Source organism: Pseudomonas sp. SWRI18, from assembly GCF_014268345.1.
GTDB lineage: Bacteria > Pseudomonadota > Gammaproteobacteria > Pseudomonadales > Pseudomonadaceae > Aquipseudomonas > Aquipseudomonas cedrina.
Map to the genome: position 1 here is coordinate 115344 of NZ_JACCQQ010000008.1, position 56246 is coordinate 171589.

Genomic DNA, 56246 nt, shown 5'->3' on the forward strand with positions numbered 1-56246 from the left:
CAGGTCTTTGTCGATCACCGCTTCGATGCCCTGCAGCTTGCCGTCTTCGCCGTACATCGTTGGAATGCCGCCGCCGCCGGCGCAGATCACGATGCTGCCTTTTTCCAGCAACCATTGGATCGGGCGGATTTCAAAGATGCGCTTGGGGCGCGGGCTGGCGACCACGCGGCGGTATTTGTCGCCGTCCGGCGCGATGGCCCAGCCTTTTTCGGCGGCGAGTTTTTCGGCTTCGGCCTTGGCATACACCGGGCCGATAGGTTTGGTCGGGTTCTGGAACGCCGGGTCGTTGGCGTCCACTTCGACCTGGGTCAGCAAGGTGGCGAAGGGCACCTCGAAGTCCAGCAAGTTGCCCAGTTCCTGTTCGATGATGTAGCCGATCATGCCTTCGGTCTCGGCGCCCAGCACGTCCAGCGGGTAGGGCGAAACACTGGTGTAGGCCGCCGCCTGCAGCGACAGCAGGCCGACCTGCGGGCCGTTGCCGTGGGCGATCACCAACTCGTTGCCGGCGTGGATCCTGGCGATCTGTTCGGTGGCGATGCGGATATTGGCCCGTTGGTTGTCCGCCGTCATGGGTTCACCACGGCGCAGAAGGGCGTTGCCGCCCAGGGCTACGACGATGCGCATAAAAAATCCTTCTGAAAGTCCTGATGAAGGAACGCGGTCAATGTGGGAGCTGGCTTGCCTGCGATGGCATCGCCTCGGTCTACCTGATAAAACGAGGAGCCTGCATCGCGGGCAAGCCCGGCTCCCACAGTGATCGCATTGCCAAGGTGAACGCTTAGATATCCGCCAACGCCGACACCAGAATCGCCTTGATCGTATGCATGCGGTTTTCCGCCTGCTCGAAGGCGATGTTGGCCGGCGACTCGAACACTTCCTCGGTCACTTCCACGCCATTGGCCAGGTTCGGATAGCGCGCGGCGATGTCCTTGCCCACCTTGGTTTCGCTGTTATGGAACGCCGGCAGGCAGTGCATGAACTTCACCCGTGGGTTGCCCGAGGCTTTCATCATCTGGGCGTTGACCTGGTACGGCAGCAGTTGCTCGATGCGCCCGTCCCACGCTTCCACCGGCTCACCCATCGACACCCAGATATCGGTGTGGATGAAGTCGACACCCTTGACTGCCTCGGCCGGGTCCTCGGTGATGGTGATGCGCGCGCCGCTCTCTGCGGCGAAGGCCTGGCATTGCTGGATGAAATCGTCGTGGGGCCACAGGGCTTTTGGCGCGCCGATGCGCACGTCCATGCCGAGTTTGGCGCCGATCATCAGCAACGAGTTGCCCATGTTGTAGCGCGCGTCACCGAGATAGGCGTAGCTGATGTCATGCAGCGGCTTGTCGCTGTGTTCGCGCATGGTCAGGGTGTCGGCGATCATTTGCGTCGGGTGGAACTCGGCGGTCAGGCCGTTGAACACCGGTACACCGGCGAACTTGGCCAGCTCTTCGACGATCTCCTGCTCGAAGCCACGGTACTCGATGGCATCGAACATGCGCCCGAGTACGCGGGCGGTGTCTTTCATGCTTTCCTTGTGGCCGATCTGCGACGACACCGGGTCGATGTAGGTGACGTGGGCGCCCTGGTCATGGGCGGCGACTTCGAACGCGCAACGTGTGCGGGTCGAAGTTTTTTCGAAGATCAGCGCGATGTTCTTGCCCTGCAGATGCGGACGCTCGGTGCCGGTGTACTTGGCGCGCTTGAGGTCGCGGGACAGGTCCAGCAGGTAGTGCAGCTCGCGGGTTGTGTGGTGCATCAGCGACAGCAGGCTGCGGTTGCGCATATTGAAAGCCATGAGGGAATCTCCTTAATAGTCGATAGGGTCGCGGATGATCGGGCAGGTCATACAGTGGCCGCCGCCACGCCCGCGGCCGAGTTCACCGGCGCTGATGGTGATGACTTCCACGCCGGCCTTGCGCAGCAGGGTGTTGGTGTAGGTGTTGCGGTCGTAACCGATCACCACGCCGGGCTCCACGGCCACCACGTTGTTGCCGTCATCCCATTGTTCGCGCTCGGCGGCGAAGCTGTTGCCGCCGGTCTCGACCACGCGCAGGGCCTTGAGGTTGAGCGCTGCGGCGACGGTGTCGAGGAAGTTGGTGGTCTCGCGCTGGATATCGATACCGTGCGGCTTGCTCTCGTCAGGGCGCAGGGTGAAGGGCACGATCTGGTTGACCACTTCGGGGAAGACCGTGACCAGGTCGCGGTCGCAAAAGCTGAACACGGTGTCCAGGTGCATCGCCGCACGGGATTTCGGCAGGCCGGCGACGATCACGCGTTCCACCGCCTTGTTCTTGAACAGGTTGCGTGCCAGTTGGCCGATGGCCTGATGGGACGAGCGTTCGCCCATGCCGATCAACACCACGCCATTGCCGATTGGCATCACGTCACCGCCTTCCAGCGTGGCGGCGCCGTGTTCCTGGTCGGGGTCGCCGTACCAGATCTGGAAGTCAGCGTTGGTGAACTCAGGGTGGAACTTATAGATGGCGCTGGCCAGCAGGGTTTCCTGGCGTCGCGCCGGCCAGTACATCGGGTTGAGCGTCACGCCGCCGTAGATCCAGCAGGTGGTGTCGCGGGTGAACTGGGTATTGGGCAGCGGCGGCAGAATGAAGCTGGAATGGCCAAGAAACTCGCGGAACATTTCGATGGTGCGGCCACCGAAGCTGCTCGGCAGGTCATCGGCCGACACGCCGCCGATCAGGAATTCGGTGATCTTGCGCGGCTCCAGGCTGCGCAGCCAGGAGTTGACCTCATCGACCAGGCCCAGGCCCACCGTATTGGCGGTGATCTTGCGGGCCAGGATCCAGTCCAGGGCTTCGGGGATGGCGACGATATCGGTCAGCAGGTTGTGCATTTCCAGCACATCAATGTCCCGCTCGCGCATCTTGGTCACAAAGTCGAAATGGTCGCGCTTGGCCTGGGCCACCCACAGCACGTCATCGAACAACAGTTCGTCGCAATTGTTCGGTGTCAGCCGCTGATGGGCCAAGCCTGGGGAGCACACCATGACTTTGCGCAGTTTGCCGGCTTCGGAATGTACGCCGTACTTCACTTTTTCCGTGGTCATTACAGATTCTCCAGTCAGAATTACAGAGTCAGGAAGCCGTCGTAGAGCCCATAGGCCGCCACCAGGGCGCCTACGACCACTGCGGCGAAAATCAGCTTCTCGACGTTGGTGAAGATGGGTTTGCCCAGTTCACGCTTGGCCTTGGCGAACAGGATCGCGCCGGGGGCGTAGAGCAGGGCGGAGAGCAGCAGGTATTTGGTGCCGCCGGCGTAGAGCAGCCAGATCGCGTAGATCAGGGCGACGGCGCCGATGAACAGGTCTTTCTTGCGCTCGGTCAGGGCGGCCTCGTAGGTTTCACCGCGCACCGCCAGCAGCACGGCGTAGGCCGCCGACCACAGGTACGGCACCAGGATCATCGAGGTGGCGAGGTAGATCAGCGACAGGTAGGTGCTGGCGGAAAACAATGTGATCACCAGGAACACTTGCACCATCGCGTTGGTCAGCCACAGCGCGTTGACCGGCACGTGGTTGGCGTTTTCCTTGCGCAGGAATGCCGGCATGGTGTGGTCCTTGGCGGCGGCGAACATGATCTCCGCGCACAGCAGCACCCACGACAGCAACGCGCCGAGCAGCGAGATGATCAAGCCGACGCTGATCAGCACCGCGCCCCAGTGGCCCACCACGTGTTCCAGCACGGCGGCCATCGACGGGTTCTGCAGCTTGGCCAATTCCGGTTGGGTCATGATCCCCAGGGACAGCACGTTCACCAGCATCAGGAACAGCAGCACCGTGATAAAACCGATCACCGTGGCCTTGCCGACGTCGGAACGTTTTTCCGCGCGGGACGAGAAGATGCTCGCGCCTTCGATACCGATGAACACCCACACGGTGACCAGCATCATGTTGCGCACCTGGTTCATCACGCTGCCCAGGTCCGGGTTTTTCACGCCCCAGATATCAGCGGTGAAGATCTCCAGCTTGAATGCGAACACGGCAATCAGCACGAACAGCATCAGCGGCACCACCTTGGCGACGGTGGTCACCAGGTTGATGAACGCCGCTTCCTTGATGCCGCGCAGCACCAGGAAATGCACGGCCCACAGCAGCACCGATGCGCCGATCACGGCCGCCGGCGTATTGCCTTCGCCGAAGATCGGAAAGAAATAACCGAGGGTGCTGAACAGCAATACGAAGTAACCGACGTTGCCCAGCCAGGCACTGATCCAGTAACCCCAGGCTGACGAAAAACCCATGTAGTCGCCGAAGCCGGCCTTGGCGTAGGCATAGACGCCGCCGTCGAGGTCGGGTTTGCGGTTGGCGAGGGTCTGGAACACAAACGCGAGGGTCAACATGCCGATGGCGGTAATTACCCAGCCGATCAATACCGCACCGACATCGGCGCTGGCGGCCATGTTTTGCGGCAGTGAGAAGATCCCGCCGCCAATCATCGAGCCCACGACGAGTGCAACCAGTGCACCTAATCGAAGTTTTCCGGGAGAATCAGACATCGCATAACTCCAATGCAGGAGAACAGAGACCACAGAATAATTCCGTGCGCTAATCAAACAGCTGACTCAGATCACTTCATTGGCACATTCCATTGTGAATTAACGACTTGGAGTGGAAACTTACGGGCGACGGAATCCTCGGAAAAAGCGCTTTGCAGAGCCGTTTCGCTTATTGATTAATCATTTAGTCAGTGCCGTGGACGTTTGACGCTAGCCCCTTTTCCAAGATGCGCAAACTTATTTGAAAGCCGTTTTTGGCAAAACACCCTAAAACCTTAAGGCACCTGCAGTATTTGAAATCTAAATAGGCCTAAACTTGTATAACGGTCATGTCATTGGGTTATGAGCCTGTCTCTTTTATCGCCGTCGCTAATAAACGCTACACTTACCAAGTTATTTAAAGTGAGTGCGCGGATGTTTGCTCACGGTATTATTTTTCAGGAGTGTCCATGTCCCAACCGGCCCAAAAACTTCGACTCAGCGCCCTGATCGCCCTGGTAGTGGGCTCGATGATTGGCGGCGGGATTTTTTCCTTGCCGCAAAACATGGCCGCCCGCGCCGAGGTGGGGGCGGTATTGATCGGCTGGGCGATTACTGCGGTGGGCATGCTGACCCTGGCGTTTGTGTTCCAGACCCTGGCCAACCGCAAACCCGAGCTGGATTCTGGGGTATACGCCTACGCCAAGGCGGGTTTCGGCGACTACATGGGGTTCTCGTCGGCCTGGGGTTATTGGATCAGCGCGTGGATGGGCAATGTCGGTTACTTCGTGTTGCTGTTCAGCACCCTCGGGTACTTTTTCCCGGTGTTCGGCCAGGGCAATACACCGGTGGCCATCGGTTGTGCGTCGTTGTTGCTCTGGGCTGTGCATTTTCTGGTACTGCGCGGGATCAAGGAGGCGGCGTTCATCAACCAGGTCACCACCGTGGCCAAGATCGTGCCGCTGCTGATGTTTATCGCGATCGCGGCCGTGGCGTTCAAGGCGGATATTTTTACCCGGGATATCTGGGGCCTGGGCAACCCGCAGATCGGCAGCGTGGTGGACCAGGTGCGCAACATGATGCTGGTCACTGTGTTTGTGTTTATCGGGATCGAGGGCGCCAGCGTTTACTCGGCGCGGGCCGAGAAACGCTCGGACGTCGGTCGCGCTACGGTCATCGGTTTTCTCGGCGTACTGGCACTGCTGGTGCTGGTGAATGTGCTGTCGCTGGGGATCATGAGCCAGCCGGAGCTCGCGCAATTGCAGAACCCGTCCCTGGCCGGTGTGCTGGAGCATATCGTCGGGCCATGGGGGGCGATGGCAATCAGCATCGGCCTGGCGGTCTCGTTGCTCGGCGCCTTGCTGTCCTGGGCGCTGCTCTGTGCGGAAATCCTCTACGCCACGGCCCAGGACAAGACCATGCCGGCGTTCCTGAAAAAGGAAAACGCCAACCAGGTGCCGGTCAACGCGCTCTGGCTGACCAATGTGATGATCCAGGTCTTCCTGGTGATCACGCTGTTTTCCCACAGCACCTACACCACGCTGATCTACCTGGCGTCCTCGATGATCCTGGTGCCCTACCTGTGGTCGGCGGCCTATGCCGTGTTGTTGAGCGGGCGCGGTGAAACCTACGAAAGTGCTCACGGCCAGCGCATGAAAGACCTGCTGGTGGGCCTCATTGCCCTCGGCTACGCCGTGTGGCTGCTCTACGCCGGGGGCTTGAAGTACCTGCTGCTGTCGGCGTTGCTTTATGCGCCGGGCGTGATCCTGTTTGCCCTCGCCAAGCGTGAACAGGGTCAGCCTTTGTTTACCCACGTGGAAAAGGGCATTTTCAGCTGCGTGATCGCCGGCGCAGGGCTGGCGGCCTATGGGCTGTATAGCGGGGTGTTGTCGCTTTGATTGGGGTGGCTACACAACCAGGTAGTGAGCGGGCTTGTCGAATCGTCGCACCGCCCGCGCAGGGTGGCGAAGCCGCCCCAATAAAGACACCGCATAGCTCAAGATAGAACAAGGTCGCCTGGTGTGGGGCCGCTTCGCAGCCCAGCGCGGGACAAGCCCGCTCACTACAAAGATGTGTAATTACCTGTGGTCACCACTGCGGCCGGTGTGAACCCAATTCCCCAGCCGGCAAATCCCACTGCAAGGGCGTGCCGCTGATAGTCAGCGGCGCCAGCAGCCGATGCGCCTGGCCCCAGGCGGTCTGTTCCACCACCAGGCCTTGATCACCCGCTTCTTCGGCCCGCAACGCCGGCTGCTCCGGCACTTGCCCCACATCCACCAATAACTTCGCCGTACGCGCCAGCGACAACCGCGCCGAACCACCACGCCCGGACCTCAACCGTTCGCTCAACGCTTGAATCGCACTGGCCGCCATCAAATACCCGGTGGCGTGGTCCAGCGCCTGCACCGGCAGCGGCACCGGCTGATCCGCCTGTTTCCAGGCCCTGCCCGCGTCGGCAATCCCGCTGCTCATCTGCACCAGGCTGTCGAAACCCCGGCGGTTTCGCCACGGGCCGCTCCATCCATAGGCATTGAGGCTCACGTTGATCAGGCCGGGGGCGAGCGTTTGCAGCTCGCTGGCGGTATAGCCCAGTTGTTCAAGGGCATCGGCGCGGTAGCCGTGGAACAGGATGTCGGCGTCCTTGAGCAGGCTTTCGAACATCTGCCGGCCTTCGGGGCTTTTCAGGTCCAGGCGGGCGCAGCGTTTGCCCAGGGTCATTTCCGGCACCACGCCCGGTTCGTTCCAGGTGGGCGAGTCGATGCGCAGCACGTCTGCGCCCAAGCCTGCAAGAAAGCGACTGGCCACGGGCCCGGCCAGCACGCGGGTCAGGTCCAGCACCTTGATGGCCGCCAGCGGTCGAGCGCCGGAACCCAGCCAGGGTTTGTCAGCGGTGGGTGCAAAGGTCTCACGGTGCACCAGCGCTTCAGCGTTCACCGCCAACCCCTGCGGATGAGTTTGCCAGGCTTGCCATGAACGCATCTGCGCGGCGCAACCACCCTCATCGACAATCGCCTGCTCCAGTTCAGCGGCTTTCCACGGGGCGACCCTGGCTGCCATTGCGGCACGGTCGGCGGCCTTGCCCAACACCCGTTCAGCGGCGGCACGGTGATGGGGCGCATTGGTATGCAGACGAATCCAGCCATCGGCGCTGGCGTAGCCGCCAGCCACCGGGTCCCAAAGGGGCGGTACGTGCCAGCTCACTGGGCGAATCGAAGAAGAGAACCAGAAGGACGCCAGACGCCGGTTCACACTGACGCCGGGCAGGCGCCCGGTCTGTTGCCGGATCAGCTCGGCCACCGCCTGGCCGGCCGCACCGATGCTGGCGCTGGCCAGGTCGGTGACGGCGAATGCCGAGGGCAGGGCACCGGCTTCATTGAAGGTCAGCGGCGTTTGCGGCAGATCCAGTGCGGCTTGGATGGGAGTCAGCAGGTCGGTCATCGAAGGCCCTCCGTAAGAGAACGGCCACTATAAGAGATGATCAGCCCGGTGTGACCACCCCAGGTTCCAACGGCAGTTCGAGGCTGGCGATAAACCCGCCCTCGGCATGGTTGGCCAGGATCAGGTTGCCGCCGTGGCGCTCGGCGGCGCGGCGCGCAATCGCCAGGCCCAGGCCGTGGCCTTGTGCGGTCTGGCCGGGGGCACGGTAGAACGGTTCGCCCAATTGAGCCAGGTGCTCGGCTTCCACGCCGGGGCCGTGATCGCGCACGCTGATCAGGATGCGCTCGCCCAGGCGCTGGGCCTTGAGTTCAATCGCCTGGCTCTGGGGGTTGAAGCGTTGGGCATTGCGCAGCAAGTTGTCCACCGCGCGCTCGATCATGGTCGGCCAGCCCTTGAGGTGCAGGCCAGAGTCGATAGCCAATTGCACCACCTGGTCCGGCGCGCCGAGCTGGGCGTCCTTTTGCAAAGTCTTGAGCAACGGGGCGAGGTCGATCTCTTCGGCGCTGGCGTTGTCGGCATCGACGCGGGCCAGCACCAGGATTTCGCTGATCAATGCCTCCAGGCGATCACATTCGCGGGTCAGGCGCGGCCAGAGTTTGTCCCGCTCTTCGGGGCTGGCGCGCTCGGCCAAGGCCAGGGCGATACGCAGCCGCGCCAGGGGCGAGCGCAGCTCGTGGGATACATCGCGCAGCAACTGGCGCTGGCTGGCGATCAGGCTTTGCAGGCGCGCGCCCATGCGGTTGAAATCGGTGGCGAGCACGCCGAATTCATCGCGGCGGTTGGCCAGGCGCGCCAGGCTGTTTTGCTGGTAGGTGGCCTGGCCGAGGTCATGCACGGCGCCACGCAGGCGGCTCAACGGGCGCGTGATCGACAAGGTGACGATCAGGCTGAACAGGGTCAGCACCACCAGCGCGATCGCCAAGGCGCTCAGCGGCCAGGTCAGGCTGCTGCGGTGCCATTCGTCAAGTTCTGGGTGCGGGATGCGGTAGATCAGCAGGTAGGTGTCGCCGGTTTTCTCGCTGGTGTACTCGGCGGTCAGGCGGCGCCAGGGCAAGTGGCCGTCCTTGCTGTCGTTCTGCCTGGCTTCAAAGGCTGCGGCGCGGCGCGGGAAGGTGCCGCGCACCACCGGATCGCCGCTTTCGTTGAGCACTTGCACGTCGATGTGGTATTGGCGCTTGCGCTGTTGCAGCAACTCCTGGGCGGCGTCTTCACCCTGGGCTTCGTAGAGCTGGGTCCACTCTTGCGCCAGGTTGTTGAGGCCGGGGTGGCGGCTGAGAATCCAGGCATCCTGATTGAGCATGTGCCCAAGCAGGATCGACAGCCCGGCAACCAAGGCGATGGCCAGCCAGAAGCTGGCCAGGATACGCCAGAACAATGAACGCACAGGAAACCCTCAAACAGGAAAAGCCCAGCGGCGGGGGCCACTGGGCTGGGAGTGTCAACGCGAGGGCATTATTGCGCTTTTTGCGGCTGCTGCGCTTTCCAGGCCTGGAATTCCTTCCATTCGGCACGGCGTTGTTCCTGCTTCTTGACGATCTCGTCGAACTGCTTCTGTTGATCAGGCTTGAGCACGGCGCGAATGTCGGCCTGGGTTTTCTTGCGGTTGGCGTCCCTTTCATCCTGCATGGCTTTCTGCTCGGCGGCCGGCAGTTTGTCCAGGTACTTTTTGACCAGCTCTTTGCGCCCTTGCATCTGCTCGCGCATCAGGCGGTCGATCTGCAGATGCTGTTCGCGGGTCAGGTCCAGGTCACGGAACGGACCGCCTTTGCCACGCGGACCGTGTTCAGCGCCGTGGCCCGGGCCACCCATCATATGACCTTCCGGGCCGCCCATCGGGCCTGGGCCTTCTGGCATTGCCGCCATGGCAACGGTGGGCAGGGCGGCGGCGAACATCAAAGCGATAAGGGTCTTGCGCATGGTGAATCTCCTGTCTCTATTCCGGTGAGTCCGGATGTGAGTAGATTACGGAGATCAAGGTCAGCGGCGGTCAGGGGAGCGTAAAGCTTGGGTAAAGAGGGTTTTAATTGAGGCTGACAAAACTGTTGGAGCTGACGAGATCAAGTGTGGGAGCTTCCACAGAGAATAGAGTGATGTTTAGAGGCTGTAATAGTAACCACGGCTGCGCAACGCCACGATCCGTGGCCGGCCGTCCGGGTGCGGGCCGATCTTTTTGCGCAGGTTGCTGACGTGCATGTCCAGGCTGCGATCATAGAGGGTCAGCTTGCGGCCCAGGGCGATCTGCGCCAGTTCCTGTTTGTCCAGGGGCTCGCCAGGCTGGCGAAGCAGAGCTTCGAGCAGACGGCTTTCGGAGACGGTGAGGGCAAATTCCTGTTCGTCGATGCTGACCACGCCACGCACCGGGCTGAAGCACAGGTCACCCAGTTCGAGCTGGCTGGACACGGCCGCCGGGTGGCTGCGGCGCAGCACCGCGCGCAGGCGGGCGGTGAGTTCGCGTGGGTCGCAGGGCTTGGCCAGGTAATCGTCGGCGCCCAGTTCCAGGCCGAGGATACGGTCCAGCGGTTCGCCGCGTGCCGAAAGCATCAGCACCGGCAACTCCGGGTGGTCGTTGCGCAGTTGCTTGAGCAGCTCAAGGCCACTGCCGTCGGGCAGCATCACGTCAAGCACCACCGCTGCCGGGGCGCTGTCGGCCAAGGCTTTGCGAGCGCTCAAACCGTCATGGCAGGCACGTACCTGGAAGCCTTCCTGGCTCAACCAACTGGTCAGCAGCTCGCAGAGCTCCTGGTCATCATCTATCAGTAACAGCTCGCTCATGACTCACTCAATTTAGCCATTGTCGACGGCGACGGTGCCCACCGCTGGCGAAGATCCCGCACAGCAGGGCGATCAGTGCGACGGCCCCGCCGGTGACGAACCATTGTTGTTGCTCGGTCAGCCATCGAGTCAGGGCACCGCCCTGGGTCTCTTTGAGTTGCTGGGCCAGGCGTTGGTTCTCTTGGCGAAGGCGACTCAACTGGGTGCTTTCGCGGGCAGCGTCCGCACTTTGCAGTTGTTGGCTCAACGCTTCACGCTGGCGTTCGCTTTCTTTCAACCGTTGCTGCAATTCGGTGATCTGGGCGCCGACACTCAAGGACAGGGGCGTGGAACTGCCGGTGTTCGAGGTTTCTTCAGCGTGGGCCGTAGCCCCGATCATTACCACTGCCAACAGACACAACTGACGTAAGCGCATCGGAACTCCTGATTCCACACGAATATTCAGAACGTTGTCGGCAGGTTACCGGGAATGATGAGCAATTAGGAGCGCGCCGAACCGAAATGGTTCGACGCGGCCCGGGTCAAGGCAGGACTTGCTTGAACGGCTTGACCACGACGTCAGCGTAAACCCCGGCCGCCACATAGGGGTCCGCCTTGGCCCAGGCCTGGGCATCGGCCAGGGAAGCGAACTCGGCCACGATCAGGCTACCGGTGAAACCGGCATCGCCCGGGTCGATGCTGTCCACCGCAGGATGCGGGCCGGCCAGCACGATACGGCCTTCGGCTTGCAGCTGTTTGAGGCGCTCGACATGAGCCGGGCGCACGGAGAGGCGTTTTTCCAGCGAGTCGGCGACGTCGGTGGCAATGATGGCGTAGAGCATGTCAGTCCTCGGTTTTAGGCGATGCGGGATCGGTGTCATGCAGGTGGCGCGACAGGTAGATACCCTGGGCAACCAGGAACAGCACGGTCATGCCCAGGCTGCCGAAGACTTTGAAGTCGACCCAGTAATCCTGGAAGGTGAACGCGACGAACAGGTTCGCGGCACCGCAGAACAGGAAAAACACGATCCAGGCCAGGTTCAAACGCACCCAGACCGGCTCCGGCAGGGTCAGCGCATGCCCCATGATCCGCTTGATCAGCAGGCGGTCGCCGATGAAGTGGCTGCCGATGAAGGCCAAGGCGAACAGCCAGTTCACCACCGGGGCTTTCCATTTAAGGAAGGTTTCACTGTGGAAGGCCAGGGTGAGGCTGCCGAAGACCAGGCACGCGATGAGCGTCAGCCATTGGCTTTTTTCCAGCTTGCGCTGGGAGATGAAGATGGCGCCGTAGACCACCACGGAGCTGATGATAAGCACGGCGGTGGCGCTGTAGATGCCCCCGAATGTCAGCTCGTGGCCGGCCAGATCGATGACCCTGGGGTCGAGTTTGTAAACGATGAAAAACAGCAACAGCGGGATGAAGTCGATGAATTGTTTCACAGTAAGAGCCAGAAGCTGGATGTGGCGGCATAATAACAAACATCCTTGGTAGCGAAAGCGCCAGCTGACTTGAGGTTACACACTTCCGTGAATGTTGATTTGCACTGCCACAGCACGGCCTCCGACGGCGCCCTGGCGCCCGCGGTACTGGTTGCGCGTGCGTTTGAAAAAGGCGTGCGAGTCCTGGCGTTGACCGACCACGACACCCTCGAAGGCCTCGATGAAGCCCGCGAAGCCGCGCAGGCGTTGGGCATGCAGCTGATCAACGGCGTGGAATTGTCCTGCACCTGGGGCGGCGCCACCATTCATGTGCTCGGCTACGGTTTCGACCAGACCGCCCCGTCGCTGGTGCAGGCCATCGCCCAATTGCACGATGGCCGCTGGCTGCGGTCCGAAGAAATAAGCCGCAAACTCAGCCTTAAAGGCATGCCTGGCGCCCTCGACGGCGCCCGCGCCATCCAGCAGGAGCTGGGTGACAGCGGCAATGCTCCGGCCCGGCCGCACTTTGCCGACTGGATGGTGCGTGAAGGTTTGGTCAAAGACCGCGCCGAAGCCTTTCGCAAATGGCTGGGCGCGGGCAAGTTGGGGGATGTGAAGCAGCACTGGCCGACCCTGGAAGACACCGTCGCAACCCTGCGCGCCGCCGGGGCCTGGGTCAGCCTGGCGCACCCCTGGCATTACGATTTCACCCGCAGCAAGCGTCGCAAGCTGATCGGCGACTATATTGGAGCGGGTGGCCACGCGATTGAAGTGGTCAACGGGCATCAACCCGCCGATCAGGTCGGCAGCCTGGCGATTCTTGCACGCGAATTTGGTCTGCTGGTCAGTGCCGGCAGTGATTTTCATGGCCCAGGCGGCTGGTCCGAGATCGGCGAGTATCGCCAGGTCCCGGAAGATTTGCCGCTGTTGTGGGGGCGATTCAAGCATGACCCCATTATTGCCACCGTCTGAACAGGTAGAGCACGTGAGTCAATTCTTCCAGATTCATCCGGAAAACCCCCAGGCACGCCTGATAAAGCAGGCCGTCGAGATCATTCGCGCCGGTGGCGTGGTGATCTATCCAACGGATTCGTCCTACGCCATCGGTTGCCAGATCGGCGACAAAAGCGCCGTGGAGCGGGTCAGACGTCTGCGTGAGCTGGATAAGAATCATAATTTCGCGCTGATCTGCAGCGACTTGTCCCAGTTGGGCCTGTTCGCCAAGGTCGACACCGGCACCTTCCGCCTGCTCAAGGCCCACACGCCTGGGCCCTACACCTTCATTCTCAACGCCACCCGCGAAGTGCCGCGCCTGCTGCTGCACCCGAAGAAGCGCACCATCGGCCTGCGGGTGCCGGAGCATCCCATCGCCCTGGCGCTGCTCGCCGAGTTGGGTGAGCCGCTGATGAGCGTGTCGCTGATCATGCCGGGCGATACCGAGCCGCTGGAAGACCCGTACGAAATGCGCCAGTTGCTGGAAAAACAGGTCGACCTGATCATCGACGGCGGCTTCGGCGGCGGCAAAGCCTCTACCGTGATCAACCTGGCCGACGGCGAACCCGAAGTGATCCGCGTGGGTTGCGGTGACCCGGCGCCGTTCATGGTCGAGGCCTGAATGTCGGTCGTGGAGACCGTCGACAGCCAGGCGGGTGCCCAGCAGGAGCTGCCGTTTGCCATGGTGTACGGCCAGGCCGTGCTGGAAATGCCCCTGGACCTGTACATTCCGCCGGATGCATTGGAAGTCTTCCTGGAAGCCTTCGAAGGTCCGTTGGACTTGCTGCTGTACCTGATCCGCAAACAGAACATTAATATCCTCGATATCCCGGTGGCGGAAATCACCCGCCAGTACATGGGCTATGTCGAGCTGATGCAGTCGGTACGCCTGGAGCTGGCCGCCGAGTACCTGGTGATGGCCGCCATGCTTGCCGAGATCAAGTCGCGCATGCTGTTGCCGCGCTCGGAAACGGTCGAGGCCGAAGAAGACGATCCGCGTGCCGAGCTGATCCGCCGTCTGCAAGAGTACGAACGCTTCAAGGCCGCCGCCGAAGGCATCGACGGCTTGAGCCGGGTCGGCCGTGACGTGGTCGTGCCCAAGCTCGACGCGCCCGAAGCCCGCGCGCGCAAGTTGCTGCCGGATGTGAGCCTGGAAGAATTGCTGATGTCCATGGCCGAGGTGCTGCGCCGTGGTGACATGTTTGAACACCATCAGGTCAGTCGCGAGGCGCTGTCCACGCGCGAGCGCATGAGCGACGTGCTGGAACGCCTCAAGGGCGGTGGGTTTGTGCCGTTTGTCGAGCTTTTCACCGCCGAAGAAGGGCGCCTGGGGGTAGTGGTTACGTTTATGGCGATCCTTGAGTTGGTGAAGGAATCCCTGGTCGAGCTGGTGCAGAATGAGCCCTTTGCGGCTATCCACGTGCGGGCGCGAGCCGAATAACGAGCTGAATCGATGAATCTGACTGAACCCCGCGAACTGGCCCCATTGCTGGAGGCTTTTCTCCTGGCCTCGGGTAAACCACAATCTTTGGAGCGCCTGTTCGAACTCTTTGAAGAGGCCGAGCGCCCTGAGCCGCCGGTATTCAAGAAGGCGCTGGAGATCCTGCGCAAGTCCTGCGAGGGCCGCGCTTTTGAATTGCGCGAAGTGGCGTCAGGTTATCGTCTGCAGATTCGTGAGAAGTTTTCCCCGTGGGTCGGCCGCTTGTGGGAAGAACGCCCGCAGCGATATTCACGGGCAATGCTGGAGACCATGGCCCTGATTGCCTATCGCCAGCCGATTACCCGTGGCGAGATCGAGGACGTGCGCGGCGTGGCGGTCAACAGCCATATCGTCAAGACCTTGCTGGAACGCGAGTGGATCCGCATCGTCGGTTACCGTGATGTGCCCGGCAAACCGGCGATGTTTGCCACTACCAAGGTGTTCCTCGACCACTTCAACCTGAAAAACCTTGACGACTTGCCGCCGCTGGCCGAGCTGCGCGAAATGGAAGCCGAGCCGGTGCTGGACTTTGATGACGCGCCAGTCCCGGCGGGCTTGCAGGAGCTGGCCGACGCCAGCGCCGAGCCGGAAGAGCCCAAGGACGAGACCAGTTTCCATACGCTGTTGCTGGAACTGGACGACATGGAGCAGGGCATCAAGACTGACTTCGATGATTTGCTGCGTGATGGTGCGGCTGAGCCGCCTATCCAGGTGGATGTTGAGCCCGAGCCTGAAGTCGAAGAAGACATCCTCGGTATCGCCGATGCCCGCGAGAAACTCCTGGCCGCCGTCGCCGCCCTCGAACAGCCACCGCTGAGCGACGAAGAAGACGAAGCCCGCGCCCTGGCTGAAGCCATCGAAAACGAACGCCGCCAGCAAGACTAACGCTGGACCCCTTGTGGGAGCGGGCTTGCTCGCGAAGGCGGTGTGTCAGGCGATGCATGTGCAAGCTGACACACCGCCTTCGCGAGCAAGCCCGCTCCCACATTTTGATCTCCACTGTCAGGGAGAAATATATGAGCTCCACCAAAGACCCCTGCATCAGCATCTGCAAGTTCAGCGACGACATCTGCGTCGGCTGTGGCCGCAGCAAGCGCGAGATCCGTGCCTGGAAGAAACTCGACAAACTCGACAAGCGCACTGTCCTGGCCGAAGCCGAACTGCGACTGCTTGCCCTCGGTGCCACCGGTCGGCGGAAAAGCAAATGACTTGGGCGTTATCGACTAGTCTCTGATGCGCAACGCGCGCCATGCGCGTATGATTCGCGACCCTTTGCCGACCTATTCGGCCAAAGCCCCGCTTTCAACACTCTTCAGGCCACGCCTGAATCGACCCACCGGGAGGTGCTTAAGATGAACGACAAAGACCAGAACGACAGCCAGGAAATCGGCCCAGCAGGCGAAAAACTGCAAAAGGTGCTGGCGCGTATCGGCGTGGGCTCGCGCCGCGACGTCGAAGCCTGGATCACCCAGAAGCGCATCAAGGTCAACGGCGTCGAGGCCACCCTCGGCCAGCGCGTCGACCTGCACGATGCAATCACCATTGATGGCAAGGTCATCAAGCGTGAAGAGGCCGCCGAATCGGTGCGCCGCGTCATCATGTACAACAAGCCTGACGGCGAGATCTGCACCCGTGACGACCCTGAAGGCCGTCCAACCGTGTTCGACAAGATGCCCAAGCCCAAAGAAGGCCGCTGGATCAACATCGGTCGTCTCGACATCAACACCACCGGCTTGCTGATGTTCACCACCGACGGTGAGCTGGCCAACCGCCTGATGCACCCGTCCTACGAGATGGACCGCGAATACGCCGTGCGTGTGCGTGGCGAAGTCGATGACGAGATGATCGAGCGCTTGAAAGCCGGCGTTGTCCTCGAAGACGGCCCGGCCAAGTTCACCGACATCAAGCAGGCCCCGGGTGGCGAAGGGTTTAACCACTGGTACCACTGCGTGGTGATGGAAGGCCGCAACCGCGAAGTGCGTCGCCTGTGGGAATCCCAGGGCCTGGTGGTCAGCCGCCTGAAGCGCGTGCGTTTCGGTCCGGTGTTCCTGAACTCCGACCTGCCGATGGGCCGCTGGCGCGAAATGAGCCAATACGAAGTCGACATCCTCAGCGCCGAAGTCGGCCTGGCCCCGGTGGCGATGCCGCAGATGAACGCCAAGAGCAAAGACAAGCTTGAGCGTATGCAGCGTAAATCGTCGCGCCCTGTGCCGCGCACCGAACGTGTTGCCCGCACCCTGCGCCCGGCGCTGAATGCACCGGCAACGGGCGGGCGTATCTCCCGTGAGCCGCAGATCGAAGGCGAGCGCCGCCCAACCGCGCCATCGCGCCAGGAAGGCGAGCGTGCGCCACGCGCGCCGCGTCCAGCCCCGTCGGGTGGTCGCAGCAACCGTGGTGAAGGCGATCGCCCCGCCGACAGCGCCAGCACCAAGCGTCCAGCCAAACCGGCGGCGAACAAGCGCCCTGGCCCGAAACTGGTCGCCGACGAGCCGTCGGGCAAGCGCCGTGGCGCGCCGGCCGGTTCCGGTCAGCGTCCGGGGTTTGGTCGCAAGAAGCCGCAGTGATGCTTTAGGCACTGCACAAAAAAACGCCAACCTTCAGGGGTGGCGTTTTTTTTGATCTGAAATACGCTCGAAAATGTGGGAGCGGGCTTGCTCGCGAAGGCGGAGTGTCAGTCAACATATCTATTGACTGATCCACCGCTTTCGCGAGCAAGCCCGCTCCCACAGGGGATTTTCATTGATTTCGAATCAGCGTTTCAAAACGCAAAGGTGCCATCAAACACCGGCTTGTCGTCCAGCGCCAACACCCCACTGGCAAAGATCAGGTCCAAGTGATGGCTGCCTTTCTGCCCGCCACCCAAGCCCAGGTGCAACCCGCAATGGCGCTCTTCAAACCCGGCATTGCGCGCATACAAATCCTTCACCCCTTCATTGGTGCCGATCCCCAATTCTTCCACGCGCCGGTTGGACGGGTTGGCATTCAAGTACTTGTTGAAATCATCCGCCAGCCCCGGTACATCGCTGGCCACGCTGCAGACGGTGGAGTTCTCGATCCACAGCTCCAGCGGTGATTGCAGCACGCCGTATTTGCGCGCGAACGGAATGGTGCTCAAAAAGGTGCCGACAAACCGCACCTGGCCATTGATGGCTTCGCTGTGGGTCGCGATTTCGCCAGGCGCCAGGTCATGATTGCCGACGCCGTTGATATTGGTCCACTTCTTGATGCTGCTCAACGGCGCTTCCAGCCGCGACCCATGCTTGTCGGTAAAGCTCAGCACATTAGCCTGGGACATGCGCCGGATCAGCGTGGCGTTGAGGTCAGCGATGCGCTGCGGCTCGACGCTGAAGGTGTCGTAGAAATAGTCGCCGTAGTCCTTGAACAGCAGGGATTTTTTCCAGTGCTCGGCCATCACGCCTTGCAGGGCACGGATAAAGTCCGGGCCTTCGGCGCGGGGGTTGGGCAAGGTCGAGGAGTCGTAGAGAAACAGGTACAGGTCGCAGGCTTCGATGGCCTCGGCCAGGGTGTCGCTGGCGGCAAGGTCCAGGCGCTGCACCTGGAAGTTGAAACGGGCGGCGCTGCTGTGGGTGATCGTCTGGGCGATGGCGTCGTAGCGCTCGGTATGGCCCAGCAGCACGGTGGGGCGGCTGAGGCCATTGAGGGCCGGGTGATGCGCAAGGTAGTAGAGAAAATGTTCGACGGCGCGGGCCTTGTCCATGACGTGGTTCCTTGTGTGCCTTGGGTAAGGGGGCAGGTGCCGTGCACAGCACCTGCCGAATGCGTGCCGGTTTTTAGAATGGCCACATCGCGGTGCCGAACGGCACAACGGCATCGGCTTGCATCATTTCAACGGCGGCCTCATGGGTCGGCGCTTCAAACCAATCGTCGAGTTGCAGTTCGGTTTCCAGGTCGTTTTCCAGTGCTTGCATGGTGTATCTCCTAGAGGACGTTGTTTGAGAACGGCTTGCCTGCGGGCTTCGTAGGCAAGTGGAAAGAACCTAGGAGAGAGTGTTTCAAAATGCAAAATTTTTATTGACACGGTTTCATTTGAATTTTTTATTCTGTTTTCCACGTTTGAGTTTTTCTTGAGCAAAAACAGAGCGCTGATGCGGCCGATGGCGGAGGTCATCGACGAGCGTCAATTTTTATCCAGATCACAGCTGTAACGTTAATTTTCCGCTCTGTAACGATTGATTTACGAGTAAATGGCGACAACATGGGGCTATCCGGCGGTGTAAGGATTTGCTGACAGATGGGGCGCGCATGCCGTGCGGGCTCGGCCACAACCTGCCGAGCGGTGTACAATGCGCCGCGTTTTACTGTGACCACCTTGCGTAACCACGCAGAGGGCCAAGACCTCGGGGTTTACCCACCCTGATCACTCCGCCTGGCCACGAGCCGGACGGGTTCGATTTCGTCACAGATAAAAACAAACAGGTGACGCATGACCGTTAAAACGACGCTGTACTCCTGGTGCCCGCGCTGGGGTTTGAGCGGCGCTGCTTGAGTCGGTAATTCAAGGCAGCAACCTGCATTCAACATCATCAAACCTTGCGTGAGAGCCTTTTCATGAGTGTTTCCCCTTCCTCTTCAGGCGAGCTGAAACGCGGCCTGAAAAACCGGCATATCCAATTGATCGCCTTGGGTGGCGCCATCGGCACCGGCCTGTTCCTCGGTTCGGCCGGGGTGCTTAAATCCGCTGGCCCGTCGATGATCCTGGGCTATGCCATCTGCGGCTTCATTGCCTTCATGATCATGCGCCAGCTCGGCGAAATGATCGTCGAAGAGCCGGTCGCCGGTTCCTTCAGCCATTTTGCCCACAAATATTGGGGCGGTTTCGCCGGCTTCCTGTCTGGCTGGAACTGCTGGATCCTGTACATCCTGGTGGGCATGTCGGAGCTGACGGCCGTCGGCAAATATGTGCATTACTGGTGGCCCGAGATCCCGACCTGGGTCTCTGCCGCAGCCTTCTTCGTGTTGATCAACCTGATCAACCTGGCCAACGTCAAAGTCTTCGGCGAAGCCGAGTTCTGGTTTGCCATCATCAAAGTGGTGGCGATTGTCGGCATGATCGCCCTGGGCAGCTACATGCTGGTCAGCGGCAGCGGCGGGCCACAGGCTTCGGTGACCAACCTGTGGGAACACGGCGGCTTCTTCCCCCACGGCATCGGTGGGTTGGTGATGGCCATGGCGATCATCATGTTCTCTTTCGGCGGCCTGGAAATGCTCGGCTTTACCGCTGCTGAAGCGGATCAGCCGCGCACCGTGATCCCGAAAGCGATCAATCAGGTGATCTACCGCATCCTGATCTTCTACATCGGTGCGCTGGTGGTGCTGTTGTCGCTGACGCCCTGGGACAGTTTGCTGACCACCCTCAACGCCTCCGGCGATGCCTACAGCGGCAGCCCGTTCGTGCAGGTGTTCTCGATGCTGGGCAGCAATACCGCCGCGCATATCCTCAACTTCGTGGTGCTCACAGCGGCGCTGTCGGTATACAACAGCGGCACCTACTGCAACAGCCGCATGCTGCTGGGCATGGCCGAGCAGGGCGACGCGCCCGAAGCCCTGGCGAAGATCGACAAGCGCGGTGTGCCGGTGCGCGCCATCCTGGCCTCGGCCGCGGTCACCCTGGTTGCCGTGCTGATGAACTACCTGATCCCGCAACATGCGCTGGAGTTGCTGATGTCCCTGGTGGTGGCCACGCTGGTGATCAACTGGGCGATGATCAGCTTTTCCCACTTCAAGTTCCGCCAGCACATGAACCGCACCGGCCAGGTGCCGTTGTTCAGGGCGCTGTGGTACCCGTACGGTAACTATGTGTGCCTGGCGTTCGTGGTGTTTATCCTAGTGATCATGCTGATGATTCCGGGGATCCAGGTGTCGGTGTATGCGATTCCGGTGTGGGTCGCGTTTATGGCGGTGTGTTACTGGCTGAAGAACAAGCGCGCGGCCCGGGCTGCTGTGGGGGCCACAGGTCCGGTTCTGGAGTAGGACCTTTCCCCATACAGAAACCCGGCGTCTTGCCGGGTTTTTTGTGGGCGTAAGCAGGTTAAAATCGCGCCTCGTTTTCGAGCGTGCCGGAGGTTCCATGCAACACACCGACATTGACGGCGGCGCGTTACAGCGCCATGAGCTGCAAGACCTGATCGACCGGCACAGCGGCCCCTTGCGCCTGATCGGAGTGGATTTGAGTGGCGCCGATCTGTCCCGCATGGCACTGGATCACTGGGTGTTCGAGCGCTGCATCCTCGTCCAGACCTCCTTCCTCGGTTCTCGACTGGAAGGTACTCAGTGGAAAAGCTGCCGTGCCAGCCTCGCCATTTTCGAAGCGGCAAACCTGCTGGAGGCGCAGTTTCACGGTTGCGACCTGAACAACACCCGCTGGCAGCGCAGCAAGCTGTCCCAGGCCAACTTTGAACACTGCAAGTTGACTGGCGCCAACTTCACCCACTGCGCATCCCTGGGCTTGAGCTTCAGCGAAACGCGGCTTAACAGCGCATTTTTGTCTGGACTGTCCTTTGCCCGCACAGTGCTGAATAATTTGGATTTCTCTGATAGCGACCTATCGGACGCCGACTTTCGCAAATCCGAACTGATCGACTGCAGCCTCGCCCACGCGCGTGTCAATGGCGCAAATTTCGCGGGTGCCGACTTGCGTGGTGCGGATTTGAGCGGGTTTCGCCTCAATGATGCCAAACTGTTCAAAGGCGCCGTGATTTCCAAAGCCCAGGCGTCGCTGTTGTTGTCCGAGTTGGGCTTGTCCGTTGCCTAGGATGTTTGATTGATGCTGCTGATTTCCAACAACGTCCACCTGCCCGACGCTGAAATCGAGCTGACCGCCATTCGCGCGCAAGGCGCCGGTGGGCAGAACGTCAACAAGGTGTCGAGCGCCGTGCACCTGCGTTTTGATATCCCGGCGTCATCGCTGCCCGAATTCTACAAGGAGCGGTTGCTGGCGCTGCGCGACAGTCGCATTACCAGCGAGGGCGTGCTGGTGCTCAAGGCCCAGCAGTACCGCACGCAAGAGCAGAACCGCGCCGATGCCCTGGAGCGCCTGGTGGAACTGATCCTCAGTGCCACCAAGGTGGAGAAGAAGCGCCGCCCGACCAAGCCGACCCTGGGCTCGAAAAAGCGTCGCCTCGAATCCAAGACCAAGCGTGGCAGCATCAAGGCCGGGCGTGGCAAGGTCGACTTTTAAGCGTCGCGTGCTTCGCGGGCCTTGGGCGCCTGGCGATACAAGTACAGGCTCAGCAGCAAACCGCCCAAGGCGGCGAGGGCGGCGAACAGGAAGATCGAGGCAAAGCCGAAGCCTGCCGCCACGGCACCGGCGAGCGGGCCGGTGATGCCCAGCGACAGGTCGATAAACAGCGAGTAAGCCCCCACCGCCGAGCCTCGGCTGGAGGCGGGCACCAGGTTGACCGCTTCCACCCCCAGCGCTGGAAATACCAGGGAAAAGCCAAACCCGCTCAACGCTGCGCCCGCCAGCGCCAGGTTGGCATCCGGCGCCAGCCACAACAGCAGCAGCCCGAGAATTTCCACCGACAGGCAGGCGATCGCCACGCGAAAGCCGCCGATACGGTTGATCAGGTTGCCGAACAGCAGGCGCGCGCCGATAAAACTGGCACCGAACAGGCTCAGCGCCCACACCGCGTTATCCCAGTGCTGAGTGGTGTAATACAGGGTTATAAAGGTGGCGATGGTGCCAAAGCCGATGGAGCCCAGGGCCAGCGCGCAGCCATGGGGCAGTACTCGACCGAGGACATTCATGAATGGCAGGCGCACACCGGCCACGATCGGCGCGGCGACCTTGTTCCAGGCCAGCCACAGGCCCAGGATTGCCAGCAGGATAATGCTGACGCCCATGCTCCACAGCCCGAAGTTTCTCACCATCAGCACGCCCAGGGGCGCGCCGATCGCCAAGGCACCGTAGCTGGCGATGCCGTTCCAGGAGATAACCTTGGCGGTATTCGCCGCGCCGACCCGGCCGATCCCCCAACCGATGGCACCCGATCCCACCAGGCTTTCAGCACTGCCCAATACCAGGCGTCCGATCAGCAGGCAGCCGAGGCTCAAGGCCGGCAGGCTGGAAAACCATGCGGCGAGCAGCATGAATACGCCACTCAGGCCGCAGCCCGCCAAACCGATCAGCACCGCACGCTTGCTGCCCAGGGTATCGATAAGCTTGCCCGCATAGGGTCGGCTCAGCAAGGTGGCCAGGTATTGCACACTGATCACCAGCCCCGCAATTACCGCGCCGAAGCCCAGTTCGCTATGGACATAGCCGGGCAATACGGCCAGCGGAATGCCGATATTCAGGTAGCCGATAAAGGTGAACAACACGATGGAAACAACTTGCAGCGTGACCGCCATGGGGCGCTGGGTATCTGGCATGGGGAAAGGTCCACTGTCGCAGCAGGTAAAGATAGGCTGCTAATGATACCGCTGCTTTAGCCCGAGCAGGGCGGGTAAAACGCAAAACATCAGGTGTCAGGGCTTGGCAGGAGCCAGCAATTGAGTGGTGACCAGGGCAGCCAAGGCGTTTTCCTGGGTACCGAAGCGCTTGAGCAACACGGCTTGTTTGTCCGCGCCGAGGCGGTTCCAGACTTCGACCATTTGCAGGGCGGCGTCGAGTACGGCGGTATCGGGAGTATTGGTCATTGCAGGGATCTCGAATTGTTCAGGCAGTGTGGAAAGCGCTCAAAGCTGCGCTTTCCACACGGTCTGGTACGGCGTCAGTCCTGGCTTTCGCTGTCGACTGGTTTTGCTTCTTTGGCTTCAGGCTGCATGTCGCTGGCCTGCTGCGGTGTTGGCTGCTCTGTAGGGTGCAGGCTTGGGAAGGGGAGATTAGGTATCTCGTGCATCGTCGTCGCTCCTCGCAAGGTCTGTTTTCAATCGCAGGTGATTGCGCGCTCTCAAAAAGCCTTGGCAGGATACAGCACTGTAAATGACAAATAGACTTTTATATCGACCAAGGACTAGAACGGCACCTTGCCCAGAATCATGTCGCGGTACATCACAAAATCCCCCAGCAAACTGTAGAGCGGGTGCTTGAACGTCGCCGGGCGGTTCTTTTCGAAGAAGAAGTGGCCGATCCAGGCAAAACTGTAGCCGGCGATCGGCACCGCAATCAGTAAACCCAGCGAACCCCTGCCGATGGCATATGCCAGGATGCCGATCACCAGCGTGGTGCCGATGAAGTGCAGGCGCCGGCAGGTGCTGTTGCCGTGTTCGCGCAGGTAATGCGGGTAAAATTCGGCAAAACTGTTGAATTGCTTGACGTTTTCCACGGTGGCCGGCCCTTTGATTGTTATGCCGCGCGAACAGATGTTCGGCGGGGAGCTTATTTGAGTCTAGAGTGATCAGTGGTAACAGCCAGTGACAATAGGCGCCACTTTAATATCCTTGGCCTCCTGGCTGCCATTTAGGCCTGCATTATTTAAGAAGACGCCATGAGCGAACGAACAACGTCTGCAAGCTGGGCGATGGGGATAGTCAAGGCACTGGAGATGGACAGCCTGGATTGCCGCGTCTTGTTCAAGCAGCTCGGCCTGGACTACGCCGCCCTGAGCGATCCCGATGCGCGGTTCCCGCAAGACGCCATGACCCGCCTGTGGCAACGGGCGGTGGAGCTGTCGGGCAACCCGGCGATCGGCCTGAACATGGGCAAAGTGGTGCGCCCGGCATCGTTTCATGTGGCCGGCTATGCACTGATGTCCAGTAATACCCTTGCCGAGGGCTTTATGCGCCTGGTGCGCTACCAGCGCATCATTGCCGAAAGTGCCGACTTGAGTTTCAGACTGATCCCCGAAGGCTATGCGTTGATCCTGACGGTGCACGGTGACCACCTGCCGCCCACCCGGCAAAGCGCCGAAGCCTCGCTCGCCTGTGCCCTGGCGCTCTGCGGCTGGCTGACCGGCCGTACGCTGCAGCCGCGCAAGGTGGTGTTGCAAGGCGATCAGCCGACGGACCTGTCGCCCTACAAACAAGCCTTTCACGCGCCCCTGGAGTTCAACGGGCCCTATGATGCACTGATTTTCGAACGGGCCGACATGGACGCGCCGCTGCCCACCGCGAACGAAGCCATGGCGCTGCTGCATGACCGATTTGCCGGTGAATACCTGGCTCGCTTCTCGGAAAGCCGCGTGACCCACAAGGCGCGACAAGTGCTGTGCCGCCTGTTGCCTCAGGGCGAGCCCAAGCGTGAAGTGGTGGCCCGCTCGTTACACCTGTCCCAGCGCACGCTGCAGCGGCGTCTGCAGGAAGAAGGCACCAGCTTCCAGGCCCTGCTCGACGACACCCGTCGCGAACTGGCCGAGCAATACCTGGCGCAGCCCAGCATGACCCTGCTGGAAATTGCCTACCTGTTGGGGTTTGCCGACCCGAGCAACTTCTTCCGCGCGTTTCGTCGCTGGTTCGATACCACGCCCGGCGAGTACCGGACGCGGTTGCTGCAAGTGTCGACGCTCAGTGGCGCCAAAACGCCGGAATGCACAACACAAAGACCGTAATGATCTCCAGTCGGCCCAGCAGCATGCCGAGCGACAGGATCCACTTGGCCGCATCCGGCAGGCTGGCGAAGTTGCCCGCCGGGCCAATGGTTTCACCCAGGCCCGGACCCACGCCGGAGACGGTACTGGCGGCGCCGGTCAGCGCAGTCATCCAGTCCAGGCCCAGCAGCGACAGGGCCAGGGCGATGGCGCAGATGGTGATGGCGAAGAAAAACGAAAAAGTCAGGATGGAACGCACGATCTCTTCATCGAGGCGGTGGCCGTTGTACTTTTGCTTGATCACCGCGCGCGGGTGAATAAGCTGGTTCAAGTTGGCCTTGAGCAGGATGTAGGCGACCTGGAAGCGGAAGATCTTGATCCCGCCCGCCGTGGAACCCGAGCAGCCACCGATAAAGCCCAGGTAAAAGAACAGCATCAGTGAGAAGTTGCCCCACAGGCTGTAGTCCCCCAGAGCAAAGCCGGTGGTGGTGACCACCGAGGTGACGTTCAAGGCTACATGCCGAAGGGCGTCCAGCCAATGCAGGTTGGTGGTCCACCAGTACCAGGTGCCGAGTACCAGCCAGGTCACCAGCAACAAGCCGAGCAAGCCCTGCACCTGTTGGTCCTTGATCAAGGCCTTGCGGTTGCCGCGCAACGTCGCCACGTACAGGGTAAACGGCAAGCTGCCGAGGATCATCACCACCACCGCGACCCAGTGCACCGCCGGCTGCTTCCAGTGCGCCAGGGATTCATCGGAGGTGGAAAAACCGCCGGTGGAAATGGCCGACATCGCATGGTTGATCGCATCGAACAGGCCCATCCCGGCCCACCAGAACGCCAGGCTGCCGAGGATGGTAATGCCCACGTAGGCCGCCACGATCAGCCGCGCCACCATGTGCGAGCGGGGCATGACCTTTTCCGAGCGGTCCGAGGATTCGGTCTGGAACAGGCGCATGCCACCGATGCGCAGCAGCGGCAGGATCGCCACCGCCATGCCGATAAAGCCGATGCCACCCAGCCAGTGCAGCAGCGAGCGCCACATCAGGATGCCGGGCGACATGGCATCCAGGCCGCTCAACACCGTGGAACCGGTGGCGGTGATGCCGGACATGCTTTCAAAGAACGAATCGGTGTAGCTGATGTGCTGGGTCAATAGAAACGGCAGCGCGGCAAAGATGCACACCACCACCCAGCTGGTAACGGTCAGCAGGTACATGTCCCGCGGGCGCAAGTGCACATGCTCGGGGCGACCGGGGATCACCAGGGCCAGGCCTGCGATAAAGGTGATCATGCTGGCCCACAGGAAAGAGGGCAGGTCACTGGTGCGTTCGAAGATCACCAGGGTCGCCATGGGCACGACCATGGCGATCGCGAGAGTGATCAGGAAGATGCCGATGATGAAACCAATGATGCGTAGGGTCGGCAACGCCATGAAGTGAGCTCGGGTGTGGGGAGTGGCGCCATTCTACCTGCGGTTCAGGGCTTGTAAACCGGGGGTGGAGACGCCGCGATCTAATGTGGGATGCCAGGCAGAGCGCAAAAAAAAGGCGACCCGCAGGTCGCCTTGTCCAACACCGCTCGGATCAGAACTCGTGATCAGCGCTGTCCGGGTTCAGGTCGCTTATGCCCAGCTTGCCCGCGGCCGCTTCGATCGAGCCGGTCTGCTTGACCAGCGCAGCGATGGCGTCACGCACGATCTGGTTGCCGGCGTCATTACCGGCAGCGATCAACTGGTCGTAGTGCTCGCCCTTGTTGGCGTGGTCAACCATGACCTGGATCTTCGCTTCGGTCGCCGCCAGGTCCGCTTTCAACGCGGTATCGGCAGCCGGATCGGCCTTGGCCACCAGGGACGACAGGCTGGCGCCGGTCATTTTGGTACCGTCGACACGGGTGTACTCGCCCAGGTAGACGTTGCGGATGCCTTTGGCGTCGTAGAAATGCGAGTAGTGAGTGTTGTCACTGAAGCAGTCCTGCTCGTCTTCCGGCGAGTTGGCCTCCAGGGAAACCTTCATGCGTTCACCGGCCAGTTCGCCCAGGGACAGGCTGCCCATGCCGAACAGCATTTTGCGCAGGCCGTCGGTGGCAGGTTCTGCCTCCAGGGTGGCGCGGTAGTTGTCTTCGACGTTGGGTTTCCAGTTGCCGACCATCTCTTCCAAGTCGCTGACCAGCAGTTGGGTCACGGCCCGCAGGTAGGTGCGGCGGCGTTCGTTGTGGCCGCCAGTGGCGCCGTCGCCGGTCAGGTAGTCCGACGCAGGGCGGTTGCCGGCGCCCGGGCCGGTACCGTTGAGGTCCTGGCCCCACAGCAGGAATTCGATGGCGTGGTAGCCGGTGGCGACGTTCGCCTCGGAACCGCCCAGCTCATTGAGGCTGGCGAGTTTTTCCGGGGTGATTTCCTTCACGTCGACCTTGTCTTCGCCGACCTGGATCTGGGTATTGGCGATGATATTGGCGGTAGCGCCTGGGTTACCCAGGGCGTGCTCGTAGGATTTGTCGGTGTAGTCGATCAGGCCTTCGTCCAGTGGCCAGGCGTTCACCTGGCCTTCCCAGTCGTCGATGATGGTGTTGCCGAAGCGGAACACTTCACTCTGCAGGTACGGCACGCGGGCGGCGATCCAGGCGGTACGAGCGGCTTTGAGCGTCTGGTCGTTCGGGTTCGCGAGGAAGGTGTCGATGGCGGTCTGCAGGGTTTTTGCGGTGGACTCGGCGTCGCTGTAGACCGCGAACACCATGTCTGCGTAATGCGCGACCACGGCCTTGGCGGCCGCTTCGTCGACCTGGCCGGCAGGGGCGGCAGCCGCTGGAGCGGTAGTGCTGGCAGCCGGGGTCGGCGCCTGGGGCGCTGCGGCCTTGTCTTTACCTTCGCCGCAACCGGCGAGAGAAATGGCAATGGCCAGCAGACTGGCGGTGGCCAGGGGCATACGAATCATGGCGAACATCCTGCTTCGGTTGTTGATGGGGCGCGCGGGGAGCGCAAAAAGCTGCGACATAATGCGAAAGATTTGCATTTTGTGTAAAGGGTTATACGCGGGAAATATTCAGTATCGTCTTGCCGTGTCACAGAATCGTGGCGTTATTGCGCTCCGATTGCTTCAGAAAAGCCGCCAACTCCCGCGCCTGCAAGGGTTTGCTGTAGTGGTAACCCTGACCTTCATGGCAACCCTCGGAGATGATGTAGGCCTCCTGCTCTGCGGTTTCCACGCCTTCGGCGATCACCTGCATGCCCAGGCTTTTGCCCAGTTGAATGATCGCGCGCACGATGGTCGCATCGTCGTCGTCATCCTGCAGGTCCTGGACGAAGCTTTTGTCGATCTTGATCTTGTCCAGGGGCAGGCTTTTCAGGTAGCTCAGGGATGAATAGCCGGTGCCGAAGTCGTCAATCGCAATCAGCGCCCCGGAGCGGCGCAGGCTCAGCAGGTGCTGGGCGGCGGTGCTGATGTCTTCCATCAGGCCCGTCTCGGTGACTTCCAGCTCCAGGCTGCGCGGCGGCAGGCGGTAGATCTGCATCAGGTTATTGACCACCCGTGGCAACTCGGTGTGGTGCAACTGCACGGTGGACAGGTTGACCGCCATGCGCAGTCCGGTAAAGCCCAGGTCGTGCCATTCGCGCAACTGGCGGCAAGCCTGGTCGAGCACCCATTCGCCAATCGGGATAATGGTGCCGTTCTGTTCGGCCAGCGGGATAAACAGGTCCGGTGGCACCAGGCCGTGCTCCGGGTGCTGCCAGCGGATCAACGCTTCGACACCGACCACGCGGTGGTCGCGGTAGCAGATCTGCGGTTGGTAGACCAAATGGAACTGGTCGCGGCTGAGCGCCTCGCGCAGGTCTTTTTCCAGCTCGCGGCGGCGGCGCATTTCGCTGTCGACGCTGGCGATGTAGAACTGATAGCGGTTGCGCGAACGGGTCTTGGCCAGGGTCATGGTCTGTTCGGCTTTTTGCAGCAGCTTTTCAGTGCTGTCGCCGTCTTCCGGGAACAGGGTGATACCGATGGTGGCGCGCAGGCGAATGCCTTCGTGGTCGAAGGCAAACTCCGCTTCCAGGTCGTCGAGGATGCTTTGCGCCAGTTCGGCAGCTTCGTAAGGCTGGTCGATATCGGCCTGCACCAGTGCGAACTGGTCGCCGCCCAACCGGGCCAGCGCGCCGAGGCGGCCGCTGTGCGCACGCAGGCGGTCGGCCAGGGCCAGCAGCAGTTTGTCGCCCGCCTGATAGGTGAACTGTTCGTTGACGCTTTTGAAGTCATCCAGCCCCACGCACAACACCGCCACACGGCGTTGCCGGCGGCCAGCGTCGCTGAGGATCTTGTCCAGTTGCTCCTGCAGCTTCTGGCGGTTCGGCAGACCGGTCAGGAAATCGTACTGGGCCATGCGCAGCAGGCTGTTTTCGGCTTCGTGGCGCAGGTGGGTATTGCGCTCGATGGATTCGAGCAACTGGTTGGCGGTATTGATCCACAGGCCTAGCTCGTTGCGCTCATGGCCCTTGAGCTGCGGAATCTTGTGTTCGCTGGGCCGGTCCGGGTTGATCGACGTCAGGTGCTCGATGATCCGTGACAGCGGCTTGGTCAGCAGCCAGTGATAGACCAGGTACAGCACCAGGCCGAGCGCCAGCGCGCGCAGTACGCCGGAGACAAAGATGATCACCGAATTGACGATAAAGCCCTGCCCATAGGTGGCCGTGTCGAGGGTGATGCTCAGGTCGCCGTAGTACTCGCTGTAGGGGCCCTTGCCGACCAGAGGGGTGGTAAAGGTGCGTTCCCGGCCAAGAATCAGGTCGGTCAGCCAGCGGCTGGGGGCATGCTGCAAGGCGCGGCTCTTTTCGGCCAGCATGGTTTCGGCGGGATGGCCGATGGACGCCATGCGCACGGCTTCATCCTGGAACAGGCCTTCAATGACTTGCATGCCCATCTCGCGGTCCAGGCTGTAGACGGCCTGGGTCGAAGGGTCGCGAAACATGTCGAGGATGCGCTGGGCATCATCGGCCACCGCCTGGCGTGTCTTGTATGCATCGAAAACAATCTGCGCCACGCTCAGCGCTACGCCCACGATCAATGCCGAAAGCAGCACAACCCGTAGCAACTTCACCGACAAGCTGTGTTTGAGTTCCAGCTTCACAGGGGCATTCCTTGTCTCATGCGGGTGGCCTTCAATATGCCATGAGTATTGGCAATCTGGTGAAGGCAGTCAAAGGAACAATGGGGCACGCGGCGCCTTCAAGGCTGGTCTGGAGAAAAAACCAAAAAAAAACGGCGGATTCGCTCCGCCGTCTGACTGTTCGACTAACGCGCTGCATGCCAATGGGCCTCGGCATCGCAAGTGCAGTTGTCAACTAACTGAAAAGTTAATCGTTGGCGGTGGCGGCGGCATGTTGTCCTCGCCTGGTCGGCTTGGTGCTTTTGCTGCTGCGCCTTCATCGCCGCCGCCACCTGCACCGCCCGCGAGACCTTTCATCAGGCCGGTGATGAGTTGCATCGCCATCTGCCCGCCTGCTTTTCCGATTTCTTCCATCATTGTTTCTCCAGAAGAGCGCGAGAGGGTTATTCCTCTCACTCAGTGCGTGGCACATTCCCTTTTGCGAGTTCCACGATTCCAGAGAGCTTGCTGCTTTTGAGTGCCCATAAAAAAGCCCGGCAATCGCCGGGCTCTTTCTACTGCAAGCGTTGCTTAGGCAGTGAAGGTCTTGCCTTCAAACTGCTCAGCCACGAACTTCCAGTTGACCAGGTTCCAGAACGCTTCCACATATTTTGGACGCACGTTGCGGTAGTCGATGTAGTAGGCATGTTCCCACACGTCGCAGGTCAGCAGCGGGGTGTCGCCGCTGGTCAGCGGGTTGCCGGCGCCGATGGTGCTGGCCAGGGCCAGGGAACCGTCAGCCTTTTTCACCAGCCAGCCCCAGCCGGAACCGAAGGTGCCGACGGACGTCTTGGTGAACTCTTCCTTGAACTTGTCGAACGAACCGAACGCAGCGTTGATCGCCTCGGCCAGTGCGCCGGTAGGTTGGCCGCCGGCGTTTGGCGCCAGGCAGTTCCAGTAGAAAGTGTGGTTCCAGACCTGAGCGGCGTTGTTGAAGATGCCGCCCGAAGAAGATTTGACGATCTCTTCCAGGGTCTTGCCTTCGAACTCGGTGCCTGGCACCAGGTTGTTCAGGTTCACGACATAGGTGTTGTGGTGCTTGTCGTGGTGGTATTCCAAGGTTTCCTTGGAGATGTGCGGCTGCAGGGCATCGTGTGCGTAGGGCAGCGGCGGCAATTCGAAAGCCATGATGATTCTCCTAATCAGGTCAGTTGCGGTGAGCGCAAGGCCGATCACGGGCGGCCAAACAAGCGCCGGGGAGTTTGTACTCTTTGCGGCGCAGGGTCCGGATCATAGCACCGGGGGTGCGGCAAAACCACGCAACAACTGTGTGGGATAGAGGTTCCAGAGCGTTTTGGAATATTGCTCAGGCGCTGATCAATTGGTAGGCCACGCTGAACATCATCACTGCCACCAACAGGTCCAGCAGACGCCACGTCGCCGGGCGTGCCAGCCACGGCGCCAGCCATGCCGCGCCCAGTGCCAGGGTCATGAACCACAGGAATGAAGCACTGGCGGCACCGGCCACATAGGCGCCGGGTTCGGTTTGCTGGGCACCCAGCGAGCCGATCAGCAGTACCGTGTCCAGATACACATGAGGGTTGAGCAAGGTGACTGCCAAGGCGCTGAGCAGTACGGCGCGCAGTGAGCGCATCTTGACGTTGTCGCCCTGGCCCAGGCTTTGTTTCGAACAGGCTCGACGCAAGGCCGACACGCCATACCACAGCAAAAACGCAGCGCCACCCCAACGCGCTATCCCCAGCAGGATCGGGCTGTGGGCCAGCACCGTGGCCAGCCCGAAGACGCCGGCGGCCACCAGCAATGCATCGCAGATCACGCACAGCGCCGCCACGGGCAGGTGATGTTCACGACGCAGGCTCTGCGCCAGCACAAAGGCGTTTTGCGTGCCGATGGCCATGATCAGGCCGAGCGCCACCAGCAATCCGTTCACATAGCTTTGCCACATAATTCACGACCCTCTTAACGATGCTGGCTATTCTCCGGCTCGAGGCTGTATAAGAAAAACAAATATTGCTGATCACCCATTAGAGAAACTGATGTTCGACTATAAATTGCTTTCTGCCCTGGCGGCGGTGGTGGAACAGGCAGGTTTCGAACGCGCCGCCCAGGTGCTGGGGCTCTCGCAATCGGCGGTTTCCCAGCGCATCAAGTTGCTGGAGGCGCGTATCGGCCAGCCGGTGCTGGTACGGGCCACGCCGCCGACGCCGACCGATATCGGCCGGCGCCTGCTCAACCATGTGCAGCAGGTGCGCCTGCTGGAGCGCGACCTGCAAAGCCAGGTGCCGGCGCTGGACGAGGAGGGCATGCCCGAGCGCCTGCGTATCGCGCTGAACGCCGACAGCCTGGCCACTTGGTGGGCCGAGGCGGTCAGCGACTTTTGTGCCGAGCAGCATTTGCTGCTGGATCTGGTGGTGGAGGACCAGACCGTGGGCCTCAAGCGCATGCGCGCCGGCGAGGTGGCGGCCTGTATCTGCGCCAGCGAACGCCCTGTGGCCGGCGCCCGCAGCCTGTTGCTGGGCGCTATGCGCTATCGCGCACTGGCCAGCCCGGCGTTTATCGCCCGCCACTTTCCACAGGGCGTGCGCGCCGACCAATTGGCGCGCACCCCGGCATTGGTCTTCGGCCCGGATGATTTCCTGCAACACCGTTACCTGGCATCCCTCGGCGTGGACGGCGGTTTCGAGCACCATTTATGCCCATCGTCCGAAGGCTTCATCCGCCTGACGGAAGCGGGCCTGGGCTGGGGCCTGGTGCCGGAATTGCAGGTGCGCGACCAGCTGGAAAAGGGCGTATTGGTCGAGTTATTGCCAGATAAGCCCATCGATGTGCCGTTGTACTGGCATCATTGGCGCAGTGGCGGGCAATTGCTGGGCCTGTTGACCGACCATCTGGCCCAGGCATGTGGGCAATGGTTGGTGCCGTTGGAGTGATGGCGCGCGTCAAGGCAACAGCGATGAAAAAACAAAGGACACGGGGTAATACATGAAGATTCTGGTCACCGGCGCAAGCGGCTTCATTGGCGGGCGCTTCGCGCGTTTCGCCCTGGAGCAGGGCCTGGACGTGCGGGTCAACGGGCGACGTGCCGAAGGTGTGGAGCACCTGGTCAGGCGCGGTGCCGAGTTTATCCAGGGTGACTTGAATGACGCGGCCCTGGTGCGCGACCTGTGCCGCGACGTCGAAGCCGTGGTGCATTGCGCCGGCGCCGTTGGGTTGTGGGGGCGCTACCAGGACTTTCACCAGGGCAACGTGCTGGTCACCGAAAATGTCGTCGAAGCCTGCCTCAAGCAGCGCGTCGGCCGATTGGTGCACCTGTCCTCGCCCTCAATCTACTTCGACGGCCGCGACCATCTGGGGCTGACCGAAGAGCAAGTGCCCAAGCGCTTCAAGCACCCCTATGCCGCCACCAAATACCTGGCCGAGCAAAAAGTGTTCGGTGCCCAGGAGTTCGGTCTCCAAGTGCTGGCCCTGCGCCCACGCTTCGTTACGGGGGCCGGCGACATGAGCATTTTCCCGCGCTTGCTGAACATGCAGCGCAAGAACCGCCTGGCGATCGTTGGCGACGGCCTCAACAAGGTGGACTTCACCAGTGTGCACAACCTCAACGAAGCGCTGCTGAGCAGCTTGCTCGCCACCGGTTCGGCACTGGGCAAGGCCTACAACATCAGCAACGGCGCACCGGTGCCCTTGTGGGATGTGGTGAACTACGTGATGCGCCAAATGGAACTGCCTCAGGTGAGACGTTATCGGTCCTACGGCTTGTCCTACAGCGTGGCGGCGCTCAACGAAGCCTTTTGCGCGATGTGGCCCGGTCGTCCGGAGCCCGCGTTGTCGCGCCTGGGCATGCAAGTGATGAACAAAGATTTCACCCTCGACATCAGCCGGGCCAGGCATTATCTGGACTACGAGCCCAAGGTCAGCCTGTGGACCGCCCTCGACGAGTTCTGCGCCTGGTGGAAGGCCCAGGATCCGGGGTTCAAGTAAGCACACAACAGGCAACACTTCGGGAACCGATTTCGGTGTTCCGGGTCGATCAGTGCGCCGGGAACGCGGTTTATACTCCGGTCGCTCGCCACTTCACCGATTCAGGGTTGATTCATGCGCAACGATGCTAAAGACGACTTCGACAACGTTCCCAGCCTGCGGGCGGATGTCGGGGATGACGATGATTTCGAACTGAGCCCGGCCACCTCGGTGCGTTCGCGCACGCCCAAGGTGGTCAAGGTCAAGAGTGCCAGCACCGGGCCGCTGTGGGCCTTGGTCGGCGCACTGCTGATCGCCTTCGCAGGCCTGGCCTGGTGGAGCTTCCAGCAGATCTCCCTGATGGGCCAGCAGTTGGTCGCCACCCAGGAAAGCTTTGCGCGCATCAGCGAAGAAGCGGCGGGGCGCCTGCAGGATATTTCCGGCAAGGTGGTGGCCAGTGAGGCCAGCGTCAACAACGGCAGCGAAGCGCTGAAGCAGCAGATCAAGCAACTGGAAAGCCAGTTGCTGGAACAGGGTAAGCAGCAGGTCGGCGTGGCCGGCCAAGCCACCGAGCTGGACAAGCGCCTGGCCCAAATGACCGCCAGCACCACCGAACTCTCCAACGCCAACAGCAAGTTGCAAGGCCAGGTCCAGGCCCTGACCGACGCCGTGGCGACGCTCAAGGCGGCACAAGGCGATGCGGGCAGGCGCGACGCCGAAATCAAGGAGCTTTCCGCTGACGTGGCCGCCTTGAAGAAACAGGGCAACCCGAGCGCGGCGATTGCACGTATCGAGCAGGACCTGGTGGTACTCAAAAGCGCCCAGGACAACCAGCCGACCAACAGCGATGCGCCGACCAACAAGGAGTTCGACGTGTTCCGCATCCAGACCACACGCAATATCACCACGTTGCAGAGCCAGGTGCAGTACCTGAACCAGCGGCTCAATGCGCCATCGACGGCCACGCCGCCGGGTCAATGATATAAACGAGGTCCAAATGTGGGAGCGGGCTTGCTCGCGAATACGGTGGTTCAGTTAACACATGTAGTGACTGACGCTCCGCATTCGCGAGCAAGCCCGCTCCCACAGTGAATTGCAACCAGACGTTGAGTTGTATGCGGTTTGCAGAATGTCACCGCTTGGTGACATTTCCCATCCCCTTCGTTACATGACCTCACCGCGCCCTTGTTTAGACTTCGGTCATCCCACAAAAAACAAAAAGGGCTAACCATGACCATGCAACCACTGCCTGCCAGCAGTTGGCTGAACGCGCCTGCCCATCACGCCTGGCTTGCCGCGGAAGGTCAGCGCCTGCTGGCCTTTGCCAAGGCGTCTCGACTGCCCGACGGCTTTGGCAACCTGGACGAAAAAGGCCAACTGCCGGCCGACGCCCATGCCGAAACCATGAACACCGCCCGCATGACCCACAGCTTCGCCATGGCCCACGCGCTCGGATTGCCGGGGTATGCCGAGTTGGTGGCGCACGGTGTCGCCGCCCTCAGTGGCCCGCTGCGTGACAATGAGCACGGTGGCTGGTTCGCCGCGCCCCAGGCCATCGATGGCAACCGTGGCAAGGCCGCCTACCTGCACGCCTTTGTCGCCCTGGCCGCCAGCTCGGCGGTCGTAGCCGGCGCGCCCGGTGCGCAAAACCTGCTGAACGACGCGATCCATATCATCGACCAGTTTTTCTGGAGCGAGGAAGAGGGCGTGATGCTCGAGTCGTTTGCCCAGGACTGGAGCGGTGTCGAAGCCTATCGCGGCGCCAACAGCAACATGCACGCCACCGAAGCCTTCCTCGCCCTGGCCGATGTGACCGGCGACACGCGCTGGCTCGACCGCGCGCTGCGTATTGTCGAGCGGGTCATCCACACTCACGCCGTCGGCAACCAGTTCATGGTGATCGAGCATTTCGACGCGCACTGGAAACCCTTGCCCGGTTACAACGAAGACAACCCCGCCGACGGCTTTCGCCCTTACGGCATCACACCCGGCCACGGTTTCGAATGGGCGCGGCTGGTGCTGCATCTGGAAGCTGCACGCCTGCAAGCCGGGCTGGCCACGCCGCCCTGGTTGGTCACCGATGCCAAAGGTCTGTTTGCCAGCGCCTGCGAATACGCCTGGTCGGTGGATGGTGCCCCCGGCATCGTTTATACCCTCGACTGGAACCACCGTCCGGTGGTGCGCGAACGCCTGCATTGGACCCATGCCGAAGCCAGCGCCGCTGCCCAGGCCTTGCTCAAGCGCACGGGCGAGTTGCACTACGAAACCTGGTACCGGCGTTTCTGGGAGTTTTGCGAAACCTACTTTATCGACCGGGTCCACGGCAGCTGGCACCACGAGCTCAGCCCGCACAACAGGCCCAGCAGCAACATCTGGGGCGGCAAACCAGACCTGTACCATGCCTGGCAAGCGGTATTGCTGCCTGCGCTGCCGTTGGCGCCAAGCCTGGCCAGTGCAATCGGGGCGGGGCGCTATGTCACCAGTTGGTGACATTTGAACATCCCTTTGTTACCTGCGCCAAAAAAATCCATGTTTAAACTCCGTGCAGCGCAAGCCTAAGACTTGCATGCATAACAACAAGAAAAGGTATTCAGATGAACGCGATTAATCGCCTCGCCGTAGCTATTTCCATTGCCTCGTTGTTTCCTCTCAGTGCATTTGCCGCCGACTCCAAGGGTACGGTTGAAGTTGTGCATTGGTGGACCTCGGGCGGCGAAAAAGCGGCTGTAGATGTCCTGAAGGCCCAAGTTGAAAAAGACGGTTTCACCTGGAAAGACGGTGCCGTCGCAGGTGGCGGTGGCGCCACCGCCATGACCGTGCTGAAAAGCCGCGCGGTGGCCGGCAACCCACCCGGCGTTGCCCAGATCAAAGGCCCCGACATCCAGGAATGGGCGTCCACCGGTCTGCTCGACACTGACGTACTGAAGTCTGTCGCCAAAGACGAAAAATGGGACTCCCTGCTCGACAAGAAAGTCTCCGACACCGTGAAGTACGAAGGTGACTACGTCGCCGTACCGGTCAACATCCACCGCGTGAACTGGCTGTGGATCAACCCGCAAGTTTTCAAGAAAGCCGGTATCACCAAGAACCCGACCACCCTCGAAGAATTCTACGCAGCGGGCGACAAGCTCAAGGCCGCCGGCTTTATTCCGCTCGCCCACGGTGGCCAGCCTTGGCAGGACAGCACCGTCTTCGAAGCCGTCGTACTGTCGGTGATGGGTGCCGATGGCTACAAGAAAGCCCTGGTCGACCTGGATAACGCTGCGCTGACCGGCCCGGAAATGGTCAAGTCGCTGACCGAACTGAAGAAAGTCGCGACCTACATGGACGTCGACGGCAAAGGCCAGGACTGGAACCTGGAAGCCGGCAAAGTCATCAATGGCAAGGCCGGCATGCAGATCATGGGGGACTGGGCCAAGTCCGAATGGACCGCCGCCAAGAAAGTCGCCGGCAAGGACTACGAGTGCGTAGCCTTCCCGGGCACCGACAAAGCCTTCACCTACAACATCGACTCCCTGGCGGTGTTCAAGCAGAAAGACAAAGGCACTGCGGCTGGCCAGCAGGACATCGCCAAAGTCGTGTTGGGTGAAAACTTCCAGAAAGTGTTCAGCATCAACAAGGGCTCGATCCCTGTTCGTACCGACATGCTCAACGAAATGGACAAGCTCGGTTTCGACTCCTGCGCCCAGACCGCCGCCAAGGATTTCCTGGCAGATGCCAAGTCAGGCGGCCTGCAGCCAAGCATGGCGCACAACATGGCCACTACCCTGGCGGTGCAAGGTGCATTCTTTGATGTCGTGACCAACTTCATCAACGACCCGAAAGCCGACCCGGCCGACACCGCCAAGAAGCTTGGTGCTGCGATCAAGTCTGCCAAGTAACAGTTGGTTGGATTGTGCTTATGTGGGAGCCGGGCTTGCCCGCGATGCAGGCACCTCGGTGTATCTGATACATCCAGGTGATGCCATCGCAGGCAAGCCAGCTCCCACAGAAACTGCTCTTGATTCACGACTTACCCTGTAGTCCTTTTTCCCTGTACTGGATTTTCCCATGAGTTCTGTTGCTGTGTTCAGCAAAGCCTCGCCGTTCGATGCACTGCAGCGCTGGCTACCCAAACTGGTGCTGGCGCCCAGCATGTTCATCGTGTTGGTGGGCTTCTACGGCTACATCCTGTGGACGTTTGTTCTGTCGTTCACCAACTCCACGTTCCTGCCCACTTACAAATGGGCAGGCCTTGCGCAATACGCACGGTTGTTCGACAACGACCGCTGGTGGGTAGCGAGCAAGAACCTGGCTGTTTTCGGCGGGATGTTTATCGGCATCACCCTGGTCATCGGCGTGACGCTGGCGATCTTCCTCGACCAGAAAATCCGTCGTGAAGGCTTTATCCGCACCATTTACCTGTACCCGATGGCGCTCTCGATGATCGTCACCGGTACCGCCTGGAAATGGCTGCTCAACCCGGGCATGGGCCTGGACAAACTCTTGCGTGACTGGGGCTGGGAAGGCTTCCGTCTCGACTGGCTGATCGACCCTGACCGCGTGGTCTACTGCCTGGTGATTGCTGCCGTATGGCAAGCCTCGGGCTTTATCATGGCAATGTTCCTCGCCGGCTTGCGTGGCGTTGACCAATCGATCATCCGCGCCGCGCAGATCGACGGCGCGAGCCTGCCGCGCATCTACTGGAGCGTGGTGCTGCCAAGCCTGCGTCCGGTGTTCTTCAGTGCGGTGATGATCCTGGCGCACATTGCGATCAAGAGTTTCGACCTGGTGGCGGCAATGACGGCCGGCGGTCCGGGCTATTCGTCCGACCTGCCGGCGATGTTCATGTACTCGTTCACCTTCAGCCGTGGCCAGATGGGCATGGGTTCGGCCAGTGCAATCCTGATGCTCGGTGCGATCCTCGCGATCATCGTGCCTTACCTCTACTCCGAGCTGAGGACCAAGCGTAATGACTAGTCTCGCCTCCAAACCTGCCATCAGCTTCAGTCGCATCGCGATCTACGCGGTGCTGATCTTCGCTGTGCTGCTGTACCTGGTGCCGCTGGTGGTGATGCTGCTCACCAGCTTCAAGACCCCGGAAGACATCAGTACCGGCAACCTGCTGAGCTGGCCGACCGTGGTCACCGGCATCGGCTGGGTCAAGGCCTGGGCCACCGTGGATGGCTATTTCTGGAACTCGATCAAGATCACCGTTCCGGCCGTGCTGATCTCCACCGCCATTGGTGCGTTGAATGGCTATGTGCTGTCGTTCTGGCGCTTCCGCGGTTCGCAGCTGTTCTTCGGCTTGTTGTTGTTCGGCTGCTTCCTGCCGTTCCAGACCGTATTGCTGCCCGCGTCGTTCACCCTGGGCAAGATGGGCCTGGCCAGCACTACCACCGGCCTGGTATTTGTCCACGTGGTCTATGGCCTTGCGTTCACCACGCTGTTCTTCCGTAACTACTACGTGAGCATTCCGGATGCGCTGATCAAGGCGGCTCGCCTGGACGGTGCGGGTTTCTTCACCATTTTCCGTCAGATCATTCTGCCGATGTCGACGCCGATCATCATGGTCTGCCTGATCTGGCAGTTCACCCAGATCTGGAACGACTTCCTGTTCGGCGTGGTGTTCTCCAGTGGCGACTCCCAGCCCATCACGGTGGCGCTGAACAACCTGGTCAACACCAGCACCGGGGCCAAGGAATATAACGTGGATATGGCGGCGGCGATGATCGCCGGGCTGCCGACCCTGCTGGTCTATGTGATCGCAGGCAAGTATTTCGTGCGCGGCCTCACGGCCGGCGCGGTCAAGGGGTAATCATGGCTACGCTTGAACTTCGCAATGTAAACAAGACCTATGGCGCCGGCCTGCCCGACACCTTGAAGAACATCGAACTGTCGATCAAGGAAGGCGAATTCCTGATCCTGGTCGGCCCTTCGGGTTGCGGCAAATCCACGTTGATGAACTGCATCGCCGGCCTTGAGACCATCACCGGCGGCGCGATCATGATCGGTGACCAGGATGTGAGCGGCATGAGCCCCAAGGATCGCGACATCGCCATGGTGTTCCAGTCCTACGCGCTGTACCCGACCATGAGCGTGCGCGAGAACATCGAGTTCGGCCTCAAGATCCGCAAGATGCCCCAGGCCGACATCGACGCCGAAGTGGCGCGCGTGGCCAAGCTGCTGCAGATCGAGCACCTGCTCAACCGCAAGCCAGGCCAGCTCTCCGGCGGCCAGCAACAGCGTGTCGCCATGGGCCGTGCCCTGGCGCGTCGCCCCAAGATCTACCTGTTCGACGAGCCGCTGTCGAACCTCGACGCCAAGCTGCGCGTCGAGATGCGCACCGAAATGAAACTGATGCACCAGCGTCTCAAGACCACCACGGTTTACGTGACCCACGACCAGATCGAAGCGATGACCCTGGGCGACAAAGTCGCGGTGATGAAGGACGGCATCATCCAGCAGTTCGGTACGCCGAAAGAGATCTACAACAACCCGGCAAACCAGTTCGTGGCGAGCTTCATTGGCTCGCCTCCGATGAACTTCGTGCCCCTGCGCCTGCAACGCAAGGACGGCCGCTTGGTGGCCCTGCTCGACAGCGGCCAGGCCCGTTGCGAGCTGGTGCTGAACGTGAGCGACGCCGGGCTTGAAGACCGCGACGTGATCCTGGGCCTGCGTCCGGAGCAAATCATGCTGGCGGTGGGCGAGGGCAACAGTGGCTCGGCCATTCGCGCCGAAGTCCAGGTCACCGAGCCGACCGGCCCGGACACCCTGGTGTTCGTGCAGCTCAATGACACCAAGGTATGCTGCCGCCTGGCGCCCGACGTGGCGCCGCAAGTGGGCGAGACGCTGACCTTGCAATTTGATCCTTCCAAGGTACTGCTGTTCGACGCCAACACAGGCGAGCGACTGGGCACTGCTTCCTCATTGCCCGCACAGGGGCATGCCGATAACGTGGCCCAATTCAAAGGCCGCTGAAGCAGATAAGTTGTTGTTTCAGATAAAAAAATGTAAACCGCGTTAGATAAAAACAGTTTAATAACAATAAAGACGAGGATGTAGGGATGAAAAAGCAACACAACAACACTCGGCTGATCTGCCAAATGTCAGCTGCAGCAGCCCTGGTTCTGTCCGCCAATGCGATGGCGGCCGATGCATTCAGTGCTGATTCGAAATGGATGACCGGCGATTGGGGGGGTGAGCGTACCAAGCTGATCGAGCAAGGTATCGACATCAAGGCCGATTACGTAGGGGAAATGGGCTACAACGCCCACGGCGGCTACAACAACGACAAGACCGGTCGCTACGCCGACCAGTTCGGTCTGGGCGTTGCGCTTGACCTGCAAAAACTGTGGGGCTGGGACAACACCCAGGCCAAGATCCAGTTCACCAACCGTAATGGCCAGAACATCTCCAACGACCGCATTGGCGACCCACGTGCCGGCACGTTGAGTTCGTCCATGGAAGTCTACGGCCGTGGCCACATGGTGCGTCTGACCCAGTTCTGGATCCAGCACCAGATGTTCGACAACAAGCTGGATGTGAAACTCGGTTACTTCGGTGAAGGCGAAGACTTCAACACCTTCCCGTGCGACTTCCAGAACCTGTCGTTCTGCGGCTCGCAGGTCGGTAACTACGTGAACACCTGGTACAACTGGCCGGTCAGCCAGGCAGCCATCCGCGTGAAGTACAACATCACGCCTGAGCTGTATGCGCAAATCGGTGCGTACAACCAGAACCCATCGCAGCTGGAGCACGGCAACGGCTTCAAACTCAGCGGCAGTGGCACCAAGGGTACCGTGATCCCGGTGGAATTGGTCTGGTCGCCGAAGGTGAATAACCTGCCGGGCGAATACCGCGTGGGTTACTACAAAAGCGCCGCCGATGCTTCCGATGTCCGTGAAGACATCAACGGCAACGATGCGGCCACCACCGGCGCGGCTTACCGTACCCGCAGCAGCAAGAAAGGCTACTGGTTCGTTGCGCAACAGCAACTCACCACGCACAACGGCGACGCTACGCGTGGCCTGAACATCGCTGCCAACGCCACGTTCCACGACAAGGAAACCAACCTGGTCGACAACTATCAGTCGATCATGCTGGTGTACAAAGGCCCATTCGATGCGCGTCCAAAAGATGACGTCGGCATTGGTGCCGCGCGCCTGCACGTCAACAAGGACGTGAAGGAAGACTCGGAACTGCGCAACGTCGCCAACGGCGTCAGCGACTACGACAACCCGCTGTACACGCCGATCCGTGAAACCGAATACAACTTCGAAATCAACTACGGCTTCCACGTCACCAACTGGCTGACCGTGCGTCCTAACCTGCAATACGTCGTGCAACCTGGCGGCGTGGATAAAGTCGACAACGCGCTGGTGGCTGGCCTGAAAATCCAGTCTACGTTCTAACGCTGTTGCGATAAGCTCCTTCTCTCTGTGCGCATTTTGCGGATAGCCATGGCTATCCGCTTTTTTTTGGGAGCACTCCAGCTCCCACAGGTTTCCCCAAGGTTTGAGCGACATGATTTTCAGGACGGTGGCACATGCATGAGCAACCGCTGCAACGCTTTTTCAAATCCTTGCGCGAGCGTCCGGTGTTCGCCTGGGAGCGCTTTCAGCTGCGTGACGTGCTGGTGATCGATCATCCGCTGTGCCAGGCGGTGTTCAGTCGCCAGGGCGCACAGCTGTTGCACTTCCAGCCCCGTGGCCAGAAACCCTGGCTGTGGTGTGCAGCCAAATGGCCGCAAGTCGGCGCCATCCGTGGCGGTGTGCCGGTGTGCTGGCCGTGGTATGGCCGCCACCCGAGCGAAAATGCGTGGCCTTCCCATGGCTGGGCACGGCTGATCGATTGGAAACTGCTGGACAGCAGCACTGACGACGACGGTGTGCGCCTGCACTGGCAGTTGCAGTTGTGCGACTGGCAGGTGGACCTGCATGCGCACCTGGGCGAGACCCTGGAGCTGCGCCTGAGCACCGAGCATCAGGATGAGCTGCCCTGCCAGTTGAGCCATGCTTTGCACGCCTATTGGCGTATTGGTCACGTTGATGAGGTAGCGCTGTCTGGGCTCGACGGCGCGCAGGGTTACGACCAGCTCAGCCGCCAGGTTTGCCAGCAGGAAGGCGAACTGCGCGTGGACGGCGGCTGCCAGCGGGTGTTCCAGCATGACGGCGAATTGCAGCTCAAGGACCACGCCTGGCAGCGGGAATTGTGCATCGATACGGGCGAGACTGCCGACACGGTGGTATGGCACCCCGGCAGCCGGCCGTTGTTGGGGGTGAGCTTCAACGAGGCGTCGGGGTTTGTGTGCGTGGAGGCGGCGATGGCGGGGGCGAGCCTGGCGCCGGGGGAGAGGGCGCACCTGAGTCTGCAGGCTCGGGCTAGGGTTTAGCGGTGTGGCGGATGCCGTCTTCGCGAGCAAGCCCGCTCCCACATTCGACCGTATTCCAAGGTGGGACTCGGTCAAAATGTGGGAGCGGGCTTGCTCGCGAAGAGGCCGGGGCTGCTGGAGCCGATCTCAGCCTCAGTTGAACTCATCCCCCACCGGATACCGGCTGTCATTCAAGCTCTCTTTGATCTTGCGCAAATGCGGCTGGAAATCCACCCCGCGGCGCAAAGTCATGCCGGTCGCCAGCACATCCAGCACCGTCAACTGGATGATCCGCGAGGTCATCGGCATGTAGATGTCGGTGTCTTCCGGCAGCGGAATGTTCAGGCTCACGGTACTGGCCTTGGCCAGCGGCGAATTCTCGGCGGTCACACCCAGCACCGACGCGCCGTTTTCCCGTGCGATACGCGCCACTTCCACCAGCTCACGGGTACGCCCGGTGTAGGAAATGATCACGAACAGCTCGCCCGTATGCGCCACCGACGCGATCATGCGCTGCATCAGCACGTCGGCATGGGCCGTCACCGCCAGGTTGAAACGGAAAAACTTGTGCAGCGCATCCATCGCCACCGGCGCCGAAGCGCCCAGGCCGAAGAAGTGGATCTGCCGCGCCTGGATCAACAAATCCACGGCCTTGCTGATGAGGGCCGGGTCCAGCGCCTGGCAGGCGCTGTCCAGGGAGGCGATGGCGCTGCCGAAGATCTTCTGGGTGTAGGCCTCGGGGTTATCATCGGCCTCCACCGCGCGGCTGACATACGCCGCACCGCTGGCCAGGCTTTGCGCCAACTGCAATTTAAGTTCAGGGTAACCACTGACGCCGAACGAACGGCAGAAGCGGTTGACCGTCGGTTCACTGACCGACGCGGCCTGGGCGAGGGCGGCAATGGAGAAGCGGGTCGCCTGCTGCGGATTGAGCAGGATGACCTCGGCGACTTTTTTCTCGGCCTTGTTCAATTCTTCGAGGCGGTTCCGGATCTGTTCCAGAAGATTTCGCACGCGGTCCATTCAGTCTTTCCTTCGGGCGACGATGCAAATAAAAGGTGGCAACCAATCGATGAATGGTCTTTTGCGGTGGCCTATCCTACTGAGGGTAGCTGAACACCACCACTCGGAATGCGTATTTCGGGAAAATGTTGTGGTTATTACTACATTTTTCCTTGAGTGATACCTTGAAAAAAGGTATTTGTAGCTTAACTTGATAAAAGAACAAACATCATGCCTTCTATAACCGTAGAACCCTGCACCTTTGCCCTGTTTGGCGCCTTGGGTGATCTGGCGCTGCGCAAGTTATTTCCTGCCCTCTATCACCTCGATGGCGCCGCGCTCCTGCACGACGACACGCGCATCCTGGCCCTGGCCCGTGAAGCCGGTTCCGAGCAACAGCACCTGGCCCACATCGAGCAAGCCCTGCGCACCTACGTGGGCAAGGAACTGGACGAAGCCATCGCCCAGCGGTTCCTGGCGCGCCTGACCTATGTGCACGTCGATTTCATGAAGGCCGACGACTACGTGGCCCTGGCCGAAATCGCCGGTACCGAGCAATGCCTGATCGCCTATTTCGCCACGCCTGCCGCCGTGTACGGTGCGATCTGCGAAAACCTGTCCAAGGTCGGCCTGGCCGAGAACACCCGTGTGGTGCTGGAAAAACCCATCGGTTCGGACCTGGAGTCCTCGCGCAAGGTCAACGACGCCGTGGCGCAGTTTTTCCCGGAGAACCGCACCTATCGCATTGACCATTACCTGGGCAAGGAAACGGTGCAGAACCTGATCGCACTGCGGTTCGCCAACAGCCTGTTCGAAACCCAGTGGAACCAGAATTACATCTCCCACGTGGAAATCACCGTGGCCGAGCAAGTCGGTATCGAAGGCCGTTGGGGCTACTTCGACAAGGCCGGCCAACTGCGGGACATGATCCAGAATCACCTGCTGCAACTGCTTTGCCTGATCGCGATGGACCCGCCGGCCGACCTGTCCGCCGACAGTATCCGCGACGAAAAGGTCAAGGTGCTCAAGGCTCTGGCGCCGATCAGCCCGGATGGCCTGACCACCCAGGTCGTGCGCGGCCAGTACATCGCCGGCTACAGCGCCGGCAAGCCGGTGCCGGGTTACCTGGAAGAAGAGAATTCCAACACCCAGAGCGACACCGAAACCTTCGTCGCCCTGCGTGCCGATATCCGCAACTGGCGTTGGGCGGGGGTGCCGTTCTACCTGCGCACCGGCAAGCGCATGCCGCAAAAGTTGTCGCAGATTGTCATTCACTTCAAGGAACCGTCCCACTACATCTTCGCCCCCGAGCAGCGCCTGCAGATCAGCAACAAACTGATCATTCGCCTGCAGCCGGACGAAGGTATTTCCTTGCGGGTAATGACCAAGGAGCAGGGCCTGGACAAGGGCATGCAACTGCGCAGCGGGCCACTGCAACTGAATTTTTCCGACACCTACCGCAGTGCGCGCATCCCCGATGCCTACGAGCGCTTGCTGTTGGAAGTGATGCACGGCAACCAGAACCTGTTTGTCCGTAAAGATGAAATCGAAGCCGCGTGGAAGTGGTGTGACCAGTTGATCGCCGGGTGGAAAAAATCTGGTGATGCGCCCAAGCCGTATGCGGCCGGGTCCTGGGGGCCGATGAGCTCGATTGCACTGATCACGCGGGATGGGAGGTCATGGTATGGCGATATCTGAATTGAAACTGCCTCAGGGCGTGACTGCTCATGAGTACCCTACGCCCGCGCTGCTGGCGCAGGGCCTGGCCAATGATGTGGCTGAGCAATTGCGCGGCGCAATCAGTGCCCGTGGCGAGGCTGTCCTGGTGGTGTCCGGCGGTCGCAGCCCCGTGGCATTTTTCCAGCACCTGGCCAAGCAGGGGCTGGACTGGTCCAAGGTCACCATCACCCTGGCCGATGAGCGCTGGGTGCCGGTGGAGCACGCCGACAGCAATGCCGGCCTGTTGAAGCAACACTTGCTGCAAGGTCCGGCGGCCAAGGCCAGATTCTTGAGCCTTTACAGCGCCGCGGCCAACCTTGAAGACGCCGCCGAGCAGGCCGATCGCCTGCTGGCTGAACTGCCGGCCATTGATGTGCTGGTGCTGGGCATGGGTGATGACGGCCACACCGCATCGCTGTTTCCCGACAGCCCGAACCTGGCTGAAGCCTTGCAGGCAGACGGTACCCGCCGTTGCTGGCCGATGCTGGCGCCGACCGTGCCGCACCAGCGCCTGACCATGAGTCGCGCCCTGCTGGCCACGGCCAACTACACCGTCCTGTCGATTTCCGGCAGTTCGAAACTGACCACCTTGAACGCCGCGCTGGCCAGTGACGATGTTGCCGCCATGCCTGTCCGCGCGTTTCTGCAACCTACATTAGAGATTTACTGGTGCCCATGAGCCAAGGATCAGCCGCTATGAAAAGCCCTCAACCGACCGTGTCCATGGCGGATAAAGTTGCCCTGATCGACAGCCTCTGCGCCAAGGCGCGGATCCTGCCGGTGATCACCATCGCCCGCGAACAGGACATCCTGCCGCTCGCCGACGCCCTGGCAGCCGGCGGTTTGACCGCACTGGAAGTGACCCTGCGTTCCGAGTTCGGCCTCAAGGCCATTCAGGTGCTGCGCGAGCAGCGTCCTGAACTGTGCACCGGCGCGGGCACCGTGCTGGACCGTCACATGCTCGAAGCGGCGGAAGTCGCGGGCTCGCAGTTCATCGTCACCCCTGGCATCACCCGCGACCTGCTGGAAGCCTCGGTGCATAGCCCGATTCCGCTGCTGCCGGGCATCAGCAATGCCTCCGGCATCATGGAAGGCTACGGCCTGGGCTATCGCCGCTTCAAGCTGTTCCCGGCTGAAGTCAGCGGCGGCGTCGCAGCCATCAAAGCCTTGGGCGGCCCGTTCGGCGAAGTGAAATTCTGCCCAACCGGCGGCGTTGGTCCGGCCAATATCAAGAGCTACATGGCGTTGAAAAACGTGATGTGCGTGGGCGGTAGCTGGATGCTCGACCCTGAGTGGGTCAGGAACGGCGACTGGGCGCGTATCCAGGAAGTCACCGCCGAGGCGCTGGCACTGCTGGACTGATCTGATTTACCGAATCGTTGTTGCTGTGCTTAACGGCATTTTTGCGGTGCACTTGGTCGGTGTACCGCTTTTTTTTGCCCCCAGAAAGCCTTTGAGATCAACACAATCCAAATGTGGGAGCGGGCTTGCTCGCGAATGCGCAGTATCAGTCACCGAATATATCTACTGATACACCGCTTTCGCGAGCAAGCCCGCTCCCACATTTTTAATCGGCGTTTAACTGGGTAATCGCGTTGACCAGCACATCAATGTCCGCCGCCGAGGTCACCAACCCCGGTGTCACCCGGATGCAGGTGCCAAATGCCGCCCCCGTGCGGGTCGTGGTAAACAAGCCGTGCTCGTTCAAAAACCGGTCCACCATCACCTGCTGATCGCGCCCTGTGAACTTGAACGCCGTAATCCCGCAATAGAGCCTTGGATCATCCGGCGTGAGCACCTCAATCCCCGGCAACGCCCGCACCTGGCTCACCCACCTGTCGCGCAAATAATTGACCCGCGCACCCTTGGCCGCCGCGCCACCCAGTTCCCGATGTTCCTCAAACACCAATGGCAAGGTCATCAGCGCCGGAAAGTTCGGCGTGCTGTAGGAGGTGCGCGCACGCACATCGATGACGGGGTAGTGGAACTCGCCCATGTCCGGGTCGATATCGCCCAGGCGCTCCGGGGCGATGTACACAAAGCCCAAGGTCAGCGGTGCGCCGATCCATTTGTGCAGGTTGAAACCGGCGAACTGAATGCCAAGCTCGGCCAGATTGAACTCGAGCTGGCCCAGCGCGTGGGCGCCGTCGAGGATCACATCGATGCCATGTTCGCGCGCGGCCTCGGCAATCGCCGCAACGGGCATCACCAGCCCTGTGCGGTGGGTCACGTGGGTGAGAGCCATCAGCTTTAAACGCGGGTATTGCGCGAAAGCGTTGCGATAGGTCTGCACCAGGCTGTCGAAACTGGCCGGGTGCGTGTGGGACAGTTCGATCACCTCCACGCCGCGATAGCCCGCCAGCCAACGCATCGCCCCTTTGACCGTGTCGTACTCCAGGTCGCTGATCAGCACCTGGTCGCCCGGTTGCAGGCGGTTGTAGTTGCGAATCAGCGATTGCAGGGCTTCGGTGGCGTTGCGGGTGAAGGCCACCGACGCCGGGTCGACCTCGATCAACTCGGCGAGTTGGCGCCGGATCTCGACGTTTTCACCTTGTTCAAAGCGCTGGCGCACATGCACGGCGTTACTGCGGTTGATAAACGCAACCTGCTCCAAGTACTGGGCCTGTACCGCACGGCTCATGCGCCCGAAGTAACCGTTTTCCAGGTTGATCGGGCCGGGTTGCAGGTCATAGCGCTGGGCGATGGCCTGCCAATGGGCTTCGTTATCTGCATTCCTTGGCATAGGGGGCTCTCAATGACGCGGGGCGGGTTTGCCGTGTTTGGCGCGTAGCGGTTCCAGCAATTCAGACAGGCCATTGCTGTCGATTTCCTGCATCAAGGCCAGCAGACCGCCCAGTTCACCGTGGGGGAAACCTTCACGGGCGAACCAGTTCAGGTAGGGGCCGGGCAGGTCGGCGATGATTCGTCCCTTGTATTTGCCAAAGGGCATTTGGCGGGTGATCAGCAGTTCGAGTTTTTCGGGGTTCATGGCGTCGGGCAGTGAAGGCGAGGTCTTCGAAAATACAGGCATTCTGCATGAAGGCCAAATGACAGATCATGCAAATAACGCACATACAGATGGTTCAATTATTTGTAACTAACTGAAATTTAAAGATATTTGTATTTTTGAAAAGCTGGCACGAGCGCTGCAATCATTAAGGCAACCTTCCTCAAAACCCATAAGGAATTGAAAATGACTGACATCAACAAAGAATCGATCTCCGTACTGAACGACCTGATCGAGACCAGTATCGATGGTCAAAAGGGTTTTAAAGAGTGCGCTGAAGACATCAAGCACCCTGAACTGAAGGCACTGTTCGCCAAGCGTTCCGCCGATTGCGCTACCGCTGCCGCCGAGCTGAAGACCGCCGTGCGTGCACTGGGTGGCGATCCGGAAGATTCCGGCAGCATGGCCGGCGCCCTGCACCGTGGCTGGGTCGACGTGAAGTCGATGGTCACCGGTAAAGACGAAGAAGCGGTGCTGAACGAAGCCGAGCGCGGTGAAGATCACGCCCTGAAGGCTTATCGTGAGGCGATCGAAAAGATCAACAAGCACAATCTGCTGGGCATTCGTGACCTGGTTGAGCGTCAGTACCATGGCGTACAACGCAACCACGACCAGGTGAAAGCGCTGCGTAACCAGGCTCGCGCTCAGTCGTAAGCTGAATGCAGTAAGCCCATGTGGGAGCGGGCTTGCTCGCGAAAGCGGAGTGTCAGTCACCCATTCTATTGACTGACACACTGCCTTCGCGAGCAAGCCCGCTCCCACATTTGGTTTTCATCAATTTCAAGATTGTGATCAGCCAATGCTGATCGGCGGCAACTCAGTCAACGTCACCACCTGCTGCTTACGCGGCGCAAGAATCTCCGCTTCGCCATCCACCACCAATTCATCACGCTGGTTGAACACGCGAGTGGCAATGCGCACGCGAAATTTCGGCAGCTTCTCCAGGATTTCCAAGCGTACGGTCAAGGTATCGCCGATCTTTACCGGCTTCTGGAAACTCATCTGCTGGCCAATATAGATCGTGCCCGGCCCAGGCAACTCGCACGCTACCGCCGCGCTGATCAGCGCACCGCTGAACATGCCGTGGGCGATACGCTCCTTGAACATGGTCGCCTTGGCATACTCGGCATCCAGGTGCACCGGGTTGTGGTCGCCGGACATCGCGGCGAACAGCTGAATGTCGCGCTCTTCGACGGTCTTGCTGTAGCTGGCAGTCTGGCCGACTTCGAGGGCTTCGTACGGGGTGTTGGTTACCTGGGTCATCTAAAAGTGCATCCTGTGGCTAATCGGTAATTTAAGCAGCTGATTTTAAAGGAATGTTATTCACAATGGGCCGGCCTGCGCAGGGTCAGCGCCTGGTCGAGCCACATCAGCACGTCCGCTGTGACTTGATCGCGGTTGGTTTCATTGAACACTTCATGGCGCGCCTGCGGGTAGACAGTCAGTTGCAGGTGCTGGCAGCCGGCTTCACGCAGCGCATGGGCCAGGCTGTTGAGACGCTTGCCCTCACTCACCGGATCACATTCGCCGCCCATCACCAGGATCGGCAGGCCCGGGTCGATCTGGGCGAGATTGGACGCTTTGCTGATTTGCTGCAAGCCGCCGAGCAGGTCGACCCACAGTTGGTTGGTGCAGCGGAAACCGCACAGCGGGTCGTTGATGTACCGGTCGACTTCCACCGGGTCGCGGCTAAGCCAGTCAAACGCGGTGCGGTTGGGTTTGAACGCCTTGTTGAATGAGCCAAACGACAGGAACTCGATCAGCGCGCTGCGCCCACGCAACCCCTGGCGCAACCGTTCGGCCCGCGCAATCACCCGCGCTGCGCGGTACAACGCCACCGGCTGGAAATTCGAACCGCTGAGAATCGCTCCATTCAGGCTGGCGCTGTGGTGCAGCAGGTACGCCTGGGCGATGTAACTGCCCATGCTGTGGCCCAGCAGGAAGATCGGCAGCCCCGGCTGTTGCTGGCCGATATGCTGGTTGAGGCTGGCCAGGTCGCCCACCACTTTGTTCCAGCCATCCTTCTCGGCGTACAGGCCCAGGGTACCTCCATCGGCGGTGCGGCCATGGCCACGCTGGTCCAGCGCATACAGGCCGTAGCCGGCGGCGCACAAGGCTGCGGCCAGGCGCGCATAGCGCCCGCTGTGCTCGGCCATGCCGTGGGACAGCATTAACACTGCCTTGGCCGGGCCGTCGGGCATCCACTGGTTGACGTACAGGCGGCTGCGGTCATTCGCGGTCAGCCAGAAAGTACTGTGGTTCATGGCGGCTCCTTTGCTCAAGATCTGCTCGGCGTCCTTGCAGTGTATCGCTCATCCCACGGTCAACGCCTGATCAGTGCAGGCCCTTGTAGGGAGATTCACACAACAAATGACGCTATTTCCTGTATTTGCCTGTTTGGCCATAGCTGCTAACGTCCTCGAAGCTCCGCTTCTTGTTGCAGCACAAAAGCGGCCGGACACACTCAGGTAAGAGGACAAGAATAATGCAACCTGATTTCTGGAATGACAAACGCGCAGCGGGCGTTCCCAATGACATCGACCTTACGGCCTACAAGTCGGTGGTCGAAGTCTTCGAGCGCTCCTGCAAGGCTTTTGCCGACCGTCCGGCATTCAGCAACATGGGGATCACCCTGACCTACGCCGAGCTTGAACGCCAGAGCGCGGCGTTCGCCGGGTACCTGCAGCAGCACACCGACCTCAAGCCGGGCGACCGCATCGCGGTGCAGATGCCTAACGTCCTGCATTACCCGATTGCCGTGTTCGGCGCCTTGCGCGCCGGGCTGATCGTGGTCAATACCAACCCGCTCTACACCCCGCGCGAGATGCGTCATCAGTTCAAGGACGCCGGCGTGCGCGCGCTGGTCTACCTCAATTTGTTCGGTTCGCGGGTGCAGGAAGTCTGCACCGACACCGAGATCGACTACCTGATCGAAGCCAGGATGGGCGACTTCATGCCCGCCGCCAAGGGCTGGCTGGTCAACACCCTGGTCGACAAGGTGAAGAAAATGGTCCCGGCCTACAGCCTGCCGCGCGCGGTGTCGTTCAAGCGCGCGCTGCGCATGGGCGCGGGCCTGGGCGTGACCCGCCATCCGGTGAGCCTCGACGACATTGCCGTGCTGCAATACACCGGCGGCACCACCGGTTTGGCCAAGGGCGCGATGCTCACCCACGGCAACCTGGTGGCGAACATGCAGCAGGCGCGCGCGTGCATGGCCCAGACCGGCGAAGACGGCCACCCGCTGATCAAGGAAGGGCAGGAGGTGATGATCGCGCCGCTGCCGCTGTACCACATCTATGCGTTCACCGCCAATTGCATGTGCATGATGGTCTCCGGCAACCACAACGTGCTGATCACCAACCCGCGGGACATCGGCGGGTTCATCAAGGAACTGAAAAAATGGCGCTTTACCGGGCTGCTGGGGCTTAACACGCTGTTTGTGGCGCTGATGGACCATCCCGATTTCAAGACCTTGGATTTCTCCCACCTCAAGCTCACCAACTCCGGCGGCACTGCGCTGATCAAGGCCACGGCCGAGCGCTGGCAGCAGATGACCGGCTGCGCGATTGGCGAAGGTTATGGCCTGACGGAAACCTCGCCGGTGGCCAGCACCAACCCCTACGGCAACAAGTCCCGACTGGGCACCGTGGGCATCCCGGTACCGGCCACGGGGATGAAGGTGATTGATGATCAAGGCGTCGAGTTGCCCTTGGGCGAGCGCGGCGAATTGTGCATCAAGGGCCCCCAGGTAATGAAGGGCTACTGGCAGCAGCCCGCTGCCACCGCCGAGGCGCTGGATGCCGAAGGGTGGCTGAAGACCGGCGACATCGCGGTGATCGATGAAGACGGCTTTATACGCATTGTCGACCGCAAGAAAGACCTGATCATCGTCTCGGGTTTCAACGTGTACCCTAACGAAATCGAAGACGTGGTGATGGCTCACCCGGCGGTGGCCAACTGCGCGGTGATCGGCGTGCCGGATGAACGGACGGGGGAGGCGGTGAAACTCTTTGTGGTGGCCCGTGAGCAGGGCGTCAGCCTGGAAGAGTTGAAGGCGTACTGCAAAGCCAACTTCACCGGGTACAAGGTGCCCAAGCATATTGTGTTGCGCGATTCGTTGCCGATGACGCCGGTGGGGAAAATCTTGCGGCGGGAGCTTCGCGACATTGCCTGACCCTGAATTGAACCGCAATTAAACTGTGGGAGCTGGCTTGCCTGCTCCCACATTTGTTTCTATGTCACCCTGAAAGGCCTATTCCAGAGCGTTTTCCTGGGTTATTTCGCCTTGATTTAAAGCGTGACCAAATATTGTAGGACAGTCGTGTTTATGACTGTAGGGCACTCGTTTGGCTCTAGGCGGCCCTTGGCAAAGCTGCTACTCTCGGCGCGCTTTGTGACGTCTCGGCCTGCTTGAAAGCGCCGGATTCACCTAAAAAAACATACACCAATAATAATCGCATCAAATGCGATGATGAATTCGCGTCGCTGACGTCGCTGAGGAGTGGGCTTTCCATGAACGAAGACTTTTGGAAGGATAAGTACCCCGCCGGGATTGCTGCACAAATCAATCCAGACGAGTATCCGAATATTCAGGCGGTATTGAAGCAATCCTGCCAGCGCTTCGCCAACAAACCGGCTTTCAGCAACCTGGGCAAGACGCTCACCTACGGTGAGCTGTACGAATTGTCCGGCGCCTTCGCCGCGTACCTGCAACAGCACACCGACCTGCAGCCCGGCGATCGCATCGCCGTGCAACTGCCCAACGTCCTGCAGTATCCGGTCGCCGTGTTCGGTGCCATCCGTGCCGGCCTCATTGTGGTCAATACCAACCCGCTGTACACCGCGCGGGAAATGGAACACCAGTTCAACGATTCCGGCGCCAAGGCCCTGGTGTGCCTGGCCAACATGGCGCACCTGGCGGAAAAGGTCGTGCCCAAGACCGCCGTCAAGCATGTGATCGTCACAGAAGTCGCCGACCTGTTGTCGCCGCTCAAGCGCCTGCTGATCAACAGCGTTATCAAGTACGTGAAGAAAATGGTCCCGGCGTACCACTTGCCCAAGGCGATCAAGTTCAACGATGTACTCGCCAAGGGCCATGGCCGGGCGGTCAACGAGGTCAGCCCGGCCAGCAGCGATGTGGCGGTGTTGCAATACACTGGCGGCACTACCGGCGTGGCCAAGGGCGCGATGCTCACCCACCGCAACCTGGTCGCCAACATGCTGCAATGCAAGGCGCTGATGGGGTCAAACCTCAATGAAGGGTGCGAGATCCTCATCACGCCGCTGCCGCTTTACCACATCTATGCGTTCACCTTTCACTGCATGGCGATGATGTTGATCGGCAACCACAACGTCCTGATCAGCAACCCGCGCGACCTGCCGGCGATGGTCAAGGAACTGTCGAAGTGGAAGTTCAGCGGCTTTGTCGGCTTGAACACCCTGTTCGTGGCGCTGTGCAATAACGAGGCGTTCCGCAAGCTGGACTTCTCCGCGCTCAAAGTCACGCTGTCGGGTGGCATGGCCCTGCAACTGGCGGCGGCCGAGCGCTGGAAGGCCGTGACCGGTTGCGGTATCTGCGAAGGCTACGGCATGACCGAAACTAGCCCGGTGGCCACCGTGAACCCGATCCAGCACATCCAGCTCGGCACCATCGGCATTCCGGTACCGTCCACCGTGTGCAAAGTCATCGCCGACGACGGCACCGAACTCGCGCTGGGCGAAACCGGCGAGCTGTGCGTGAAGGGCCCGCAGGTGATGAAGGGCTACTGGCAGCGCCAGGACGCCACCGACGAGATGCTCGACAGCGAAGGCTGGCTGAAGACCGGCGACATCGCGATCATCCAGCCCGATGGCTACATGCGCATCGTCGACCGCAAGAAAGACATGATCCTGGTCTCGGGTTTCAACGTGTACCCCAACGAACTGGAAGACGTGCTGGCGGGCCTGCCGGGCGTGCTGCAGTGCGCCGCCATCGGCGTGCCGGACGAGAAGTCTGGCGAACACATCAAGCTGTTCATCGTGGTCAAGCCGGGCGCTACCCTCACCAAGGAGCAGGTGATGGAGCATATGCGTGCCAACGTCACGGCCTACAAGGTGCCCAAGGCGGTGGAGTTCCGTGATGCATTGCCGACCACGAACGTGGGCAAGATCCTGAGGCGTGAGTTGCGCGATGAAGAACTGAAGAAGCTTGGTCTTAAAAAGTGATCCATAAAAAACCCGCGAAAGCGGGTTTTTTGGGGGCACTGAAGATCCTGATTTGAAATGCAATCCACTGTGGGAGCGGGCTTGCTCGCGAAAGCGGAGTGTCAGTCAATGCATGTGCAAGCTGATACACCGCATTCGCGAGCAAGCCCGCTCCCACAGTTTTGACCGCGTTCTTACAGGGAGAACTGCGCGAAGCTGATGCCGGCCCCGGCCGGGCGCACATCCTTGAGGAACGAGTCCTTGTCGGCGCTCAGCTCCAGGGTGATCTCGGGCTTGCGCTTGCCCGCATTGCGCACCACCAGCCCTTCGAGGTTCTCACGCAGGAACGCCGTCGGCACCTTAAGGTGCAGCAGTTGGTCAGTCTCGGCGTTGTGCATCAACAGATGGATCCATTCGAACTGGCCCACGGCGATACGGCCCAGCGGCAGGTCGAACCACCAGATGTTGCGCTTGGGGTCCAGGTCGGTGAAGTGGCAGTTGTTGACGCCGAGTACGGCACCGCCCAGTTCGGTGTTTCTGCGGGCGATGGCCTGTGCTTTATTGAGTTTCATAACCTTCCTACGGGATCTGTTATTCAGCGTTATAGCCTGAATGTGCCGGGCATTCTCGTGGGTTGGCCGCAAAACATAAAGCCCAAACTGCTGCTGACGATGAAATGCTCGCCTTGAAAATAATTGAAACTCTGGCGCTTCGCTTCAGGTCAACCGCTACGTAGTGACCAAAACCATTTGATTGTTATCAGGAGTAATACCATGGGCAGCACTTCCGATAAGGTAAAAGGCATGGCTAACGAAGCCGTCGGTAACGTCAAGCAAGGTGTCGGCAAAGCCACGGATAACGACAAACTGCAGGTTGAAGGCGTGA

At 60.7% G+C, this 56246-nt stretch carries 56 protein-coding genes (2 of these 56 cut by a window edge); 28 read left to right on the forward strand and 28 right to left on the reverse strand.

All coding sequences use genetic code 11. From position 1 onward, the window contains the following. The 4 genes from arcC to arcD (H0Z09_RS11500) all read right to left on the reverse strand — a co-directional run. Positions 1-624, reverse strand: partial view of a carbamate kinase gene (arcC, locus tag H0Z09_RS11485; RefSeq protein ID WP_186690628.1) — the 5' portion only. The gene continues 306 nt to the left of window position 1, outside the view; 624 of the gene's 930 nt are visible here — the first part of the coding sequence; it begins with the start codon at positions 622-624; its stop codon lies off the left edge, out of view. A 154-nt stretch (positions 625-778) separates the two neighbouring features. Then, positions 779-1789, reverse strand: coding sequence for an ornithine carbamoyltransferase (locus tag H0Z09_RS11490; protein ID WP_186690630.1), 1011 nt, complete (start codon positions 1787-1789; stop codon positions 779-781). A gap of 12 nt (positions 1790-1801) precedes the next feature. After that, positions 1802-3058 carry an arginine deiminase gene (gene arcA, locus H0Z09_RS11495; protein WP_076949728.1) on the reverse strand — a complete coding sequence of 419 codons (1257 nt, stop codon included), beginning with the start codon at positions 3056-3058 and terminating at the stop codon, positions 1802-1804. 20 nt (positions 3059-3078) lie between these two features. Further along, a complete protein-coding gene (gene arcD / locus H0Z09_RS11500) occupies positions 3079-4506 on the reverse strand; it encodes an arginine-ornithine antiporter (RefSeq protein WP_186690632.1) in 1428 nt (475 codons plus the stop codon). 449 nt (positions 4507-4955) lie between these two features. Between arcD (H0Z09_RS11500) and arcD (H0Z09_RS11505) the strand changes: the two genes are divergently transcribed. Next, positions 4956-6383, forward strand: a complete 1428-nt coding sequence (arcD, locus tag H0Z09_RS11505; protein WP_076949726.1) for an arginine-ornithine antiporter — start codon at positions 4956-4958, stop codon at positions 6381-6383. 190 nt (positions 6384-6573) lie between these two features. On the opposite strand, the gene H0Z09_RS11510 is transcribed toward arcD (H0Z09_RS11505), so the two are convergent. The 7 genes from H0Z09_RS11510 to H0Z09_RS11540 all read right to left on the reverse strand — a co-directional run bounded on the left by H0Z09_RS11510 (position 6574) and on the right by H0Z09_RS11540 (position 12114). Beyond that, positions 6574-7923 carry a CoA transferase gene (locus H0Z09_RS11510; protein ID WP_186690634.1) on the reverse strand — a complete coding sequence of 450 codons (1350 nt, stop codon included), beginning with the start codon at positions 7921-7923 and terminating at the stop codon, positions 6574-6576. A gap of 40 nt (positions 7924-7963) precedes the next feature. Beyond that, positions 7964-9307, reverse strand: a complete 1344-nt coding sequence (locus H0Z09_RS11515) for an ATP-binding protein (RefSeq protein WP_186690636.1) — start codon at positions 9305-9307, stop codon at positions 7964-7966. A gap of 68 nt (positions 9308-9375) precedes the next feature. Next, positions 9376-9840, reverse strand: a complete 465-nt coding sequence (locus H0Z09_RS11520; RefSeq protein WP_186690638.1) for an LTXXQ domain protein — start codon at positions 9838-9840, stop codon at positions 9376-9378. Positions 9841-10017: 177 nt separating this feature from the next. Next, positions 10018-10695: a response regulator transcription factor gene (locus tag H0Z09_RS11525; RefSeq protein ID WP_186690640.1), complete on the reverse strand. Its 678-nt coding sequence runs from the start codon at positions 10693-10695 to the stop codon at positions 10018-10020. Positions 10696-10702: 7 nt separating this feature from the next. After that, a complete protein-coding gene (locus tag H0Z09_RS11530) occupies positions 10703-11110 on the reverse strand; it encodes a translation initiation factor 2 (RefSeq protein WP_076949721.1) in 408 nt (135 codons plus the stop codon). A gap of 106 nt (positions 11111-11216) precedes the next feature. Further along, positions 11217-11516, reverse strand: coding sequence for a YciI family protein (locus H0Z09_RS11535; protein ID WP_186690642.1), 300 nt, complete (start codon positions 11514-11516; stop codon positions 11217-11219). Position 11517: 1 nt separating this feature from the next. After that, the gene (locus H0Z09_RS11540; protein ID WP_076949719.1) at positions 11518-12114 is read right to left on the reverse strand and encodes a septation protein A; all 597 of its coding nucleotides are present in this window, start codon (positions 12112-12114) and stop codon (positions 11518-11520) included. A gap of 87 nt (positions 12115-12201) precedes the next feature. Between H0Z09_RS11540 and H0Z09_RS11545 the strand changes: the two genes are divergently transcribed. The 6 genes from H0Z09_RS11545 (at position 12202) to rluB (ending at position 17130) form a co-directional block, all read left to right on the forward strand. Then, positions 12202-13065 (forward strand): PHP domain-containing protein, encoded by an 864-nt coding sequence (locus tag H0Z09_RS11545; protein ID WP_186690644.1) that lies wholly within the window; start codon positions 12202-12204, stop codon positions 13063-13065. Between the two features lie 13 nt (positions 13066-13078). Beyond that, entirely contained in the window at positions 13079-13708 is a 630-nt protein-coding gene (locus H0Z09_RS11550) for an L-threonylcarbamoyladenylate synthase (RefSeq protein WP_090220074.1), read from the forward strand. Positions 13709-13828: 120 nt separating this feature from the next. Continuing rightward, a complete protein-coding gene (locus H0Z09_RS11555) occupies positions 13829-14527 on the forward strand; it encodes a ScpA family protein (RefSeq protein WP_178115112.1) in 699 nt (232 codons plus the stop codon). Positions 14528-14539: 12 nt separating this feature from the next. After that, positions 14540-15451, forward strand: coding sequence for an SMC-Scp complex subunit ScpB (gene scpB, locus H0Z09_RS11560; protein ID WP_186690646.1), 912 nt, complete (start codon positions 14540-14542; stop codon positions 15449-15451). Positions 15452-15582: 131 nt separating this feature from the next. Continuing rightward, complete coding sequence (locus H0Z09_RS11565; protein WP_186690648.1) at positions 15583-15774, forward strand: DUF1289 domain-containing protein; 192 nt, start codon at positions 15583-15585, stop codon at positions 15772-15774. Positions 15775-15918: 144 nt separating this feature from the next. Further along, on the forward strand, positions 15919-17130 hold the full coding sequence (gene rluB, locus H0Z09_RS11570; protein WP_076949714.1) for a 23S rRNA pseudouridine(2605) synthase RluB: 1212 nt from the start codon (positions 15919-15921) through the stop codon (positions 17128-17130). A 194-nt stretch (positions 17131-17324) separates the two neighbouring features. On the opposite strand, the gene H0Z09_RS11575 is transcribed toward rluB, so the two are convergent. Beyond that, positions 17325-18284, reverse strand: a complete 960-nt coding sequence (locus tag H0Z09_RS11575; protein WP_186690650.1) for a leucyl aminopeptidase — start codon at positions 18282-18284, stop codon at positions 17325-17327. 73 nt (positions 18285-18357) lie between these two features. Next, entirely contained in the window at positions 18358-18495 is a 138-nt protein-coding gene (locus H0Z09_RS11580) for a hypothetical protein (RefSeq protein WP_003175756.1), read from the reverse strand. Between the two features lie 640 nt (positions 18496-19135). Between H0Z09_RS11580 and H0Z09_RS11585 the strand changes: the two genes are divergently transcribed. The 3 genes from H0Z09_RS11585 to arfB all read left to right on the forward strand — a co-directional run bounded on the left by H0Z09_RS11585 (position 19136) and on the right by arfB (position 21764). Beyond that, positions 19136-20557: an amino acid permease gene (locus tag H0Z09_RS11585; protein WP_186690652.1), complete on the forward strand. Its 1422-nt coding sequence runs from the start codon at positions 19136-19138 to the stop codon at positions 20555-20557. A 97-nt stretch (positions 20558-20654) separates the two neighbouring features. After that, the gene (locus tag H0Z09_RS11590; protein ID WP_186690654.1) at positions 20655-21338 is read left to right on the forward strand and encodes a pentapeptide repeat-containing protein; all 684 of its coding nucleotides are present in this window, start codon (positions 20655-20657) and stop codon (positions 21336-21338) included. Positions 21339-21350: 12 nt separating this feature from the next. Continuing rightward, positions 21351-21764: an alternative ribosome rescue aminoacyl-tRNA hydrolase ArfB gene (gene arfB, locus H0Z09_RS11595; RefSeq protein ID WP_076949710.1), complete on the forward strand. Its 414-nt coding sequence runs from the start codon at positions 21351-21353 to the stop codon at positions 21762-21764. Here arfB and H0Z09_RS11600 read toward each other — a convergent pair. The 3 genes from H0Z09_RS11600 to H0Z09_RS11610 all read right to left on the reverse strand — a co-directional run bounded on the left by H0Z09_RS11600 (position 21761) and on the right by H0Z09_RS11610 (position 23853). After that, positions 21761-22957, reverse strand: coding sequence for an MFS transporter (locus H0Z09_RS11600; protein WP_186690656.1), 1197 nt, complete (start codon positions 22955-22957; stop codon positions 21761-21763). The genes arfB and H0Z09_RS11600 overlap by 4 nt on opposite strands. A 96-nt stretch (positions 22958-23053) precedes the next feature. Beyond that, a complete protein-coding gene (locus tag H0Z09_RS11605; RefSeq protein ID WP_186690658.1) occupies positions 23054-23224 on the reverse strand; it encodes a hypothetical protein in 171 nt (56 codons plus the stop codon). A gap of 317 nt (positions 23225-23541) precedes the next feature. Next, positions 23542-23853, reverse strand: coding sequence for an Mpo1-like protein (locus tag H0Z09_RS11610; protein ID WP_186690660.1), 312 nt, complete (start codon positions 23851-23853; stop codon positions 23542-23544). Positions 23854-24015: 162 nt separating this feature from the next. Between H0Z09_RS11610 and H0Z09_RS11615 the strand changes: the two genes are divergently transcribed. After that, entirely contained in the window at positions 24016-25074 is a 1059-nt protein-coding gene (locus tag H0Z09_RS11615) for an AraC family transcriptional regulator (RefSeq protein ID WP_186690662.1), read from the forward strand. On the opposite strand, the gene H0Z09_RS11620 is transcribed toward H0Z09_RS11615, so the two are convergent. The 6 genes from H0Z09_RS11620 to H0Z09_RS11645 all read right to left on the reverse strand — a co-directional run bounded on the left by H0Z09_RS11620 (position 25031) and on the right by H0Z09_RS11645 (position 32083). After that, the gene (locus tag H0Z09_RS11620) at positions 25031-26485 is read right to left on the reverse strand and encodes a TrkH family potassium uptake protein (protein ID WP_076949706.1); all 1455 of its coding nucleotides are present in this window, start codon (positions 26483-26485) and stop codon (positions 25031-25033) included. The two genes, H0Z09_RS11615 and H0Z09_RS11620, sit on opposite strands and share 44 nt — an antisense overlap. Positions 26486-26636: 151 nt before the next feature. Continuing rightward, the gene (locus H0Z09_RS11625; protein WP_186690664.1) at positions 26637-27980 is read right to left on the reverse strand and encodes an imelysin family protein; all 1344 of its coding nucleotides are present in this window, start codon (positions 27978-27980) and stop codon (positions 26637-26639) included. 127 nt (positions 27981-28107) lie between these two features. Beyond that, on the reverse strand, positions 28108-30159 hold the full coding sequence (locus H0Z09_RS11630) for an EAL domain-containing protein (protein WP_186690666.1): 2052 nt from the start codon (positions 30157-30159) through the stop codon (positions 28108-28110). 210 nt (positions 30160-30369) lie between these two features. Further along, a complete protein-coding gene (locus H0Z09_RS11635; RefSeq protein WP_186690668.1) occupies positions 30370-30555 on the reverse strand; it encodes a hypothetical protein in 186 nt (61 codons plus the stop codon). 153 nt (positions 30556-30708) lie between these two features. Next, a complete protein-coding gene (locus H0Z09_RS11640; protein WP_003212997.1) occupies positions 30709-31305 on the reverse strand; it encodes a Fe-Mn family superoxide dismutase in 597 nt (198 codons plus the stop codon). 178 nt (positions 31306-31483) lie between these two features. Further along, positions 31484-32083 carry a LysE/ArgO family amino acid transporter gene (locus H0Z09_RS11645; RefSeq protein ID WP_186690669.1) on the reverse strand — a complete coding sequence of 200 codons (600 nt, stop codon included), beginning with the start codon at positions 32081-32083 and terminating at the stop codon, positions 31484-31486. 91 nt (positions 32084-32174) lie between these two features. On the opposite strand from H0Z09_RS11645, the gene H0Z09_RS11650 reads away from it, so the two are divergent. The 10 genes from H0Z09_RS11650 to H0Z09_RS11695 all read left to right on the forward strand — a co-directional run bounded on the left by H0Z09_RS11650 (position 32175) and on the right by H0Z09_RS11695 (position 43471). Further along, the gene (locus H0Z09_RS11650; protein ID WP_186690671.1) at positions 32175-33068 is read left to right on the forward strand and encodes a LysR family transcriptional regulator ArgP; all 894 of its coding nucleotides are present in this window, start codon (positions 32175-32177) and stop codon (positions 33066-33068) included. 52 nt (positions 33069-33120) lie between these two features. Continuing rightward, entirely contained in the window at positions 33121-34119 is a 999-nt protein-coding gene (locus H0Z09_RS11655) for an NAD-dependent epimerase/dehydratase family protein (protein ID WP_186690672.1), read from the forward strand. Between the two features lie 114 nt (positions 34120-34233). Further along, positions 34234-35079 (forward strand): ATPase, encoded by an 846-nt coding sequence (locus H0Z09_RS11660; protein WP_186690673.1) that lies wholly within the window; start codon positions 34234-34236, stop codon positions 35077-35079. Positions 35080-35328: 249 nt separating this feature from the next. Beyond that, a complete protein-coding gene (locus tag H0Z09_RS11665) occupies positions 35329-36588 on the forward strand; it encodes an AGE family epimerase/isomerase (RefSeq protein WP_186690674.1) in 1260 nt (419 codons plus the stop codon). 104 nt (positions 36589-36692) lie between these two features. Then, the gene (locus H0Z09_RS11670; protein ID WP_186690675.1) at positions 36693-37979 is read left to right on the forward strand and encodes an ABC transporter substrate-binding protein; all 1287 of its coding nucleotides are present in this window, start codon (positions 36693-36695) and stop codon (positions 37977-37979) included. Positions 37980-38148: 169 nt separating this feature from the next. Then, positions 38149-39057, forward strand: a complete 909-nt coding sequence (locus H0Z09_RS11675; RefSeq protein WP_076949697.1) for a sugar ABC transporter permease — start codon at positions 38149-38151, stop codon at positions 39055-39057. Beyond that, positions 39050-39895: a carbohydrate ABC transporter permease gene (locus H0Z09_RS11680; protein ID WP_186690676.1), complete on the forward strand. Its 846-nt coding sequence runs from the start codon at positions 39050-39052 to the stop codon at positions 39893-39895. The genes H0Z09_RS11675 and H0Z09_RS11680 overlap by 8 nt, the downstream gene beginning before the upstream one ends. A gap of 2 nt (positions 39896-39897) precedes the next feature. Further along, entirely contained in the window at positions 39898-41058 is a 1161-nt protein-coding gene (ugpC, locus tag H0Z09_RS11685) for a sn-glycerol-3-phosphate ABC transporter ATP-binding protein UgpC (protein WP_186690677.1), read from the forward strand. An 86-nt stretch (positions 41059-41144) separates the two neighbouring features. After that, positions 41145-42491 carry a carbohydrate porin gene (locus H0Z09_RS11690; protein ID WP_186690678.1) on the forward strand — a complete coding sequence of 449 codons (1347 nt, stop codon included), beginning with the start codon at positions 41145-41147 and terminating at the stop codon, positions 42489-42491. Between the two features lie 134 nt (positions 42492-42625). Further along, on the forward strand, positions 42626-43471 hold the full coding sequence (locus H0Z09_RS11695; RefSeq protein WP_186690680.1) for a D-hexose-6-phosphate mutarotase: 846 nt from the start codon (positions 42626-42628) through the stop codon (positions 43469-43471). Positions 43472-43603: 132 nt separating this feature from the next. On the opposite strand, the gene H0Z09_RS11700 is transcribed toward H0Z09_RS11695, so the two are convergent. After that, positions 43604-44464, reverse strand: coding sequence for a MurR/RpiR family transcriptional regulator (locus H0Z09_RS11700; RefSeq protein WP_170039859.1), 861 nt, complete (start codon positions 44462-44464; stop codon positions 43604-43606). A gap of 219 nt (positions 44465-44683) precedes the next feature. Here H0Z09_RS11700 and zwf point away from each other — a divergent pair, with 219 nt between their 5' ends. Genes zwf through H0Z09_RS11715 form a run of 3 tightly spaced genes read left to right on the forward strand, consistent with a single transcriptional unit; the run spans position 44684 to position 47533 of the window. Then, complete coding sequence (gene zwf, locus H0Z09_RS11705; RefSeq protein ID WP_186690682.1) at positions 44684-46150, forward strand: glucose-6-phosphate dehydrogenase; 1467 nt, start codon at positions 44684-44686, stop codon at positions 46148-46150. Further along, the gene (gene pgl / locus H0Z09_RS11710; RefSeq protein ID WP_186690684.1) at positions 46137-46850 is read left to right on the forward strand and encodes a 6-phosphogluconolactonase; all 714 of its coding nucleotides are present in this window, start codon (positions 46137-46139) and stop codon (positions 46848-46850) included. Before zwf ends, pgl begins: the two co-directional genes overlap by 14 nt. Before the next feature lie 17 nt (positions 46851-46867). Beyond that, positions 46868-47533 carry a bifunctional 4-hydroxy-2-oxoglutarate aldolase/2-dehydro-3-deoxy-phosphogluconate aldolase gene (locus tag H0Z09_RS11715; protein ID WP_065949399.1) on the forward strand — a complete coding sequence of 222 codons (666 nt, stop codon included), beginning with the start codon at positions 46868-46870 and terminating at the stop codon, positions 47531-47533. Between the two features lie 205 nt (positions 47534-47738). Here H0Z09_RS11715 and H0Z09_RS11720 read toward each other — a convergent pair whose 3' ends face one another. Together H0Z09_RS11720 and H0Z09_RS11725 are read right to left on the reverse strand one after the other, a co-directional pair. Further along, positions 47739-48914: an aminotransferase class V-fold PLP-dependent enzyme gene (locus tag H0Z09_RS11720; RefSeq protein WP_186690686.1), complete on the reverse strand. Its 1176-nt coding sequence runs from the start codon at positions 48912-48914 to the stop codon at positions 47739-47741. A gap of 9 nt (positions 48915-48923) precedes the next feature. Next, positions 48924-49160 (reverse strand): DUF3820 family protein, encoded by a 237-nt coding sequence (locus tag H0Z09_RS11725; protein WP_076949988.1) that lies wholly within the window; start codon positions 49158-49160, stop codon positions 48924-48926. A gap of 204 nt (positions 49161-49364) precedes the next feature. Between H0Z09_RS11725 and H0Z09_RS11730 the strand changes: the two genes are divergently transcribed. After that, positions 49365-49832, forward strand: a complete 468-nt coding sequence (locus tag H0Z09_RS11730) for a PA2169 family four-helix-bundle protein (protein ID WP_034139096.1) — start codon at positions 49365-49367, stop codon at positions 49830-49832. 138 nt (positions 49833-49970) lie between these two features. Here H0Z09_RS11730 and H0Z09_RS11735 read toward each other — a convergent pair whose 3' ends face one another. Both H0Z09_RS11735 and H0Z09_RS11740 read right to left on the reverse strand, forming a co-directional pair. Then, on the reverse strand, positions 49971-50441 hold the full coding sequence (locus H0Z09_RS11735; protein ID WP_003175719.1) for a MaoC family dehydratase: 471 nt from the start codon (positions 50439-50441) through the stop codon (positions 49971-49973). Positions 50442-50497: 56 nt separating this feature from the next. After that, complete coding sequence (locus tag H0Z09_RS11740) at positions 50498-51442, reverse strand: alpha/beta hydrolase (protein ID WP_186690688.1); 945 nt, start codon at positions 51440-51442, stop codon at positions 50498-50500. Positions 51443-51663: 221 nt separating this feature from the next. On the opposite strand from H0Z09_RS11740, the gene fadD2 reads away from it, so the two are divergent. Together fadD2 and fadD1 are read left to right on the forward strand one after the other, a co-directional pair. Then, a complete protein-coding gene (gene fadD2, locus H0Z09_RS11745) occupies positions 51664-53352 on the forward strand; it encodes a long-chain-fatty-acid--CoA ligase FadD2 (RefSeq protein ID WP_186690690.1) in 1689 nt (562 codons plus the stop codon). Between the two features lie 338 nt (positions 53353-53690). After that, positions 53691-55382, forward strand: a complete 1692-nt coding sequence (fadD1, locus tag H0Z09_RS11750; protein ID WP_186690692.1) for a long-chain-fatty-acid--CoA ligase FadD1 — start codon at positions 53691-53693, stop codon at positions 55380-55382. A gap of 173 nt (positions 55383-55555) precedes the next feature. Here the strand turns inward: fadD1 and H0Z09_RS11755 are convergent, their stop codons facing one another. Beyond that, a complete protein-coding gene (locus H0Z09_RS11755) occupies positions 55556-55933 on the reverse strand; it encodes a hypothetical protein (protein ID WP_186690694.1) in 378 nt (125 codons plus the stop codon). A 201-nt stretch (positions 55934-56134) separates the two neighbouring features. Here H0Z09_RS11755 and H0Z09_RS11760 point away from each other — a divergent pair, with 201 nt between their 5' ends. Further along, positions 56135-56246, forward strand: the 5' portion of a protein-coding gene (locus tag H0Z09_RS11760; RefSeq protein WP_186690696.1) for a CsbD family protein. Its footprint extends 74 nt past the window's final position; 112 of the gene's 186 nt are visible here — the first part of the coding sequence; its start codon is at positions 56135-56137; the stop codon falls past the right edge of the window.

Excerpts from the sequence above, each read along its gene's own strand:
- fadD2 (WP_186690690.1), top strand. The coding sequence starts at position 51,664 with ATGCAACCTGATTTCTGGAATGACAAACGCGCAGCGGGCGTTCCCAAT.
- H0Z09_RS11720 (WP_186690686.1), bottom strand. The coding sequence starts at position 48,914 with ATGCCAAGGAATGCAGATAACGAAGCCCATTGGCAGGCCATCGCCCAG.
- H0Z09_RS11520 (WP_186690638.1), bottom strand. The coding sequence starts at position 9,840 with ATGCGCAAGACCCTTATCGCTTTGATGTTCGCCGCCGCCCTGCCCACC.
- H0Z09_RS11645 (WP_186690669.1), bottom strand. The coding sequence starts at position 32,083 with ATGTGGCAAAGCTATGTGAACGGATTGCTGGTGGCGCTCGGCCTGATC.
- H0Z09_RS11650 (WP_186690671.1), top strand. The coding sequence starts at position 32,175 with ATGTTCGACTATAAATTGCTTTCTGCCCTGGCGGCGGTGGTGGAACAG.
- H0Z09_RS11695 (WP_186690680.1), top strand. The coding sequence starts at position 42,626 with ATGCATGAGCAACCGCTGCAACGCTTTTTCAAATCCTTGCGCGAGCGT.
- H0Z09_RS11580 (WP_003175756.1), bottom strand. The coding sequence starts at position 18,495 with ATGCAAGCACTGGAAAACGACCTGGAAACCGAACTGCAACTCGACGAT.
- fadD1 (WP_186690692.1), top strand. The coding sequence starts at position 53,691 with ATGAACGAAGACTTTTGGAAGGATAAGTACCCCGCCGGGATTGCTGCA.
- H0Z09_RS11530 (WP_076949721.1), bottom strand. The coding sequence starts at position 11,110 with ATGCGCTTACGTCAGTTGTGTCTGTTGGCAGTGGTAATGATCGGGGCT.
- arcA (WP_076949728.1), bottom strand. The coding sequence starts at position 3,058 with ATGACCACGGAAAAAGTGAAGTACGGCGTACATTCCGAAGCCGGCAAA.
- H0Z09_RS11655 (WP_186690672.1), top strand. The coding sequence starts at position 33,121 with ATGAAGATTCTGGTCACCGGCGCAAGCGGCTTCATTGGCGGGCGCTTC.
- zwf (WP_186690682.1), top strand. The coding sequence starts at position 44,684 with ATGCCTTCTATAACCGTAGAACCCTGCACCTTTGCCCTGTTTGGCGCC.
- rluB (WP_076949714.1), top strand. The coding sequence starts at position 15,919 with ATGAACGACAAAGACCAGAACGACAGCCAGGAAATCGGCCCAGCAGGC.
- H0Z09_RS11730 (WP_034139096.1), top strand. The coding sequence starts at position 49,365 with ATGACTGACATCAACAAAGAATCGATCTCCGTACTGAACGACCTGATC.
- H0Z09_RS11625 (WP_186690664.1), bottom strand. The coding sequence starts at position 27,980 with ATGATTCGTATGCCCCTGGCCACCGCCAGTCTGCTGGCCATTGCCATT.
- H0Z09_RS11525 (WP_186690640.1), bottom strand. The coding sequence starts at position 10,695 with ATGAGCGAGCTGTTACTGATAGATGATGACCAGGAGCTCTGCGAGCTG.
- H0Z09_RS11690 (WP_186690678.1), top strand. The coding sequence starts at position 41,145 with ATGAAAAAGCAACACAACAACACTCGGCTGATCTGCCAAATGTCAGCT.
- H0Z09_RS11600 (WP_186690656.1), bottom strand. The coding sequence starts at position 22,957 with ATGCCAGATACCCAGCGCCCCATGGCGGTCACGCTGCAAGTTGTTTCC.
- H0Z09_RS11660 (WP_186690673.1), top strand. The coding sequence starts at position 34,234 with ATGCGCAACGATGCTAAAGACGACTTCGACAACGTTCCCAGCCTGCGG.
- H0Z09_RS11635 (WP_186690668.1), bottom strand. The coding sequence starts at position 30,555 with ATGATGGAAGAAATCGGAAAAGCAGGCGGGCAGATGGCGATGCAACTC.
- pgl (WP_186690684.1), top strand. The coding sequence starts at position 46,137 with ATGGCGATATCTGAATTGAAACTGCCTCAGGGCGTGACTGCTCATGAG.
- H0Z09_RS11575 (WP_186690650.1), bottom strand. The coding sequence starts at position 18,284 with ATGGACAAGGCCCGCGCCGTCGAACATTTTCTCTACTACCTTGCGCAT.
- H0Z09_RS11680 (WP_186690676.1), top strand. The coding sequence starts at position 39,050 with ATGACTAGTCTCGCCTCCAAACCTGCCATCAGCTTCAGTCGCATCGCG.
- H0Z09_RS11585 (WP_186690652.1), top strand. The coding sequence starts at position 19,136 with ATGAGTGTTTCCCCTTCCTCTTCAGGCGAGCTGAAACGCGGCCTGAAA.
- H0Z09_RS11715 (WP_065949399.1), top strand. The coding sequence starts at position 46,868 with ATGAAAAGCCCTCAACCGACCGTGTCCATGGCGGATAAAGTTGCCCTG.
- H0Z09_RS11510 (WP_186690634.1), bottom strand. The coding sequence starts at position 7,923 with ATGACCGACCTGCTGACTCCCATCCAAGCCGCACTGGATCTGCCGCAA.
- scpB (WP_186690646.1), top strand. The coding sequence starts at position 14,540 with ATGAATCTGACTGAACCCCGCGAACTGGCCCCATTGCTGGAGGCTTTT.
- H0Z09_RS11665 (WP_186690674.1), top strand. The coding sequence starts at position 35,329 with ATGACCATGCAACCACTGCCTGCCAGCAGTTGGCTGAACGCGCCTGCC.
- H0Z09_RS11740 (WP_186690688.1), bottom strand. The coding sequence starts at position 51,442 with ATGAACCACAGTACTTTCTGGCTGACCGCGAATGACCGCAGCCGCCTG.
- H0Z09_RS11535 (WP_186690642.1), bottom strand. The coding sequence starts at position 11,516 with ATGCTCTACGCCATCATTGCCACCGACGTCGCCGACTCGCTGGAAAAA.
- H0Z09_RS11615 (WP_186690662.1), top strand. The coding sequence starts at position 24,016 with ATGAGCGAACGAACAACGTCTGCAAGCTGGGCGATGGGGATAGTCAAG.
- H0Z09_RS11670 (WP_186690675.1), top strand. The coding sequence starts at position 36,693 with ATGAACGCGATTAATCGCCTCGCCGTAGCTATTTCCATTGCCTCGTTG.
- H0Z09_RS11590 (WP_186690654.1), top strand. The coding sequence starts at position 20,655 with ATGCAACACACCGACATTGACGGCGGCGCGTTACAGCGCCATGAGCTG.
- H0Z09_RS11675 (WP_076949697.1), top strand. The coding sequence starts at position 38,149 with ATGAGTTCTGTTGCTGTGTTCAGCAAAGCCTCGCCGTTCGATGCACTG.
- H0Z09_RS11735 (WP_003175719.1), bottom strand. The coding sequence starts at position 50,441 with ATGACCCAGGTAACCAACACCCCGTACGAAGCCCTCGAAGTCGGCCAG.
- H0Z09_RS11605 (WP_186690658.1), bottom strand. The coding sequence starts at position 23,224 with ATGACCAATACTCCCGATACCGCCGTACTCGACGCCGCCCTGCAAATG.
- H0Z09_RS11565 (WP_186690648.1), top strand. The coding sequence starts at position 15,583 with ATGAGCTCCACCAAAGACCCCTGCATCAGCATCTGCAAGTTCAGCGAC.
- arcD (WP_076949726.1), top strand. The coding sequence starts at position 4,956 with ATGTCCCAACCGGCCCAAAAACTTCGACTCAGCGCCCTGATCGCCCTG.
- H0Z09_RS11755 (WP_186690694.1), bottom strand. The coding sequence starts at position 55,933 with ATGAAACTCAATAAAGCACAGGCCATCGCCCGCAGAAACACCGAACTG.
- H0Z09_RS11725 (WP_076949988.1), bottom strand. The coding sequence starts at position 49,160 with ATGAACCCCGAAAAACTCGAACTGCTGATCACCCGCCAAATGCCCTTT.
- H0Z09_RS11620 (WP_076949706.1), bottom strand. The coding sequence starts at position 26,485 with ATGGCGTTGCCGACCCTACGCATCATTGGTTTCATCATCGGCATCTTC.
- ugpC (WP_186690677.1), top strand. The coding sequence starts at position 39,898 with ATGGCTACGCTTGAACTTCGCAATGTAAACAAGACCTATGGCGCCGGC.
- H0Z09_RS11490 (WP_186690630.1), bottom strand. The coding sequence starts at position 1,789 with ATGGCTTTCAATATGCGCAACCGCAGCCTGCTGTCGCTGATGCACCAC.
- H0Z09_RS11640 (WP_003212997.1), bottom strand. The coding sequence starts at position 31,305 with ATGGCTTTCGAATTGCCGCCGCTGCCCTACGCACACGATGCCCTGCAG.
- arfB (WP_076949710.1), top strand. The coding sequence starts at position 21,351 with ATGCTGCTGATTTCCAACAACGTCCACCTGCCCGACGCTGAAATCGAG.
- arcD (WP_186690632.1), bottom strand. The coding sequence starts at position 4,506 with ATGTCTGATTCTCCCGGAAAACTTCGATTAGGTGCACTGGTTGCACTC.